The following is a 48,067-nucleotide window of genomic DNA, read 5'->3' as shown; positions in this document are numbered from 1 at the left end:
GCCACCGCCAATACCACCGCCCCTGCCACCATCACTGCCACCATCCCCTGCCGGGTTGCCACCAAAGATAGTGCCTGCACCACTCCCGCCTCGTGCGCGACTGTCGGTTTCGTAACCGCCTTCCCCACTGAAGCCCCCGCCACCAGCCCCGGCATACAGACTGCTAATCCCGCCACCGCCACCAAAGCCGCCACCGCCACTGCCACCATAACGGCCACTGCCACCAGAGCCACCAGAGCCACCAAAACCACCACCGCCACCGCCACTGCCAAAGCTGCCATTGCCACCAATTGCTTGGTTATTTGAGAAGGTGACGTTATTGGCGGTGACGCTACCACCATTTATGAACAGGACACCCCCCATACCGCCGCCGCCTCCACCGCCGTCGCCACCCTTGCCCCGACCGTTTGCCAGGGTGAGGTTGTTGAATTGAACAGTCCCTTGGTTGACGAAGAAGAGGCGGACATCGCCATTGTCGTTGCTGCCATTTTTGTTGGCATCGCCGCTGATAGTCAGGTTGTTGACTCCAGGGCCTTTGATGGTGAGGCTGTCGTTGACGATGAGTTGTGTTGAAAGGGCAATGGTTCTGGGTACGGCAAAGAAATTTGGGTCGAAGATAATTGTGTCTGCGCCTGCTTGGGCATTAGCCTGTTTGATGGCAAATCGCAGGGAACCGGGATCGCTTTCGTTGTCGTTGAGGTTAGTGACGGTGAAAGTAGCCATGATTTTTGCTCTATACTTTTACTTTGGTTTAAACAATAGGCAACTCAGCTTCTTTAAGAAATGTGGAGTTTCTTTTCAAGAAGCCTGCTTTCTGAGTTCTTCGTAACATATTGATTTTGATTCACAATCTGAGCCAAGCGGTCAAATACCTGTGCGTTCAGCCGAGACACGCTCGTCACCCTGACTTCATAATCCGCGATCGCCCTGAAATACTTTTTGTCTGTTCCTCAAAATTAGCTAATTTTTTTTTGTATCGCACCAGGCTGTTACGTAATTTTACATAGTCCGCAAAGCGATGCGAAATTGTCGATCGAATGCGAGGATTGACAAGTGGCGATGCACCCTAAAGCTACTGTTGCACGAGTTCTGAGAATTAGTACAAGTTCCCCGAAAGCAGACGAAATAATGCGATCGTCCTTTCGGCCCTGTTTCAGATCAACTCCTCTCTTCATCGGAATAGTAAATTCGAGTTGACGGTTGACGGTTGACGGTTGACGGTGAAGAGTGAACAGTCAACATCACCAGGAGTGTAACCGGAAATGATCTAACCTGGTATTCCCCATCAATCAACTGCATTTGATATTTAAACTTTTTGCAGTTTATAAAGTTCCTTAAACTTACGCTGCTGCTCCTTGTGGTCTACTATCGGATCGGGATAATGAAGCAGCCGGCGTTCTATAGGTGAAATATTTCCTGTTAGCAAAAGTTTCGTATCAACTCGGCGCAATTCTGGAACCCAGTGCCGAATATATTCCCCTTCCCGGTCAAATTTCTGAGCTTGACTGGCGGGATTAAATATTCGCAAAGGTTTCGGATCCATACCGCTAGATGCGCTCCACTGCCAGCCGCCATTGTTAGCAGAAAGGTCGCCGTCAATCAAATTTTGCATGAAGTATTTTTCACCCCACTGCCAGTTAATAATTAAATCTTTGGTGAGGAAACTAGCGACTATCATCCGACAGCGATTGTGCATCCAACCAGTCTGATTTAACTGCCGCATTGCCGCATCGATAATCGGATAACCAGTTTTGCCCCTGCACCAAGCTTGAAACAGCTTTTCATCGTTCTCCCAAGGAAAATTTTTGAATGTTTGACGGTAGGGCCCATCTGCTAATTCAGGGAAGTTATACATGGCGTGTTGGTAAAATTCTCGCCACGCTATTTCCTGTTGCCAAGTGCGGATGCTTGTGCGCGCTTCTTCGCTGCGGCAAGTGTCCATTACTATCTGGGTAGCTTGCCAAACTGTGCGGATACCAATTGCACCGAATTTGAGGGCGGCGCTGAGTTGCGATGTGCCGTTATTTGCGGGCAAATTTCGCTGTTCTTGATATTCGTAAATGGCGATTTCGCAAAATTCTTCCAACTTTGCTCGCGCGGCATCTTCTCCGGGTTCTAAAACTAATGGATTTTCCCAAGTAAATCCCAAACTAGATGCCGTTGGCAGTGTTTCTATTGCACCTATTTGGTTGGCGATTTCTTGTTCTTGGGCGCTTAATCCGGTCATTAATTCCAGATAAGTTATCGGCAGTGTCTCTACTGGTTCAGCTTTGGGTTGGCTGTGCCAATTTTTCCAAAATGGTGTATAAACTGTGTAGGGTTTTCCTGCACCGGTGCGAATATCGTCGGGGGCGTGCAGGATTTGATCCCAGAAAATTTCAACTTTAATTCCTGCTTGTTCGAGAGCTTTTGATACGCTGATATCTCGCTCTTTTGCATAGGGTTCAACATCCCGGTTCCAAAATACTGCTTTGGCATCGATTGCGGTTGCTAATTTTGGGATGCCGTGACTTGGTTCATTTTGAATTATCAGCAATTGGCTGCCTGCTTCGCTGTAATGCTGCTGAAGTTTTTGCAAGCAACCTATCATGTAGGTGACTCTGGCTGGCGCTACGTCATCGCGATCGAGAATATTGCGATCCAGGCAAAAAATCCCGACTACTTTCGGGCTTTGCTGGCGCGCGGCAGCCAGTCCGATGTTGTCAGAAATACGTAAATCTCGACGGTGCCAAAATAAAATTAAGTCTGACATTTGATTTGAGGTTTGAGATTTTTGTAGGTGCGTCGCTGCCAGAATTCTAGTTGTTGACGACTCTATCTAAGTGACGCACCGCGATACTATTTTACATCAAAAAAGGGCGCGCTAGAAAAAAGCTAGAAATTGATTTTGCATCAATTGGTTCCCCGGCTAAAATGGCTTTTTCTAATTCCTCTGGAGTGAACAAAACTGTTTCCATGTCTTCATCATCGTCTTGTTCTGGCGGCTCTTCCAGCTTGACCAAATCTTGGGCTAAAAAAGCATAAATGATTTCGTCAGAATAACCTGGCGCGAGCATGAATTTGCCTAATTCCTGCCATTTGCCGGCGCGATATCCGGTTTCTTCTTCGATTTCGCGTTTGATAGTTTTTGCGGGATCTTCATTAAGTTCGATCGTCCCGGCGGGAAATTCTAAAATCCGTCCTTTGGCGGCGAAGCGATATTGCCGCACCAAGACGAGTTTACCTTCGGGAGTGACGGGAACTGCAAGTGCTCCACCCGGGTGGCGAATACATTCCCAGTCGCCTTCGGAACCGTTGGGAAGGCGCAGGCTAGCTACGTCAAAGTTGAATTTGCGCCCTTGGTAAAACAGGCGCTGTTTGAGGAGTTGGGGTAGTTCTTTTCCTAATGGCATAAGCGATAAGCGAATAATGTTTGATTGCACTAATTTATGACATCATAGGCGATTGAAGCCATTAAATTTTGCTCAATTTTTACATTATCAAAATTCAGGGGATTAAAACCCCCGCTTTCAGGGTGTCAGGTTTTTAGGCTGGGGTGTAAATCCCTATCCTAAAAACCTCGCTGTCAACTGTCAACTGTCAATTGTTTAACATTTTTTGCACTCCCGAACAGTTTACAGTTTGCTGGAGTTGCCCGATCGCGCTTTTCGTCACTGGATGCACCCAATCCGGCGCAATTTCTGCTAAAGGTACTAATACAAAAGCTCTTTCGGTCATCCGGGGATGAGGTAAAGTCAGTGTCGGAGTTTCTAAGATTAAATCATCATACAGCAGCAAATCCAAGTCGAGGGTTCTCGGCCCCCATTTTTCGCGGCGAATCCGATTAAATTTTATTTCAATTTCTAATAAAGCTGCTAGCAATTGTTTCGGTTCTAGGGCAACTTCTAGGATGGCACAGGCGTTGATGTAATGGGGTTGGGGAGGCCCGACGGGGGCGGTTTTATACCAGCTAGAATGGGATTTTACTGCGATTTTTGGTGTGTTGTTGAGAGTGGCGATCGCGCTTTTGAGTGTGGCGAGGGAGTCGCCTAAGTTGCTACCGAGGGCGATCGCACATTTTGTTGATTTCATTGGGAATTGGGAGTTGGGGTTACGCACAGGTATTTACGAGCTGTTCTGCATTTAAATTCTGTTTTTGGGGCCGGTGAAATGCCCACCACAAGATTTTTATTAAAGTTGAATTGGAATATTTTAACCGCAGAGAACGCAGAGAGCACAGAGGGAGATAAGAGAGATGAATAATTCCGATGAATAGCGGATTAGATCTAAGTCTCCATTGCGCTCTAAAATATTGTTTTAATTTTAGCTTAATTTACGGTTAATCTTTGTTTGTTATCATTAACAAATGTCAGTATTTAAGTAATAAATTAATGAGTTTGCACCGTCGCATTTTGTCTGCCGTCATCTTGGCAACTCTCAGTTGAGCAGCAAGCACATCGATAGCTTTGGCTGAAACTAAGGAAAGCTATCTTACCCTAAATTCGGACGACAGTCAATCTTTTGCGGGTTTAGTGCAGCAGGCGGAAGATTTGGCCGCATTGTCGATCGCCCGCCAGTTTCAAGAAAATCCCGAATTAACAGTAGTTACGGTGATAATTACAGCGACTCGCAGCCGGCAGTTAGTTCCGGTTTTGCGATCGAGAGTATCGCGCCGCGACTGGCAGAAAGATTCGAGAATCGAACTGTGGACTAGATATTTTGCCGATGCAAAATTGCTGCTGGGATTCAGAGACAGCAATGTTTCCGCCGCAAATACCGGGCCTTCGCCAGCGATTAATGTACCAGCGCCCAGTCGATCGGCATCTAGACAAAACGATCCCGGTTTTCGAGATGATTGAAATCGGGCATCGGGCATCGGCCAAACAGGGCGAGCGCGAAGCGGAGGGATTGGGAATTGGTAGCAAACAACAAATAACAAACAACCAATAACCAATTATTAACCCAAATATAATTCCACTTTAATTAACCTAAAGGTTAACTTCCCTTAATGTAAGAGTGATAAATTTTCCTACGGAATCATCTGATTAGGGATGTGGGTTGAATAGGAATTTATGTCTAAAATAACTCGCCGACAACTGTTAATTTTCTTCGGTAGCAGTGCAGCTACTACTGTCCTTGCACCTCAACTAACTCAAACACTCTTCGGCATCAATTCCACCTCGGCGGAATCTATTATAGGGCCGCTATCTTTCACTCCGTTAAGACTTCCTCACCCGCTGCCAGTTTATCAAGAATTGTCCAGTTTCATGCCAACAAGCATAAACGGACAGGGAACAGTGATGGCGGCCTCGCAGAATACTAAATTAACCAGCTACAGCGTGGTTGATGATGTGGTTGTGCCGCCGGAATACGAACGCTATGTGATTCTCCGCTGGGGCGATCGAGTTTTTCCCGATCCGGCAGACTATTTCGGCTACAACAACGACTACACGGGCTTTGTAGGGATTCGCGGCAGCAATGGCGACGGCTATCTCTGGGTTAACCACGAGTACGTATCTTTCCCGATGTCGAAAATCGCGCCGGAAGCGCCGTCAGATGTGGCATCTTTTCCTGCGACCGATCGCGCCGTCCTCGGTATAGACTTATCCGTAAAGAATCAGGCTACCCTCGGCGAATTTTTGTACAACCTCGGCGGATCGATCGTCCGCATTACCAAACAAGCTAACGGTAGATTTTTGGCGATCGCCGGCGACTCCCTCAACCGCCGTATCCACGGACTTTCCGGCCTCGGAATCAACAGCCAGCGTGCCGACAAATACAAAGATGTCACATCCTGGGGAAGCAGACAAGGCGACGACAACTACCTCACGGGTACGGGCCCTGCTGCTACCCAAGTCTTCGCCCAAGTCAACAGCGACGGGCTGGGAAACCGGATCGTCGGTACAGCCTACAACTGTTCCGGCGGCACAACCCCCTGGGGTACAATCCTCTCCGCCGAAGAAAACTTCCAAGGTAGCGAAGCATTTTTCATCGGAGTCCAGGAAAATGTCAAACCCAACGGCGGCCAAACCGGCTACGCCAAGGGCACTACCGGCGAAGAATTCGGCTTAGTCGGCGAAAAATACGGCTGGATGGTAGAAGTCGATCCCCAAGATCCCAGTTTTCGCCCCCGCAAACACACCGCTTTAGGTCGTTTCCGCCACGAAAATGTCGCGATTCGCGCTGAAGCGGGACGCAAGTTAGTAGTGTACATGGGGGACGATCGCCGTGGCGGACACACCTGGAAATTTGTCAGCAACGGTACTGTCACCAATCCCGCAGATAAAACCAACAGCCGCTTATTTGAAGACGGCACTTTGTACGTTGCCCAATACAACCGCAACGGTGCGGGAAGATGGCTGCCGTTGGCATTAAATAGCCCGACGAATCCAGTGAGTCCTTCTAAAGTTGGCGAAGCGGAATTAGCAAGTTTTGGCAAAGCGCAAAGAGATGCCAATACTCGCTTGCCCAAACGCAGCGGAATTGCCGGTCAAACAGAAGATGGCGGTTCTTTTGTAGTAGATACAACTAATGAAGCAACAGCACTTTCCGGCTACAGAAATAAAACTCTGGCTAATTTCTACACCAGCCAAGGTGCGGTTTTAGTTGATGCTTTCTTAGCTGCTAATTTGATTGGCGGAACTCCGACGGCGCGGCCGGAAGATTTGGAAGTTAATCCCACAACTAAGGAAGTTTTCATTTCCTATACTGACGGCGCACCTGGTAGTGACGGTTATCCAGATTCCCGGATTTTTACTGTTGCTAAATACACTGTCGCCCTCAATAGCACCCAGCAGTCGGGAGGAATTTACAAAATAATTGAAGATAGTTCCGACGGTGCGGGTTTGACTTTCCGCTGGCAGCGTTTTGTTCAAGGTGGAGAAGCGGGTTCAGTCTCTGGGGCTGGCTTTGCTAGTGTAGACAATTTGGATTTTGACACTCAAGGCAATATTTGGGGTGTGACTGATATGTCTACGAGCACGCACAACGGTTTTGATGTTGGTGCTGCTGGGAAGCCAAATGCGATCGACCATAAAAAAACTGGAAATGTCTCGGATTTTACGGGTGTTTTCGGTAACAATTGGCTGTTTTATATTCCGACATCGGGGCCGAATGCGGGTACGGTAATTCCCTTTGCTCAAGGCCCGAATCGGTGCGAAATGACTGGGCCGACTTTTGTGGGAGATACGCTGTTGCTTTCGGTTCAGCATCCGGGGGAAGATTGCCCGATCGATGATGGTACTGTACTGAGTCGGCAAATTGAAATGTTGGATTTAAACGGTGCTGTTTTTAATCAGACTCGCAGTGTTTCTCGCGGCAGTTTGTGGCCTAGCAATATCTCGAATGATTCGCGCCGATCCCCGATGCCGTCGGTGATTGGAATTCGCCGCGTGCGATCGACTACAACGGGTCAGTTTGTCTAAATAAGACTTGCGCGTGAAGCTCTAGAAACCGGGTTTTTTGCCTAGATATGTCGTTGCAGTCGGCAGATTTGGTAAAAACCCGGTTTCTTTGGTCGAGTGCGTAAATCCTGCTTAAGTAAGCCCATTTCAAAAACCTGAACACCCAGAACCCCGACTTTACCGAAGTAGGGACACGGCACTGCCGTGTCCCTACCGGACTATATTAGTACCATACAAATACGAGACTAAGAAAATTGTATTTGGCGGTATAAATCGGCGATCGCAATTTCTAGATTCACCGATTCAAGTTGCAAGGAATCGCCCAAACCATACTCGGAGAGAACCCATTGCCCCTGTTGATTGCGCCGAAACATCTCTACTCCAGGCTGTTCAACTTGCACCAATACATACTCTTGCAGTGTTGAAAATTGGCGGTATTTCGCAAATTGAATGCCACGATCTACTGCTTCGGTGGAAGGCGATAAAACTTCGATAATCAAGGAAGGAAATTGCACTAATTGTGGATCGTTATCGCGATCGTCGCAAGTTACCACAACATCTGGATAAAAATACTTTTGCCCTGTTTCCACTTGGACTTTGACATCGACGATGTAAGGTTCGCAAGGGCGATCGACAAGGGCATCATCTAGGATTCTGAAGAAATTTCCTGAAATCCGATTGTGATTGCGGGTGCCGCCACTCATGGCGACGACTTCGCCATCCCAATACTCGTAGCGTTCCTCTTGGGTGGGTTCCCAAGCCAGGTATTCTTCTGCGCTCATCGATAGGCGATCGGGTAAGGCAACCATAATGCGATCGGGAATACAGTATGTTTCTAGAATAGCTTGAAGAAAAGGGCGGTTGAAGGGCGATCGGTTTGATTTTAGATTTTAGATTTTAGATTTTAGATTTTGGTTACAATCCTTTGATATACTGCCTCAACACAGGCGGCAGAGTGTAAAAATTTGCTTGTTGTTCAATCAATGAGCGCCGCGATAGATATTGCAGCGCATTTACCAAATCAGACAGCGGAATTATGTCATTTTCTAGCAATTTTGCGCGGTTGACTGGCTGGCTTTCTTTCGCTAACAAGGAGATTACTTGTTTTTCTAGTTCGGATAGGCGATCGAACTGCTGCTGTAAAACATCTTTCAAATCTTCTGGTAACAATATGGTATCATCTGGTAATAACTGATTCGCGCCTCCTCCCAACTCTTGAATCAGAGTCGCCACGCTTTTTAACCATAGGGGGTTGCCTTCGTAGCGATGAATGAGTGCTTCAGTATTCTCACTTGCTTCTAAGCCATAATCTTTCAGGATTTCCCCTGCGGCTGCGGTGTCTAAACCTTTGAGTTGTAAGGTACGAATGGCAGTATTTTGGTTTTTAACTTGAGTCACTTCTCTGGGTTGTTCCCAACCGATTAACAGAAAGCAGCTTTGATGGGATAATTTTTCGATTTGTTTGAATAAAGAACGATATTCTTCGGATTCTGGTTTGTATTTTCCTGCCAATTCGCCGCTACAAAAAAGGTTTTGAACGTCATCTAAGACTATTAAACAGCGATGTTTTTGTAAATATTTAATTAGAGGTAAGCGTTTCTGGTTAGTTGCAGGTGAATCTAGGTTTTCTGACTGGGATAAAAGCTGGATTAGTTCGTGTTGAAATTCGTCGAAAGTGTGGGATGCGTCTATGGTGCGCCAAATTATGTAATCAAATTCATCTTTTATTTGTTGTACGAGTTGTACTGCTAGGGATGTTTTGCCGATGCCGCTGATGCCGGTGAGGGTTATTAGGCGGCTGTGTTGTTGTAGAATCCAGGTTGTGAGGGTTTGGTGTTCGGAAGTGCGATCGTAGAAATCTCCCAATTCCGGCATTTCGCTTAAATCTTGATGTAGAGTTTTGGTTTGTTTTGGGTTAGCTGTTTCCTGATTTGGTGGGTTTGAGTTTGGGATATTTGGCGGGTGTCTAGCTTCTCCACAAATATTAAAATTACCGATAGCTACAACGTCTTGTGCAAAGTTTGAAACATTAGAGACTTGAAACCTATGAATTGCCGATCGAAAATTCTTTTTATTGACATCTTCTCCCAACTCTTCTGAAAGTAATTGCCATAATTCCGAAGCCGCATTCTAACACGACTTTCAGAACAGTCAAAGTCTTTGGCTACGTGCTTGTATGTCTCGTGTTGTAGAGTTGCTTTTACTACCGCCTCTTGTAAATCGTCAAGGTGTTGACCCGTTTTCTCGAAGACTATGCGATCGGCGAGGTTTAACATTTCTTTAAGATTCATCGGCTTAAGAGGCTGGGATGATTTTGTGTATTATGGCACAGTTTTAGACATTTTAGTATATTTTTAGATATTTTGGTACATAACTGGATTTAAAGAGAGCGGAAGCAGCATAAAGTAGTTGGCAAAATAGGACATTTTTTGAGTACACAAAAGTTTTATTTCTAAATAAAATAGGAGCAAGTAAATAATTGAATCTTAGCACTGAGAAAAGAATATGGATGCAGTTTTAAAGTTTTTGGGGGTTATGGTGCTTGGCGCAATAGTTTTGACTCTTTTGGCAACTCTTGGGCCATTTGGGGCAATTATTGCATTCTTTATAGTAGGTGCAGCCGTTGTGGGAATGGGAAAGGGGAAAGATGACAAAAAATGACAAATTCTGGTGATATTGATAGAGGGAATTTTGGAAAAGGAGGAAAGACTTGACTGATTTCACAAGCCTTTCAGACATTAAAGATTCATTAATCAGGGCCTTAGAGACTCTTCCTGAAGAGACGATTCTTCTGGCTGACGAGGCAGGTTCGACCTTTGCAAAAGCTAATCTTGTCGAAAATGTCCAGCAAGATATTGAGCGATTAGAAAGTTTTTGGGAGTTTCTTCACGATTATCGAAATACAAAAGTTATTGCATTAGTTGGAATGGTTAATGCAGGCAAGTCTGCTCTTGGAAATCACCTTCTAAATCGTGGAGAATCAGGTGTTTTCCAAGAAGCATCTATTCGTGAAACCTCACAAGCTCAGGAAGCCAAAATTGATGAAGAAACAGTGATTATTGACTTGCCGGGTTTAGGTTCTGTTCTTTGCGAAGAAGATGACACAATAGTTAAAGGCATCATCCGTCGAGCCAATCTTTTACTACTTGTGTTTGATGTTAGCTATCCGATTCCGAGACATTTTTACGAGTTTCTCAAGAGCAACGAGGTACTCAAAAGCAAAGCATTACAACGGATTGTTATTGTCATCAACAAAATAGACTGCTTATCTGATTTACCTGAAAAAGTTAAACAGAAGCAGATTCAGAGCTATATCAACTTTCTGAGTCATGGTAATGAAAAGATGGAATTTGAAGGAATTGCTAGACTTTTTGACTATGAGATTCCGATTGTATCATTCTCAGTAGCCGAAGCAAGAAGATATTCAAATAGCGATCGAGAGCGCCAATTAAGACAAGTGATTTACGAATCTCTTGAAGTTAACTCTAACAGTGCTATCAATCGTGCTGAAGTTGAATTGGTTGAAGTTGCAAGTAAATATTCAATTGTAATTGCCAGTTACATCGCACTACGAAAACGTGAAGAAAAACTGGGCGAACAAATGACATATAAAATTCAAACAGTAATCGGACAAATAAATGAATCTATTAATAGAGAAGTGGATACCTTATCTAACCGTATTGGAAAAATTCGAGGATCTTGTCTTCAAGAGATGCGGAATTATCAAACTACGGGTGATGAGCGTTTTTGGCAAGGTGATAATTTTAGATGGAAGAAGAATAAGTCTATGCAATGCCGAGATAGATATCAGGATGAAATAGTCTCTGAATTTCAGATATTTGTTAGTAACTTGCGAAGTAATATTTTAATTGTTGCAAGAAATTTAGTTGGAAGCTTTCAAATTAGCGAACCTAGTAGTGACTCGATTATATCGAATTTGAAAAATTCTATATACGAAATTTGGGATGCTTTTGATGATTATTGGTTTTTGGATAAAGATAGAGATACATTTGACCGAAGCATTGAACAATCCGATCAATATTTTAATAGGGCTGCAAATGAAATTGATAACTGGCTTACTCAATTCCAAAAAGATATTTCTGAAACTCTCTTTACAAATTTGACAAAAATTAACATCTTTGAAGAATATTATTTTTACAAAAATCATGCGGATTCCCTACAATATTTTTGTGATGTTTTAACCTCTATTGATTGACTCAGATCGATTTTTCTTACAAATGTACATATTCGATTAACACAGGAGAAAAAAAATGACACAACAACCAGCTTATAAGACTTTCCGCGTTAGCATCAATGCAAATACTCTGCTTGATGATTTTGCTCCGGTTTTAATCGAGGATATCTCCAAAAAATTTCAACCTATCTTCCAGTTGAAAGAAAGTTATTGCGAACAATTGTTACAGCATTGCAATAAGTTTCAGACTTTCTCTGAGTTTACTGCCCTTACTACTAGACTTCGTGAGTACATTGGAGAAGTGAAAAATGATTTCAAAGATTGTGAAGAGAATATCAACTATTTCACATTGGTATTCATGGGAGCCGTAAGTGCTGGTAAAACATCAATGATCTGCGATTTTCTTAATGTTAACCCGGATCAACTTAATCAATGGCTTCGCTCCAGCAGTAACTTTCAACCGACAGAAGATGCTGTAATTATTGCAGGTGAAGTTGCAACCACAAATGTATATGAATTCTTGGTTGAATCTAGTCACATTCGACTGGTTGACATTCCAGGGACAGGGGGTGTTGTTCACGACAACACTACAATAGCTCCTTTTATTAACAAGGCTGATTGCCTGATTTTTCTATCCAATGCTCAATCCGATCTCACCCGTGATGATTACGACTTTGTTGTGCGACATATAGTTGGACTAAAAGATGCGAGTGAGCTAACGGAGGAAAATGCTTCCAACAAAAAAGCCCTGATTGTTGTCAACAAGTGGGATACAGTAACTCGGAATATCCCAGAAATAGATAAGCAGCAAAAGGAATGGGAGAAAAAAAAGAAGTGGATTCTTTGGGGAGGCAAAACTTTCGGTGGATTAAGTAACCTATTCAAGCGAACCCTAACAATTGTTCCGGCTACTACAACCCAAAGGATTTTTGATGAAGACACAGGAAGCTATGAACGTTACGGAAAAATTGATCTTACCGAAGTGATGGATGCTCTGAAAAGTATCCTTGTGGAAGAGGGGATTCAAATCAAATTGGATCGTCCTAAAATAATTCTCAAACGCTCTCTAACTAATACAATAGAGGTTCTAAAAAATGAGCGAACAAAGCGATCTGTTGATGAATTAGTTGCTGATTTAGAGAAATTAGGAATTAAGGTTTCTGTTAATTCTAACACCATAATGACACTTTTAGGCTCTCGATTAGAAAGCCTTCAAAATCGACTAAAACGCGACTTGTATTCTCAAATCAAAGATGGCTTTGACGAATGGAAGCCTAGTGTCTCTGTGATGGATCGAATTAAGGGGTTGTGGCCGAAAGAGTGGTGGGGATCTGAAAAGTTCGGTGCCAAAGCTGTTCAGGAAGAATTGAAAGATCGTTGGAAAACAGAGATCGAAGCTTTATTGCGTGAAAGTATTAAGCCTAAAGATATCAAGCGCACAATCAATGACGAGGCTGATTCAATCAGCAAGCTGTTAGAAGCAACCTTTAAATCACAATTGGCTGAACTTCAGCAGCAAGCGGTAAGGGAACGACTGTCAAAGGGAGTATCGCTTGAATCGTTTGATGCTAGTAGCCTCAATCTGACGGGTTCTGGTCAAGCGCTTGAGAATGCAATTAATAAAGCAGTGTCTGAGGTTCAATACAGTATTGTGGATGACATTATTGGTATTATTACCGTTGATGCAATTGTCGCTTCCTTACTAGGTGTTTTTCTTTCTCCTTTCGGAAGTGCTGCCTTCTTTGCTATTCGACGCTGGATGAGTGGTCAAGCAGAAGAAAAAAAGGCTAAGCAACAGGTTGAGGAACAAATTTTGCGTGTAGCTGATGAGGCATCTGCCGATTTGCAAGAACAAGTTGCTGACAAACTTCGGGATTCTGTTCAAAAATCGGTCGATAGTATTGCTCAAGTGATTCGACGTGAAGGTGAAAGTTTAAGTAAGCTGCTTCAAGCCCTTGATGGTGCGATAACAAGCGTAACTGAAATTCGTGAGCGTTTAGAAGATATCTAGACTTGATTAAGATGGTGACAAAGTGCGATCGCCCGATCGCGCATCAAGAGCGATCGCATGAAACCAACGCAACAATTACCTTATGATTAGTCTGGCGATCGTGTTAGGCTGATGAAACTGTGATGACAAGACTCTATTATCGAGGCATGGCAGAAGAAAACGGTCAACCCAAAATCGGACGCAATGCGAGGCTACTGGGAGTCAGACCCGCTATTGACATTGATGTTGAGCAAGTGCCCAAAGAATGGTTGGATGAACAAGGTTATTTACGGCCAGAAACAGAGCGCCAGTCTTCAGAGGAGTCTGTCACTGTGGCCCTTAGAAACACAAAAGGAATGTCTGTATCCCTCTCTATCGAAGGCTTACCACCATTTCGCAAACCCCCAAAATTTGGCGGCACAGGAAAAGATCCTCTTTGGCAGATTGACGACAGCAAGATCGTCGGAGATATTGAAGCTGTACAAGATAGTCCAACTCATGTCAGTATTTTGTCAAGCGCTACAATGCTTTTAGAGAAATATGAAACAGCCCTCGCCCAGACACAAAGCGAATGGGAGAAAGTTTGATAGTTTAATTTAGTCAACGGGAGAACAGCAATGGCATGGGTGTTTAGCTTATCGGCTGAATGTGGAATAAAGCAATCTGAAGCAAAGCAATTTTCTCAATATTTCAATGAAATTTCCTGGACGATCTCAAACGGTAGACATTCCCAATGTCGGGCAGAAATTTTTCAGGATATAGAAGAAAATTGGTGGTGCCGAGTTTGTCCAAGTGGCATCAGTGAGATTGGGATTGACACTCCAGAAAGTGCTTATTTAATGACAGAAATAGGTATCCTTCTGTATCATAATTTGCGGTTGGCTCCACGGTTTCGGTATGCTTTAGTTGGTATGGAAGTAGACGAGTTTAGAACCTATAGCGAATTGATTGAAGAATCGGCCTTGGTTTTTCCAGGATTGGTTTTGGCTGAAGCTGTTTGGCAAGCGACGGTCGCATCTTCGCTTTTTCGACCGTTCAGTCTTGGATATGTTTGGAAGCCCTATGAAGGTGAAGTTTACAGACCACTAATAGCATCGCCCGAATTAAAAAACAAGCTTGATGAATTGCTGAGTGTGCGGTAAATTCCTGCACTGGATCGATCGCCATTCGCAGCAAATACCAAACAGTACGATGATTCTACTTATTTTCCGATCGCAACCACTACCCCACCGCTAACTCTGTAAACTTCCGCATATAGGGCGATCGATATCCCAGAACAATATCCGACTTAGGGACTCCCGATTCAATTAGCTCGTTAGCTATTCCCACCTCAGTTCTATCCCGTTGAATCCAAATTTTACCCTCTTTAATCTCGATGTGAATAACACATCCATAAACTCGTCTTTCTCCGCGCCAACCCACATGAAACATCAAGTAGCGATCGCGATCGAAAGCAATTTGAGTTTCCACTTCTGGATCTTTACAATCGCAGCTAGAGTGTTTTTCAATAATAGACTGAATCAGTTTTCTATATTTTTCTATCTCCATGATACAATCTCCTCTTTTACAGGATTAAATACAAGCAAGTTTAATTTAAAACGTACAACAGCATGAAAGATATCTTTTGCAGGCATATATTTTCCTGAATTATACTGTTTAGTAGACGATTGCCTTCCAAGAGGCAATTGTGCGATCGCCCGAGAGTCAAGCGAGTGGCTGATATTATTGAACAGGTTGTATTGACTGGTAAACCTGTTTTCGCTCAAAAATAACCGCAGACTTTCAATAAGTTTTATGTAGGCACTTGGAATCAAGCTTAAGCTAGATGTAATAAGACTCTATAGCTTGTATCAAAAAAATGCTTTATTCACTTTTGCCCAAGTCTCAAGTCAAAGCCCGCATTTTAAAACAGTTTGCAGCCGCTGTTTCGGCGTCTTTAGCCCTCAGTGCAACAACCAGTTTCAAACCCTCGCCGGTATTAGCTGCTAGCGATATCCCCCCAGCACAAACCTCGACCCAGCTAGCAGAAAAACCTGATTCTAGCTTGCAGCTAGGGCAGTTGCGTACCACTGTTCCCGTCCAGACAATGCAGCTAGGGCCGGGCGGATTTATCCCGATCGCGATCGGCGGTATGATAATTATTCTAGTCCTGCCATTGTTTTTTGGCGGATTAGTCGTAATTGGCGATCGCGAAGTGGGAATTGTCAGTAAAAAGTTTAGCCTAGGCAAAAAGTCTTTACCCGCAGCAGATTTAATTGCCTTAAACGGAGAAGCTGGATATCAAGCTGATACTTTACCCCCCGGTTGGCACTGGGGCTATTGGCCCATACAATACAGCGTCCGCAAAGAGTCTCTAACCGTAGTTCCTCAAGGCGAAATTGGTTTAGTAATCGCAGCCGGAGGCGCACCGATTCCGCCACAGCGCATCCTCGGTAAATATACAGAATGCGATAATTTTCAAGATGCTCGCAAATTCTTCAGAACCGGTGGGGAAAAAGGCAGACAACTAGGCATCCTTACAGGTGGTAGCTATCGAATTAATACGGCATTATTTACTGTAATTACAGCAGCAAATGCTCCCAAACACGGGATGACAGCGGAACTGTTAAAACTGTACAAAGTTGCTTCCGACAAAGTAGGAATTGTCACAACTTATGACGGCGTTCCGATTCAAGATGGCGAAATTGCAGGTGCGATTATTCCGAACCACGACAACTTCCAAAACGCGCAAAAATTCATCAGCGGTGGCGGTAGGCGCGGTTTGCAAGAACAAGTTTTGCTTTCCGGTTCCTGGAACTTAAATCCTTGGTTTGTCGGCGTGGAACAAGTGCCGATGACCGAAATCCCGATCGGCTATGTCGGCGCAGTTATTTCCTATGTTGGTAAAACCTCGGAAGATGTCAGCGGCGCTGCTTTCACCCACGGCAATTTAGTAAATGTCGGCAATAAAGGGGTGTGGGTTACTCCTCTTTATCCAGGAAAAAATCCGCTGAATACTCGCATCTTAAAAGTAGAATTAGTGCCAACTACTAATATAGTATTGAACTGGTCGGGGAAGACGGAACGGCACAGTTACGATTCTAAACTTTCATCTTTAACCGTGCGTTCTCAAGACGGCTTTGCCTTTGATTTAGAAGTAGCTCAGATTATTCACGTTGGCGCTTTGGATGCTCCGAAAGTTATCTCGCGCGTGGGTTCGATGCAGAATTTAGTAGACCACGTTTTGCAGCCGACAATTGGCAATTATTTCCGCAATTCGGCTCAATCTTATTCTGTATTAGATTTTCTTTCGGCAAGAAGCGGCAGACAAGCGGAAGCAGCGGATTATATCAAAGCAGCTTTGCGTACCTACGACGTGCAAGCAATTGATACTTTGATCGGGGATATTTTGCCGCCAGCAGAGTTGATGCAAACTCAAACAGACCGCAAAATTGCTGAGGAACAGCGCAAGACTTATGAGGTGCAGCAACTAGCACAAACTCAGCGGCAACAATTGGTCAGGGAAACTGCTTTGGCTGAGATTCAACAAGAGATGGTGAAATCGGAACAAGGCGTTAAGATTGCTGAGTTGAAAGCAAATTCTCAGGTGAAACAAGCTCAAGGCGAGGCTGAGTCGATTCGGGTGAAGGGAAATGCTCAAGCTGAAGCTTATCAGGCGGGTGTCGTGGCTTTGGGCGGTTCCGGCTATACGGCTTTGCAATTAATGCAAATTATCGGCGATAGTCAGGTGCGAGTTGTCCCGGATGTTGCGGTTAGCGGTAATGGTAGCGGCGGCGGTTTGGTTGATGGTTTGCTGGGAATGATGATGTGGAATCAAACTAGCAAAAATGGAGGCAATGGCGGGGAATTGCCAGTAGTTAAGTTGGAAAAATCGCAGCCTGTTGCTGTAGAAACTTTTCCTGATTTACCAGTAGCTAAGCTGCATTCAAGCAACCAAGCAGCAAGTAGCGAAGCCTGAGACTTTCCATGAGTCTGATATTGATTCGCTGTTTGATGAATTGCCATTTGACGACAAATCTTTTAGTTAAGCTTTCTCAGGATTTACGCATCTATGACAAAGAAACTGGGTTTTTTACCAAATCTGTGGGTGACAACCAAAGCTTTTCGTAAAAAACCCGGTTTCTGACTGCCCGTGCGTCTGGGACTATTGGTGCTCGCAGTGATGACTTCAGTCCTATTTTAAAGCTTTTAGCTAATCGGGACTAAAGTCCTTACTACAAACACAAATATTGTTTTAAATTCAACTGTCAACTGTCAACTGTCAACTGTCAACTGTCAACTGTCAACTGCTATATATTCTGGCGTTGCGACAAATCGCAGTACAATCGATCGATATTGCATCTGAGGAATCTCCCCATGTCAGAACAGTTTTCCACTGAAATTAGCGATCGCATCTGCACTCACATGAACGACGATCACGCTAGCGCCGTAGTCCTGTACGCTCAAGCCTACGGCGGCAAACCAGAGGCGACATCCGCTCAAATGCTCGCGATTGATGCCGACGGCATGGATTTAACCGCTGAAGTAAATGGCGAAACAGTACCTGTCAGAGTCAAGTTCAATCGCGCTTTAACCGACGCCGAAGATGCCCACCACACTCTCATCGATCTGGTGAAACAAGCCCGAAAAGTTGCTAAGTAGCCAAATTATCCCTATTCTGTTATAATTTCAAGGTTAGTTCGCAGTACGGATTTTAGTCAGTTTAAATTCTTTTGAAGGACTAAAGTCCTCACTACAAACCTTTAGTCCGATATAATTTGAAGGTTCGTTGGTAGTACGGACTTTAGTTAGTTTTAATCATTTTGAATAACTAAAGTTTTCACTGAAAACAAAATATTTAGTTGAGTTAAATTTACATCTAAAATATCAAATAAGATGACATTATATCGCCCACAATTTCGAGAATTAGATGCCGTCAATCTCAGCGAAAACAATCCTTTCGATTCACTGGTAAAGCGACTGGATTTGATGATTCGCGCCCGCTATTCGCTGCTGTACATTGTCGGCGCAGAAGAGGAACCAATTGAAGCTGTAATTGCCCAAGTAGCGCTGCAAGTAACTCCCGCGCGCCGAGTGTTGTTCTGGGATATCGTGCGCGGCTGGGAAGATAACGGTTCTGCAAAAGGTTCAGTAATGGCGGCGCTCGATCGCATCGGCAAGACTGCTGTAGAAGAATATACCATATTTGTACTGCGGGATTTACACCCAATTTTGAGAGCGCCCTACACCGAAAAAAATGCTCCAGTAGTGCGGGAATTGCGTAACTTAACCAGGGAATTGAAGCGCAGCAAAAAAACAATCGTCCTCACTTCTCACTCCCTAGAATTGCCAGAAGAATTGAAAGAAGAAGCCACAGTAATTGATTTCCCCTTGCCCAACGTCCAAGAAATCGATAGTTTGATTTCCCGCATTGTAGAAAAACCGGAACAGTTGCAAGTTAGCGGTTTAGCAAAGGAACAATTAGTTAAAGCTTGTCAAGGTTTGAGCCGCGCTCGGATCGGGCGGGTTTTAGCTAAAGCTTTGGCGGCCAAACAACAAATTAATGAGTCAGATATTGATGGAGTTTTGGAAGAGAAACAGCAAGCAATTCGCAAAACAGGAATTTTGGAGTTTTTCAACTCACGAGAATCCCTCAAAAATGTCGGCGGATTGGAGAATTTGAAGCAGTGGGTAAAGATGCGGCAAGATGCTTTTACTGACGAAGCGCGCCGCTACGGTATACCCAATCCTAAAGGCGTTTTGTTAGTAGGAATTCAAGGAACGGGCAAATCTTTATCGGCGAAAACTATTGCTGCTGAATGGCGTTTGCCGCTGCTGCGTTTGGATACTGGCAGATTGTTCGGCGGCATTGTCGGGGAAAGCGAAAGCCGCGTTCGACAAATGATACAATTGGCAGAGGCGATCGCCCCTTGCGTCTTGTGGATCGATGAAATAGATAAAGCCTTCGGGAACATTATCAGCGGCGGCGACGGCGATTCGGGAACTTCGCGCCGGGTATTCGGCAGTTTGATTACTTGGATGCAGGAAAAAACCAGCCCGGTGTTTATTGTCGCAACTGCAAATAACGTGCGGATTTTGCCGGCGGAGTTGCTTAGAAAAGGCAGGTTTGATGAGATTTTCTTTTTGAATTTGCCCTCAGAGTCGGAACGGCAAGATATTTTTAAGGTGCATTTGCAGCGTTTGCGGCCGACTAGATTGCGCGACTTTGATTTGGAGATTTTGGCGAAGTCTGCTAAGAATTTTAGCGGTGCGGAAATTGAGCAAGTTGTAATTGATGGATTGTACCGGGCTTTTGGCACTTTTGTGAACGGGCAGCGCCGAGATTTGACGACGGAGGATATTTTGAGGTCGATCGACGATACAGTACCATTAGCTGCGATCGCGCGATCGCAAATTGAAGATTTGAAGCGGTGGGCGGCCCAAGCGGGTGCGAGAACAGCTTCTAACGATACTCGATTGATTGATGAATTGAAGCGCTACAGCAAACCGCTGGGTGAAGATGCGATCGACAATTAACCAAATTTCTGTTTATAGTAAAGACTTTAGTCCTAAATTTTGCGGACGGTCATCCTCACTACGAACCCAACCTAAAAATATCCGCAAAAATCGCATTTTCCCCAACCATTCTACTCGCAGCCGGCGAATCGTAAACCACTAACAACGAATTCTCCTCCCCCAAATAGGGAAACAAACTCAACCCCTCAGCATTGTCCGTACCAACCTGAAAAGGCAAGTCAAATAAAACCTCCAAATCTCCCCCACCTTGCCCAGTAATACTGTCGCCCGTTAGCGAAGCCCTCGAAGAGGATCGCCCTAAAATATTCCTTAACCGAAACACCCTCGTCGCCCCCGATAAAGTCATCGTCGGCCCGCCTAAAACAATCAAATCTTCCCCATTAAAACACAATTCTCGCACACCCAAACCGTTCAAATCGACAAAATGTTTTTTGTACAATTTCCCTGCTTCCCCAATTTCCTTAAGCCTTAAAACTCCCGGTTCTGCTTCTTCAACTTCTATCTCTAAAATTATCGCCCAACCCCGCAGCACCGGCCCCCGCAAACCGAGCAAAATGCGATCGCCCCGCACCGCCAACCCTTCAATATCGAAGCCATTTTCTTTGCTCGGAATTGGCACCGAAAAATACAAGCCGAGGTGGCAGTCATCTTGGAGCGCATCTGTTAGTAGATTACCCGTTTCTGTCCGCTGAAGGCATCCCGCAGTCAATTGAATTTGGGGATTTTCAGGATGGGAAATTGACTTGTACAAAATCCCGTCTTTTACAGGAACTTTGGCTAGCAAATATCGGTTGACATCTGTCTCAATTGTGGCTAATCTTTCGATATCGTCTTCGCAATCTTTACCTTTAGGTTTTTTGCGTTTTGTGCTGTGAGAACCGACCAGCCAAAGGCAATTGCTGCTGAAATCAATTCCTTCAATATCGATTTCGTCGTCTCCCGATAAATCGATAAAATCCGCGACCGCAAATTTTTGATGTTCTCCAAAAACATGAGGCGCGACAGGCGACAAACATTCCAGGGAAGTCGTTTCATCGGAACCCAGCCACAAATGGCCGTCGGGAGTCAAAGCAACAGCGGATAAATCTGTAATAATCTCGCTCGCTTCGCTGTTAAATTGCAGCAGCAGCCGACCGAGCCAAAAGGATTCTGACATAATTATTAGCACCAAAACTATTCTTATAGTAAGTGATTATAGCTAAAATTGCTTGAAACTGATATCCAGTCAGAGGTGCAATAGTCCGCCAGGGAATTAATTCCCCGTATCAAAGGTCAAATCGGTTTTAACCGACTGAAAACTTATATTGAAAACTTAAATAAATATAATGTTCAGTCCTCAGAGAGATGACTTCCGCTCTTTCGGCGATTGTCAACCCCTGGCAGCCCTGCAGCCCTAACCGCAGCCGGCGGTGATTATTCAGCAAACCGAACCTCTACAGACGGATAACACCCTAATTGAAACATTAACATTTGAGTTACATTTCGTTACTATAAGGAAACAGAGAAAAAACTTTTTGCCCATAATATCAGAGGTAGCCAATTATGAACGGTACATTTCGCGTCGGCAACCTGTTTGGAATTCCCTTTTATGTCAACGTATCTTGGTTTCTAGTTCTGGGTTTAGTAACTTGGCAATACGGCGGCGCACTAGCTAACCTGTTTCCTGCATTAGGCCCCGTAGTGCCCTGGATGCTGGGGTTATTCACAGCCCTGCTATTATTTGCTTCCGTTTTAGCCCACGAATTAGGACACAGTTGGGTAGCTATCAAACAGGGAATTGGCGTGAAATCAATTTCGCTATTTCTGTTTGGCGGGCTGGCTAATTTGGAAAGAGAATCGAAAACCCCAGCCGAAGCATTTTGGGTCGCCATTGCAGGCCCGTTAGTCAGCTTACTTTTGTCCGGTTTGTTAGCTGCGATCGGCATCGGTGCTGGCCTGTCAGGCCCCCCAGCCGCCATCGTCGGACTTTTAGCTTCGATCAACTTAGTTTTAGCCTTATTTAACTTAATTCCGGGTTTGCCCCTCGACGGTGGCAACATCCTCAAAGCGATCGTCTGGAAGATTACCGGCAATCCTTACAAAGGCGTAATTTTTGCTAGCCGCGTCGGTCAAATCATTGGTTGGATTGCCATTGCTACAGGCCTTTTCGGCGGCCAGATCTGGAATTTAGTAATCGGTTGGTTCTTGTTGCAAAATGCTGGTCAATCCGCACAATATGCCACAGTCCAAAATCAACTCGCAGGGCTGACAGCCGCAGATGCTGTTACCGCGCAAAGCCCGATCGTCCCAGAAAACTTATCGCTCAGAGAATTTGCCAACAACTACGTGATCGGTAACGCTCAAAACTGGCGTCGGTTCCTAGTTACCGACGATGCGGGACAATTGGTAGGGGCGATCGACCTTGACGACCTCAAAACCATCCCCACCGGTACCTGGCCCCAAGTTTTGGTCAAAGAACTCGTCAAGCCGATCGAATTTTCCACCACCGTCAAACCAGAATTATCCCTCCTCGAAGTCGTCACTCTCCTAGAACAACTTAAAGTACAAGAACTCCCCGTGATTCGCGAAAACGGAGTTCTCGTGGGACTTGTAGAAAAAGCAGAAATTGCCCGCCTACTACAAAAACGAGCTGAAGCAGACCCTGCCTGATACCCTCAGATACTTGACAAATAATAGTTAACCCCCTCGATTGCTTTTACCAAAAGGGCGATCGGGGGGGTTAACTGTAGCTTCACAAAATTCAACTCAAACCTTAAATTATTAGCTACAAATCAACAATGATAATTATCAGAGTTTTTTAATCAAGCGAGAACGTTAGGCCATCTCAGGACTTTTTCTCTCAATCGGAAACACTACGGTTTACTCAGGATCGAAAACTTAATAACTTAAACACCTCCTACAGTCTTCTCTCCTGTAAGTTGCCTTCCTCAAAGGAGACTCTTCCTCGCCTATCTGCATTACCAGTCAACAGTCAAAACTCAGTAGAGGCGGTGGATGGTGCGTGCGGGCCCTCTTAACTTAACAGTCAACAGTCAACAGTCAACAGTCATGTATGAGTGCAACCGGAATTGATATTACATGATAGTTGAGAAAATCAGCATCAAAAATGTTTTTCATAATACTCTTTGAGAATAATATAAGGTTTATATTGCACACCCTAGAGTTAAATTGATGCAATTAAATCGAGAATTTCTTGATAATCAAAATTATCTAAATGATTCATCAAAATTTCGGCAAAAAGCTCGTTTTTGCTGCGGATTTCCTCAATTGTTGTAGCAATAAAATCGAAGTCAGCCTCACGGACTGCTTGTTGAAGTTTGCTCGTCCATTCTGGAGAAACTTGCGGTTTAGAGTTAAGCGTAAATATTTTATGAGTATCCAATATTTCTTGTTTTAGGATAGTTGAAGTCTCTGAAATATTATTTATATCAACAGGGAAAATAGCCGTAACGACTGGAATATCAAACTTAAAAACTGTACCGCGTCCCACTTCGCTTTCGGCGGTAATTTCGCCACCCATTAATTTTATGAACTCGCGGCTGATGCTTAATCCTAAGCCCATACCTTTTTGAAGTGTCTTCCCCGATGAACTTTGCATGAATAATTCAAATATACTATCTAATTCTTCCGGGTCGATGCCAACTCCTGTATCGGTAATTTCAAAGCAAATAAAAACTTTTGATAAGCTTTCAAATGATTTAACAAAATCTTCTTTTGCAGACCTTGTTCTTCCTTCTTCCTTCGCTCGGACGGTGACTGATACTGAGCCGTTTTGAGTGAATTTAACTGCATTATCTAAGATATTAATCAGCACTTCCCGCAACTTAATGTCATCTGTTTCTATGTATTGAGGGACATCCGATGAGCAGTCAATAATTAATTTTATTTTTTTATTTAGTGCCGGAATTTGGAACATATTCTGCACGTCGCTCAGCAAGCGGTACAAGTCAAAGCATTTGGGGTAGATTGTCATGCGCCCCGCTTCAATTTTAGATAAGGCTAAGACTCTATCTATCAGTTGAAGCAGGTGTTCTCCGCTGCGGCGAATAATTTTGATATTTTCTTTTTCTGTGAAAGTTAAATTAGGGCTGGGTTCCATTAATTGAGCGAAGCCGAGAATGGCATTGAGGGGGGTTCGCAATTCGTGGCTCATGTTGGCGAGAAAGATGCTTTTAGTTTTGTTTCCAGCTTCTGCTGCTAATGCGGCTTCTTTGAGTTGTTGTTCTGCTTGTTTGCGATCGCTAATATCGAGTATTATGCCGTGCCAGACGATATCTCCATTTTCGCGCAATTCCGGCCGAGAATGAGCTTGCAGCCATTTGAGTTTTCCAGAGGCTGTGACAATCCGCCACTCGCGGGCAAATGGTTCGAGATTTACAGCACTTCTGACAATGGCCTCGAAGTAGCTGGGGCGATCGTCCGGGTGCATTTGTTCGTAGAGTAAAGCAAAGTTGTTCTGGATTTCCTCCGGCTCTAATTCTTGAATTTCTCGGCACATAGGACTGATATATTCCATCTTGACAGAGCCGTCGGGATGCTGTACGAATATGTAAAGTTCTCCGGGCACCGTGATTGCTAATTTGTGAAATAGAGCTTCACTTTTTTGCAAGGCTATTTGTGCTTGTTTGCGATCGCCAATATCAATCCCAAACCCAAACAAAAAGTCAAAATTGCCATTTTCATCCAAAACGGGCGTACCGTACCACTCGACTAACAAAGTATCACCGCACTTAGTGAGAATCCGGTGCTCGTTAACCGTTTGCTCCCTCGCTGTGACGCGCTCAAAAATCGAGTGCAATCCGGCTCGATCGCCCTCCGGTACAAATTTAGCTAAATAATCTTGGCCGATAACTTCAGCAGCAGTATAGCCCACAGATTCCAGCATACATTCATTGGCCAGCAGGATTTTACCCTCCGAATCGATCGCCACAAAAAAGATCGGAGAATTTTTGATAATCTTTAAATTAAAGTCCCGCTCTTGGTGGATAATTTTTTCAGCTTGCTGGCGCTCCTCAATTTCGAGCTGCAAGCGGGCATTAATTTGAGCTAGTTCCAGAGTGCGCGAGGTTACTTCCGTTTCCAGGGTACGGTTGTAGTCTGCCAATATTTGCTCTGCTTGTTTGCGCGCCGTGATATCTTCAAAAACAATCAGTACGTAAATCACATTCCCCTCAGCATCAAACATTGGCTGCGATCGCACTTGCAAGGGAATAACTTTCCCATTCCGGCGAAGATCCATATCTTCAAGGAACGTTTCTTTGCCCATCACGGCGCGTTCAAAGGGCGAATCTTCGATCGGGTACAGCCTGTCTGTTCCCGATATATAAAGTTGATAAGTTTCGGAAAGTTCTTCAGGGGTGGTATTTGCCACCGCCCCTTTGCCCGTAATTTCTCCTCCCATCGAATTCATAAAAATACTGCTACCAGCCGGAGTCAGAGCTATCACCCCAACCGGCAAGCTTTCTAACAACTTGGCAAATTTTTCCTCGCTTTGGGCCAAAGCTTGAAAAGACTTTTTCAATTGAGCCGCCATTTCGTTAAAAGACTGTGCTAAGGAGCCGATTTCATCAAGCCTGCTGATAGCAACAGTGCGATCGAATTCTCCTTGGGCGATATCTTTAGCTGCTTGGTTGAGGCGCAGCAGGGGCAGCGTCATCCACCGGGCATTGAGCGCTCCGACAATTGTCGATAGCAGCAGCGCCGCGGCACAAAGTAAAATTGTACTGCGGGTATTTTTGTTAATTTGTCCCATGAAATCCGATGCGGGAACGGCGATCGCGATCAGCCAGTTCAAACCGTTACTATCCGAAAACGGCAGCACTTCCACAAAATATTCTGCCCCATCTCGGCTAAATTTCAGTTGTTGTCGCTGCTGAATGTTACTAAAGCCGCCAAACTGTTCGTACAAATACTTAGCTGCGGTGCGAATGACAAAAGTTTCACTGTCTAAAACATTTAGACGCTCAGGTTCCTGCTTTCCCGACATCTTTCTAAAGGATGATTCTTGACTCGAACTTGCCACCAGCAAGCCCGATCGTTCGATCGCAAAAATTTCTCCAGTTTTGCTAACCTTGAGGCGATCGAGATATTGCTGAAGCTCCCAGAGGGACAAATCTACCGCACAAACTCCCAGCAATTCACCATTGCGATCGCGAATCGGTTGGCTCGCAGCAATAAACACAGTCCCGGGAGTAAAACCCCGATAAATGCTCGTCCAAATCGGTTTGTTAGCTGCGACAGCTTCTTTGTACCAGGGGCGCGATCGGGCATCGTAGGTTCCCGGTTCTGCTTTTAATTTGGCGGTGCGAGTACCTTGTTTGTCTGTTGTGTAGTAGATATTCTGATAGTTAGTAGACTTGTTAGCTGCGACAATTTGCAGGCTGTTGTCCTTCGGGTTGCGCTTAATGCCGAGATATTCTCCTGTTTTTTGAGAACCGAGGGAAATCCATTGAATGCTTTTAAACGATCGCATTTGCTGCCAGAGGAACTTCTCTCCTCCCGGCTGGGCTTGTCCTAACTCTAAGTTTAATTCGGCGCGCTCGATCGCTGAGGCATTAAGTTGATTTACCCAGTGGGTATTTTCCACAACAGCAGTCAGTTGTTCTTCAACTCTATTCCCCGTCTGGGCGATCGATTTCAGAGCGACTTCTTCGACTGCTCTTTCTCCATTGCGAAAGGAAAGATACCCGACAATCCCTACGGCTGCGACGATTTGCACCACAAAAGAGCCTACTAGAACGCAACGCAGGGGTATTTTTGTTGGCTGTGACAAAGTTTTGCTCGCGACTCGGGGCAACGGCATAGGCTGGTGTCTAATTGCTCTCTAACACTTTAACTGTTCCAGCCCGTAATTTCAGTGTGTTTTGGAGACACCAGCCAAAAACCAAGTTTCTACATCAATATATCAACGGAGCAGCAACAATTTTCCCAGAAACAAGGTTTTTTGGGTTTGATTTCTATCACTTGCGGGTGATGGATTGTTTCAAGTTACATTATTTTTTTTAGTTCGATCGCGCCTTGCGGTTCAAAAACCCGGTTTCTCGATCGCTTGTTGACTGTTGTGCAACATATCAACCTTAGCTACTTCTTGTTTCTCGCAGGATTTCCGGCTTGGCATTTGTAGTGCGAGTACCTCCACAGACTTGAGCTGCATCAATATTCAATCTGTTAACCGCAGATTTCCAGCAGATGCAACACTGATGGACGCAGATACATTCAATAATTGAAAGCGATTGAGTCGAACTCAAGTTTCAGCAAAAAAATGTTTTTTACATAGCCGGAGATGCTTTCTCTACCTCTTTCCCTGTTTTTCCTTCCTTTTCTCTGCTTCACGCTTGACCTCTCTTTAACGCGCGGAAAATCCCTCGCTTGTCCCAACGGATATAGCGAGGGGTGAGAATAGGAATTCTCACAAAATATCAAGTAGTGGCAGTGGCTTTTGTCGAGCCATTGCCATCTATAGAAGCCATACTGTTGTGAGCGCACAGAAAGATTTCAGAGCCAACTCTCTGCTTGCACTCAATGCTTGAAATCAAACCAATCAGTTCAAGCAAGAAGTTAAAGCAAGTCCTAAAGACTTAGGCTACTTCTTCGCGATCGATTTGGCGCAGGTGAATGTGCTTGCGTCCCAAAGAGATTTCAAATTCATCTCCTGCCTTCAGTTCCATTTGTTTGGTGTAGGCGGCTCCAATCAGTAAATTGCCGTTAGATTGAACGCTAATCCGATAGCTGGCAGAGCGTCCGCCGCGTCCGTTACCGTTTTGCTTCCCGTCTAACTGAATGCCTTCTGCATCAATCAGTGCATTCAGGAATTTCATCATGTTGACCCGTTCTACGCCATTCTTGGTAACGGTGTAGTAGCCACAGGCTCTAGCTTTTTCTTCCTTGGTGAGGTTCTCTAGCTCTTTGACCTTTTGGATCAGGTCTTCTCCTTCAAGGGGTTCGATATTTTTCTTTTTAGCCATCTACTGAGTCCTGAAATATTCAACTGGTGTACGGAATTTTTCTCGGTTGGTTTTTGGTTTGACCAAGAAACTTTAGCTTTATAGCCTGTCGTAAAACCATCTTACACCGATCGGCTCAATTGTTAACCACTATTGTCTAAATATTTTTAACAAGGTGCAGTCTTTCTTGAGAAGTAGCAGCCGGTGCAAGCAATCTCTAAACTCGGTAGCATAAGCTATCAGCTATCAGCTAGCTAAATATTTGCCCCCAATTTTAAAATCCCATGAAGTTAACCACACGCGGACACTACAGTGTCAAAGCATTACTGGATCTAAGTTTGCAACCTCGGTTCGGCCCGACATCGGTAAAATCGATCGCGAACCGACAGGAGTTACCGGCTCCGTATCTCGAAAAATTATTGATTGAAATGCGACGAGCCGGTTTAGTCCAATCAGTTCGGGGTTCCCAGGGAGGATATCAATTAGCCCGCGAGCCGGCTCAAATTTCTTTAGGACAAATCTTAGAGGCCGTAGGCGAAACTATTGAACCTTTACCTCGACATTCTCCCGACGCGACGCAAGCAGAGGATTGGGTAACATTCAGTTTGTGGAACCGATTGCACAAAAAACTTGCCGAAGCGCTATACACTATTTCCCTCGAAGACTTATACTATGATGTCCGCAGTTGGCAAGCTGCTCTGGGAGAAGAAACTAGCTTTATCATTTAGATGGTAAGTTGATTTATTCGATCGCCCGAAAACATGGACACAACACTTGTTACCTACTCCGGCGGCTGTCATTGCGGTGCTGTCCGCTTCACAGTCGCGGTTGACAAACACGAAGCATCTGACTGCAACTGCTCTATCTGTAAAAAGAAAGGATTTTTGCACCTAATTGTGCCGCCGGAACGTTTTACGTTGCTGTGCGGCGAAGATGTTTTGACAACTTATACGTTTAATACAGGAACTGCCAAACATACTTTCTGCCGGATTTGTGGGATTCACTCGTTCTATCGTCCCCGATCGCATCCCGATCGATTCGATGTCAACGTCCGCTGTCTTGACTCCGATGCCGTTTCCCAATTTCAGATTCTACCCTTTGATGGTGTTAATTGGGAGCAGAACGTACACAAGCTTGGCGACGAAAGTAATCTCAGCACTGAAAATCTGGGATAAAAAATCCAATTCCGCTGTTGGTAACAGCAGCTAAAACCAGCCCGGTCGAACGATCGCTCGCTGGCAGGACAGACTATCAAGTTTGACACAATATATAATGATGCCGGATCAATTTGCTGTTTTGATTTTAGCTGCGGTATTGGATTATTCCATCGGCGATCCTTGGGGTTGGCCGCATCCCGTACAGGCGATGGGTTGGGCGATCGACCGCTATACTCGAATTGTCTTTAGTATCTGGAATAATCCCGCAGACAAAATGGCTCCTGCGGGCGATCGTCCGGCCGGTGAGCTGCACAAACTGCTGCTGCGATGTGCTGGTACAATACTAGCGATCGGGCTGATTCTAGGCAGTTATACTGTCAGTTGGTCGATCGTCCTTGCTGCTAGTTGGGTGCACCCTCTTTTAAGTATTGCCCTGCAGACCATTTTGCTCGCAAGCTGTTTTGCCGGTCGCAGTTTGAGGGCGGCGGCTCAAGATGTGCTAGCACCTTTAACTGTTGCAGATTTAGTCAAGGCGCGGGAACGGTTGAGTCTTTATGTCGGCCGGGATACTGAAAACTTATCCGAGCCAGAAATTCTGCGAGCATTGTTAGAAACTGTAACAGAGAATGCAGTCGATGGCGTGACAGCGCCGCTATTTTATGCCCTAGTTGGGTTCGCTCTGCCAGATTTATTATTAACTGTTACCAATTTGCCGATCGATCCTAACTCGATGCTCGCCAGCGCGATCGTTCCCTGTGCGATGGCTTACAAAGCAGCCAGCACATTAGATTCAACCGTCGGCTACAAAGAACAGCCATACACTAATTTAGGATGGTTTAGTGCCAAACTAGAAGACGTCCTCACCTGGTTTCCTTGCCGACTAACAGTGATTACTTTAGCCCTGATCTCTGGTAAACCGATCTACGTATGGCAGATTTGTCAGAGAGATGCTGTTAAAGATGTCAGTCCCAATTCCGGTTGGAGCGAGTGCGCCTACGCAGCCATCTTGGGAGTACAACTAGGAGGTATAAATTCCTATCGGGGAGTTATCAAACACAAACCGCTGTTAGGCGAGCCTATTCGCGCGATCGCCCCCGAACAAATTTATCAAGCTTTGCAATTAACTCGCTATTGCTTTTTGACTTGGTTGGGACTATCATGGCTGGTTTATACTTTATGGTTTTTTGTCCCCTAACTGCTGACTTTACTGGGCGACAGATACCAGCCACCAGATTCATCAGTGAAGTCAATCTCAAACTTTTAGGGCCAAGTCGAAATATCTAAAATTATTCAATTATTCAATTGTTCGATGGGCCAACAGCCAACAATTAAATCCCAGTAAAATAATGACTAAAATTATCAAAATTTTATCGCCGGATGAAGTGAGGCGCACTCTCACCCGCGTCGCTTCCGAGATTGTCGAAAAATCTGGGGCTCCGTCGGAGTTAGTGCTGTTGGGGATTTATACTAGAGGAGTGCCACTAGCTCAAATGTTAGCCGATCAAATTGAAGTCCTCGAACAAGTAAAAGTACCGGTGGGCGCTTTGGATATTACCTTTTACCGAGATGATTTGGATCGAGTGGCGATGCGGACACCGGCTAAAACAGAAATTCCTTTCGATTTGACGGGAAAAATCGTTGTGTTGGTAGATGACGTCATATACAAAGGTAGAACAATTCGAGCGGCTTTGAATGCGGTAAACGATTACGGAAGGCCGGAAAAAATTTGGTTGGCGGTATTAGTCGATAGAGGCCACAGAGAAGTGCCGATTCAGCCAGATTTTACGGGTAAAAAGTTGCCGACTGCAAAGGAAGAACAAGTTAAGGTTTACGCTCAAGAGTACGATGGGCGCTACGGGGTGGAATTGATTAAGGGTTGATCTATAGCCTTTCTTTGCTCTCATAGGAGGTACTATCCGGCATCGGCCAAACAGGCCAAACAGGCCAGGCCAAACAGGCCAAACAGGGCATCGGGCATAGGGCATACCTCACGACGCTTGACAACCGCTATAAGTTGAACTTGCGAGTCGATCGACTTGGGTGTCTGGTTCGCGATCGATTTCAGAAGAGTGAAACTGGGTTTCTCCCTCCCTCACCCTCAAAAACTGGGTTGGTACGTATATTTATTGTTACTTAACGCCAAAATTCCCAGAAACCGGGTTTCTCGCCCCATGCGTCGCAGAAATAAGCTTGGTTGCGACGGGCGCTGAGCGTCCTAATTTATTTAAAATCGGCAGTGCAGGAGTTGAACCTGCCTGGGGCGAATTATGAGTTCGCTGCCTAAACCGCTCGGCCAACTGCCGTTAAATTGATTTGTTCAATCTATCTAACTTAAGAAGTAACTATAACATAATTTCTCAGTTCGTGCTAGAACTAGAGAACAAAAATCAAAATCTTTAGATCTGTTGAGTCCCCGATCGCCCGAAACGCACCTGCGCTATCCGGCTCGACCGGACAAAGCAGTTTCTACGACTAGGCATAAAATTACAGGCAATGGCAGTGAATTCAACAGTAGTGCTGACTCTAATTCTGCTAACTCTTATGTTTGGAGCAGGTGTGACGAGTTCTGTTTTGGGATTTACTACAGGTCGCGAAGCCTTGAAAGGAACGACTCAACCTGATGTTCGCCCCAGCAACTATGCAGGCACCGGCAAGCAGGGAACTGTGGCTAGCAAAGAGCAAGTGAGCATTTTGAAAGAAACAGACATTCTTAAAACCGTCAAAGCGCGGATAGAAGGTCGCGATCCTGACAAAACGACCGGAGCAAATACTAAAACAGACAAGACAAGCTCTAAACCAGCCACAGCCAAAAAGCCCGCCGAACCAAAGGCCAGCGCCAAATTTCCCCTGAACAGTCGCGACGGGGGAATAACCCTAGAAGTGAGCGCGGCCAGTCAGCGCGGCAACTCCATGCTGCTAGACGTGAGCATGAAAAACGAAGGTTCCCAATCTGTGAGGTTTCTCTACAGTTTCTTGAACGTCACGGACGATCGCGGCCGGGCCCTTTCGGCGACTGCTGAGGATTTGCCGTCGGAACTGCCCCCCAACGGGCAGGTGTATTACGGTACGGTGAGTATTCCCACCGCTTTGCTGGAAAATGCTAAACAAGTTTCGCTGACGCTGACAGATTATCCAGGTCAAAAACTTCAGTTGCAAATAGCTGGGATTCCAGTAGCGAAGTAAGACAAAAGGAGCAAACACTCCAGGGATTTTGAGGTTCGATCGAGAAAGTTGTTCTAGGGAGCATTGTGTCACTTTTAGGGGCGAGAGTGCAGGAGATAGCTGATTTACCCGCGATGACTCCGACAGAAGTGCTGTCGCGGTTGCTTGCAGTGCTGCTGCTGATTGCGATCAACGCTTTTTTTGTGGCGGCTGAGTTTTCGATGGTGACGGTACGCCGATCGCGCATCAATCAGTTAGCCGAGGCTGGCGACATTGCAGCTTTAACTGTTCAATCTTTGCAGAAAAGTATCGAGCGATTGCTCTCAACAATGCAGTTGGGAATCACTCTTTCTAGTTTAGCTCTCGGCTGGATTGGGGAAGATACGATCGCCGTGCTAGTCCGAATGTCGATCGCCAGTTTGCCGCTGCCACTTTATATCAAATCGGCGCTGGCCCATTCTTTCGGAATATCAATAGTAACTTTTTTCCTGCTAGCTTACCTGCAAATCGTACTCGGCGAACTTTTCCCCAAATCTGTAGCCCTACTTTATTCCGAACAGCTAGCCAGAAGTTTCGGGCCTCCGACTTTATTGATATCCCGGCTGTTCAATCCCTTTGTGTCGTTTCTCAATCAATCCACCCGATCGCTCTTGCGGTTTGCAGGAATCGAATACAACCTAAGACATCGGCCCGTTACTCCCGAAGAATTGCAATTAATTATAGCTACTTCCAGCGAATCAAGCGGCTTACTAGCAGAAGAGCGAGAATTGCTCAATAACGTGTTTGAATTTGGCGAAGTTTGGGTACAAGAAGTGATGGTGCCGAGGCCGAGCATTATCGCACTTCCCAAGACGGCTACATTTCAAACTTTGCTCGACGAAATGGCAATTTCCAACCATTCCTTTTATCCCGTGACGGGAGATTCTTTAGACGATATTATCGGCATTATTGGCTTCAAACAACTTGCAAAACCTCTAGCTGAAGGTTTGCTATCTCCCGACACAGAAATTGTAACTTGGATGAGTGCAGTGAGGTTTGTGCCGGAGATGATGCTGCTGGGAGAATTGCTGCCTTTGATGCAGCGTTCGTCGGAAGAAATTGCGATCGTAGTCGATGAATTTGGGGGCATTTCCGGGTTAGTGACGCTGAGGGATTTGATCGCCGAAATTATTGGCCGCACTTACCACTCGCCCGACAGCAAAGAAATTGCTTTGCAAGTATTGGACGATCGCACTTTTTTAGTACAAGCGCAGCTAAATGTAGATGATGTCAATCAAATATTGAATTTGGATTTGCCGATAGCTGAGGAATATCAAACAATCGGAGGTTTTTTGAGCTATCAGTTGCAAAGAATGCCGGCTGTTGGGGAAGTTTGGCGCGGCGACAATGTGGAACTTACGGTTGTTTCTGTGTCCGGGCCGAGGTTGGATCAACTTCAAATTCACTTGTTGGAAGGGGCGGCGGGCGATCGAACTTTAAGTGAAATTGGACAGATAGAAGGGGAAATTGTGGGAAAAAGTCGCAAGAATAGCGGGTTGAGAGATGTGGCGAGATTTTCTAGTTGAGAATCTTTTAGTTAATGCCTATATAATCTATTCGCTCGAAGTCGCTGCGTACTAAATCATCTAACGTCGGGCCTTTGGGCCGGAAATTAAGGCGATCGCCAGCCCTCACATTTTCGTAATATACGTAGGGAATATAGATATCTTGCTCCTCCATAAAAGCGTAAGTAAAGCGAAAGGCACTGTCAATGTCCTCAGCTTTAACCTCGCGAAAGTCAGAGAGGAATAAGAGATCCATTTCTTCCTCAAAGTACAGCATCTCTGCAAATGCACCTCTGTCGTAGCAGTTATAACCAATATAACCGCAAGTGTCGCTGCATTTGTAGTAGATGGCGCGAGTGGATAGGAACCAGGAAAGGGTGATGGCATCTCCTTCTCCAAATACAAGGGAACCGGGATGATGATTCAGTTGCTCAACGATTGTCCAAGGGTGTCCCCGGAATTGAAATACAATATAGCTTTCGGCCGTAATTTCGATTTCGCGATCGTAGATATCCCGTTCCCAAACATCCGCACGTCTCGCCCTACTAAATTTTTCCGCCACTGACTCAATAGGAGCGCGAACGAGAAGTAGATTTTGGTTTCTGTCAATTGTTTCAATACCTCGGCGCTCTTCAATAGACATAATTTTCACCATTAAGTAAACTATGAATGAGTAGATAATTAACCTTTAATTAATGAAAATCCTGCCGGGGATTCCAGGGCCAATTCGTTCTGGAAGCGTTAGCTGGAGAAAGTAGACTACGGGATTTCTCAACGAAGCTTCACCTAGTTGAAGCTGATTAAAGCTGCCCGGTATTTCACAACCTATAGCGTGCCAGACAGCTACACTTCTCAATGAAGCTTCTGCTACTGTAGCATTACTAATCTGCTTGATATCGGCGCTAGTGAGAAAAATGATTGCTGGTATTCTGCCTGCTGTCTTGGCAGAACTGTCACCGAGTGCATCAATGAAACCGAGAATTTGATAATCTGAGTAACTAGGGGGCAGGAGACCTCCACTAAGTGCCTTTACCTCATAGAAAACGCTATTAGCATATGTTTCAGTTGGGCCTGCTGGAAAATTCACGAACACAAGTGGAAGAACTCCATCAGGTACTACGTTTTGGTACTTATCCTTTGTTTGCCTTTTCCTTGCGTCTGAAAAAAATCGCCTGGTATTTTCTGGAATTGGAGTACCTGGTCTAATGGTAGCTAGTGCAAAGTTTTCATAAGCTTTTCCAACATCACCCATTTCTATCCCTTGACTATCGGCAATTTGATCGAGTCTAGCTTTAGTTGCTGCTCTGTGAGAAGGGTCTGCACAAAACTGAGCCTGAGCTGCAAAAGTAAGCCCATTAATAGCAGTTGCTACCCCATAAATAATGCGGTCTTTTGAAAGTAGTTCATAGCTGAAGCTCCAATGATACTTACAAAATGATGCTTGCGAAATTTATTGCAGAGCATGATTCATAGGATTTTACGAGCCGAGCCATTTCACAGTCAGTGATATAAATTACCAATTGCCACGATCGATGTCACATCTGGAGCCAGACAGGCATGATATCTGTCTACATAAGTAAATATTTAAACAGTACCAGTAATGCTGAAATACTCCTACTTAATTTCTGTTTTTTCTTCTGTCCTTATTGCGTTTCTACCTCTTTTTCAGAATGTAGCGAATGCCCAGAAAGAACCAGGGTGCTTTATACTTGATTCATCAGGTAAAGTCAACAGACTCGATCCTTTATGCAAGCGAGATGAACAGCAGAAATTAAGGAATGCGATGAAAGCTCAAGAACTTTATCAACAAGGATTCGACCTCGGTCGCAAAGAACTGTATAAGGAAGCTGCTGAAGCTTTTACTCAAGCAATTAATCTTAATCCGGATTTTGTAGAAGCTTATATTATCCGTGCTCGTATGCGAGCTGTAATTGGAGAACAACAGGGGGGAGTAGAAGATTTTCAGAAAGCGATAGATATCTACAGGGCTAGAGGACAATCGCAAATAGCTGATATGCTTTTAGTGTCATTGAATTCGCTGCAAAATGAAATTAGGTTTGAACAGGAAGACCAGGCTCAACCGGAAGTTGAGGATGAGCCGGAAGGTAAATAAGCCGCCTAAATTTTAGTTTTGTTTGTAAGGTGCGTCAGGCTTGAAGCGAGTACGAAATAATTAGGTTTTACCTCTGACGCCCCCTAGGAAATGCGTAAGTCATCTTTAAGCGTAAGGCACCGGATCTTTCAAGCCCAATTCCTCAAAAGCCGCCAGCCGCAACCGACAAGAATCGCAAACGCCGCACGCATTTTCGCCGCCTGCGTAACAAGACCAAGTTTGCTCCCAAGGAACTCCCAACTTATTGCCTAATTCAATAATTTCGGTTTTTTTAAGTTCAATCAAAGGTGTTACAATATTAATAGCTTCTCCTTCTCTTCCCTGCTTCGTTCCCAACCGAAATACTTCCTGCATTGCTTGGATGTAATCGAGGCGACAGTCGGGATAGCCAGAATAATCTAAAGCGTTGACACCGATGTAAATACGATCGGCTTCTAGAGTTTCTGCGTAGGCGAGGGCAAAGCTGAGAAAGATTGTATTTCTAGCAGGAACGTAGGTAGTCGGGATGTTTTGAGACATTTCTGCAAGATTGCGATCGATCGGCAATTCCATCTCATTATCCGTCAAAGCGGAACCGCCCCACAGTGTTAAGTCAAAGTTTACTATCTGATGTGCCTTAACTCCGGCCGAAAGCGCGATCGCCCTTGCTGATTCCAACTCCCGCCGATGTCTTTGTTGGTAGTCAAAGGAAATCGTGTAACATTCGCAGCCGTCGGCTTTGGCTTGATACAAAACAGTTGAGGAGTCCAGCCCTCCCGACAATAAAATAACTGCTTTCACTTAAAATAACCTCCATTAAATTAGCCTTTACATTTATATCAAATTAGTTGTGAATTGACAAGTTTACAGCGATGGATTTTAACGAACCGCGAAGACGCGAAGGAAGAGAAGAGAAGAGAAATATTTGACAGTTTATGCGAGAATTGCTATAAGTTTAACTTGCTAACACATCGTCTAGTTCCCGGTAATCTGGCAAGGTTGTATCAATTTCTTGACCTTGCCGCAAAACTGTGCGATCGCGCTGCGATCGAGATAACAATTCGCTGAAAGTTCGCGCCTTAAATAAAATCAAGTCAGCGGGTAAACCAACTCCTATTCGTCCTACATTCGGCAATCCCATTAAATCTGCTGGTGTTGTTGTGACTGTGCGCGGCCAATCTTCCCAAGGTCTGTCTAAATGGGCTATGCGGACTGACATATTAAAGACTTCTAAAACATCGTGATCTCCAAATCCGTAAAACGGATCGCGACAGTTGTCGCTAGCAACTGTGACGGGAATTCCTGCTGCTTTGAGTTCGTGGATCAGGGTCACTCCCCGCCAGCGCGGTGTACGCCCCGATTCTCTGTCTTGCAAATAAAGGTTGCACATCGGTAAGCTGACAATGCCAATATTTGCTTGCTTGACTAATGTCAAAGTTTCTGTTACTAAATCGGGCGGTTGTACGGCTAAACTGCAGCAGTGCCCGCAGATTATTTGACCGCTAAATTCATAGCGAATAGCCGTTTTTGCTACTTCCCGCAGTGTTACTGATTCTGGATCGTCGGTTTCGTCGGTGTGGAAGTCGAGGTTTAAACCGCGTTCTTGGGCTAAGCTAAATACGCGATCGAGTTGTTTGTCTAAATCCGGGTTCATGTAGGCGACTCCGCCGAGGATGCCGCCGATTTGGGCAATTTTGTCTGCTAATTTTTCGCCTGCTGGTGTCAGGTAATAGTCGAGGGAAACTAGGGAAACTGCTTGCAAAATTAGCCGATCGCTCCATTCGGCTTGCAAGGCTTCAAATACTGCTAAACTAACGGTTCCCCCATCGCCTGCGCTGTCGATGTGAGTGCGGATGGCTTTGGTGCCGTGGGCGTAGCTGCACTTGAGGCCGAACTGCATCCGCCGGTAAACATCCTCTGCATTCCAGTGTTTTTGGGCGTCAGCGCGCACAGTCTCCAGCGCACTTGCAAAAGTTCCGTCGGGATTGGGCGATCGTTCCCAAATGTGGCCTTTGTCTAAATGCGCGTGCATATCCACAAAGCAAGGGAAAACTAAGCCGTTTTGCAAGTCTACAATTGGAATATCTCGAAGTTGCGATAAAGGTTCTGTATTGGTGGGGATGATTTGGGCGATCGCACCCGCTGCAATTTCCAGATCCACCGCACAAAAATTGTTCTCTGTCCCCGTTGTTGCAATTGCAGAAACTGAGGGTGCGATCGATTGCATTTCTAGCAGAGACGCGGGGACGCGAGCATTTTTGAGCAAATAATTAGATGTACTTGGCAACATTAACTTTGTGAGTTAGAATTTTATTAATAATTTAGCCATACCAGTTTTAAATATAGCAATTATTTCCAAATTTGGGAACTTTTTTATTTCTCTATTTCCATTTGACTCTCTTTCTTTCTCCTTTGCGCCCTCTGCGCCTCTGCGGTTCGTTAAGCTGTTGTGCATCTAGATTCTGTATGGTGATTGAGGGGGAGAGGGGGAGAGAGGGAGAGGGGGAGAGAGGGAGAAGATTTTTGATCGATCGTCGAAATATACAATGTTTATTTGCACAACAGCTTAAAAAAATATGATTCACACATTAAATCTAATTGCTCTAAAAGATGGGAGCATCTCATATTTGTAAAAAGACTTCTTTTGACTCCTTCTTTCTTCCTCTTTCCTCCTGTCTCCTGTCTCCTGCCTCCTACCTCCAATTTCTAGCTTGGCTGCAAAAGTGAGATGCTCCCTAAAAGATTTCGCTAAAATTGGATAGCTCGAATCCTTCCGCAGACACAATTCTGTTGTTACAATCGATAATCGTTTAAAAATGCCATAGCCAGAGCCAAAAACAACTGTGTCACAACCCAAGCATATAGTTTTAACATCCCATCCCGACAGATCCGGTACAGAACCAATTCCCATTTGTTGGGGAGAAATCGATCCTCTCAAACGGGGGCCCGTGATTGGCAGCCTCAGCAAATCTTCTCACCGGAATGCGATCGGCACTCATTCGGGTTCCTACTCTGTTTATCGAGCGCTAGCAGTTGCTTCCGGCGCACTTCAAGCCGATCACCTGCCCGATTTTACTAACACGTCTCCGGCGGCGCGCATCGGCCCTCACCCGAGTTGGGGCGATCGCAATTTGATTGTTTCTCTCGATCCCTTTGGGGGTTTGGTCAGCCAAATTTATACTTCATTTTTTCAGCAGGGATACGATATTCGCCCGACAATTGCTGTTACTAAAGCTCATATTAATATGCCGGAATTGCAAGATGCCATCGCTAAGGGGCGCGTGCAAATTGATGGCAAAATAGTCAAAGCAGGCGGCAATTTAGCGGTAACAAAAATTGCGATCGACCCCGTGTGGTATTTGCCGGGAATTGCCCGCAGGATAGGGGTGCAAGAAAGTGTTCTCCGCCGCGTTTTATTCGAGCAAACAGGCGGTATGTTCTCGGATTTGGTGACGCGGCCGGATTTACAGGTTTTCTTGCCCCCAATTGGCGGAACTACAGTTTATATTATTGGCGATGTTGCAAATATTTCTGACCCTCAGAAGCAGTTGGCGGTAAGGGTACACGATGAATGTAACGGTTCTGATGTGTTCAGTTCAGATATCTGCACTTGCCGCCCTTATTTGGTACATGGGATTGAAATTTGCATCCAAACTGCACAATCCGGCGGTTCTGGAGTAATTGTTTATTTCCGCAAGGAAGGCAGAGCTTTGGGGGAAGTTACGAAGTTTTTGGTGTACAATGCCAGAAAACGGCAGGAAGGGGGCGATCGCGCTGATGCCTATTTTACTCGTACTGAATGTGTCGCCGGAGTTCAAGATATGCGGTTTCAAGAACTCATGCCAGATGTTTTGCACTGGTTGGGGATCTCTCGAATTGACAGTTTAGTTTCTATGAGCGATCTCAAATACAATGCAATTATCAATTCTGGCATTCAAGTAGTCGATCGCATCCCCATTCCCGAAAATTGGATTCCCGCAGACGCCCAAGTCGAAATCGCCGCCAAAAAAGCAGCCGGCTACTACACGCCAGACCCCGTGCCAGATGCTACAATTCTTGCAGAAGCCATGATTGACGCGATTTAGGAGATTGACAGGCCAAAGACGCGAACAATCGGGCGCGAACAATCGCGTCTTTGCCAAATAAAATTTATTGCTGGTCTTTGATCGGTCAGGGTAGGTTATGGCTAATTTGCGTTCTACTGTTATCGTAAAAACAGATATTTGCGGATATACCGTCCGAGTCAAAAAGTTATCTCAGTCCGAATTAAGTAGTTTGTTAAACGAGCATAAAAATTTTATTTCAGATATTACTATCAGAAATGAAGGCAGCATGATTAAAGGGGAAGGTGATTCATTTTGGATGATTTTTCCCAGCGTTACCGCAGCGGCGATGGCAGCCATAGAAATGCAGCAAGAATTGAGAGCTGAACAATCTAGTAAATCGAACGATGAACGATTGGCTATTCGCGTGTCGATTACCCTAGGAGATGTCTTGCACCAAGATAAAGATATCTTTGGCGATACAGTAAATTTAACAGCGCGGATAGAATCAGTAACTCCGCCGGATGAAATATATTTGTCCCAAGCAGCATGGCTGGCCCTCAACAAAGCAGAAGTGCAAACATCTTTTGTGAATGAGTTTTCTTTGAAAGGGATGAGCGAACCTGAAAAAGTTTACAAAGTTGACCAAAGTCACAAAACGCGAATAGTAGAAAATCAAGCAATAATCAAAGCTGATTTGAGAGGTTTTATTGCTTATCAAGAATCTAATTCTATTAAAGATGTTGAATATTTACTGACTAAGTTCGATAACTTTGAAAAAACAATTTGTGAAGAATACGGCGGCACAATTCGGAGTATTGTTGGTGATTCGCACTTGTTAACTTTCCAGGAAGCTCACTCAGCCTTAGCGGCAATGGAAAGTTTGTGCGAGAATTGGAAACTGTTTATTCGTGGCAATCAAATACCTTGCGGCTTGTCGGTAGGAATTACTAAAGGAAATTTGTATATATTTCGGTCTTGCACTTACGGAAAAGATATTAACATCGCCGACAGGCTGGAAGATTTAAGTAAAATAATATCTCCGGCTACTGACAAAAATTCGGTGATAGTTTCCGACCGAATAAAACGCGAAGTCAGCGGCTCAAAGTGGGAGTACAAGCTGATCAAAATCGATAAAAATGCGATTTTAGATAATCTTTTAGATTACAGTCAGTTTGACTTTTTTCAAGAAAACGATGTTTATCGGTGTTTGATTGTATGAAGTTGAGCAAACTTGAACTAGAAACTGTACAATATCTGAGAACGCCGGCTGCGATTCGCCAAAAGTGCGATTCCCTTCGGGATAGCTTCGCTTCACGGCTTTTTAATTTAGCCTCCGAAAATAAACTACCCTACTTCCGCGTCGATTTATCCCAACTCGACAAAGCAGCCAATTATGTAATCGAGACAACTCGCCAACAGTATCCCGATTTTAACATTCCCTTTCACAGTCGCTGGCGGCATTTTGAAGCCGGCAACCTGCCGCGACTAGCCGAATTAGATGCAGCTTTAACAGAATTTTCACCCATAGAACAAGCTAAGATCAAGTTTGATTTAGCAATTGTCAGCGTTTTGCTTGATGCCGGTGCCGGTGCAGATTGGCAGTATTGCGAACCAGAAACAGGACAAATTTACCGCCGTTCAGAAGGGTTAGCAATAGCCAGTTTTCGGATGTTTTGTCAAGGTGTTTTTTCCAGCAATCCTGATTTTCCTTTTTCTGCTGATTCGCGGGGGCTTTCTCAATTAAAACTAGAAACCTTAGCTGCGGGATTTCAGGTAAGTCGAGACAATCCGCTAGTTGGTTTAAGCGGCAGATTAGAATTGTTGCAGCGTTTGGGGAAGGCGATTTGCCAGCATCGATTATTATTTGGTAGCGAAAACCCGCGTCCCGGCAATTTGGTACAATACTTGCTCGACAATCGGGTTTCTGGAGTCAAAACTGTGAATGCTTCTGAAGTATTGAATGCTGTTTTGACAGGTTTTGAGGAGATTTGGCCGGGAAGATATGCCATTGGTGGGGTTAATTTAGGGGATGTTTGGCGGCATTCAGCTTTGGCGGGAGAAAATTTTGGAGATAACTTTGTGCCGTTTCACAAACTCTCGCAGTGGTTGACTTATTCGCTGTTGGAACCGCTGCAACAACTGGGTTTAGAAGTCGCCGGATTGGATGAGTTAACGGGTTTGGCGGAGTATCGCAACGGTGGTTTGTGTTTGGATGTCGGGCTGCTGCGGGTAAAAGATGCGGCTGTTGGCGATCGTAGTTATTTGCCCGGTTCGGAAGTTATAGTGGAATGGCGATCGCTAACTGTGATTCTTTTAGATAAGATTGCCGCAACTATGCGAAAAAAGCTGCATTTGAGTGCAACAGAATTGCCCCTGGTGAAGATTTTGCAAGGGGGAACTTGGGCGGCGGGGCGAAAAATTGCCGGGGAATTGAGAGTCGGTGGAGTGCCGCCAATTCGGATTGAAAGTGACGGGACTGTGTTTTAAATAAGCCGAAATTAGGACACGGCAGTATCATAAGAAATTAGGACACGGCAGTGCCGTTTCCCTACAATTAATCTGACGTAGGGAAACGGCACTGCCGTTTCCTCTATATCATTTCGGTACAACCGGAATTGATACAATTAGAGCATTGAAAAACCCGGTTTCGTAAAGAATCCGGGTCATCAGTGTTATCTGTTTTTTAGTGTTTCTGCTTATTTGCAAGTGCGATATTTGACGTGATACACTAAACCGCGATGAGCTAAATCGAAGGAGTCAACGGTTGCCATGCCGGCACCGCGGGCTGTCATCGCAGCATTTACTCGCATATTTACACTGTCGCCGCAGCGAGACCAAACATTAGCTACAGTGGCTAAACTATCTCGAACGTTGTAGTTAGTTTCGCCGCTTAAATTCCGATTAAAAACTGGGCCGCGGGTTCCCGCAAAAAAGTATTCTGCTCGCAGGTTTCCTGTGGTTTTAGGAGCAATGTAGCCGCGATAATCAGCATCGTAGATAGAAATTTGGAAGCCTTGGGGTACTTTGATGGGAATGCTCAGATTGCAGCTTTTCCGGGTTTCTGTTGAGACATTTCCTTGGGCTGCAAACTTATCAAATAGGATGGTGAGTTCTTGACCGTCGGGGCTGACGCTGACGCTGGCGGAGCGGTCTGGGCAGCCGCTACCGCCGTAGCTGGCTCCTAATATTTGAACTGCAGGATTTGCCAAGGCGGGGCTGATAGAAGCGGCCATTAATGCTGTCGCCAGCAAGAGTTTTGCAAATTTCATGGATGTTCTCCTTAAGGTTTTTTTGTTAGGACAACTCTGAAAAATTCAAGGAATATTGAGGCGATGCCTTTCTATTTAGGAGATGGCAAGCCTTTACTGAAAAGGCAGTCAGTTTCTGACTGAGAGCTAGATATCTGTATTTAGCTCGGCTTTTTCGAGTAGCATTAATTTATGTATTAATGCTTGTTGTGTCCTGATACTTTCTAAGATTCATTTCCTTCAAAGAGTGTTCCGGAAGATTTGAGGGAATAATATTCATCTTTTTTTTAGGCTTTGTGGGGAACAAAGTTCTGATTTTTTGGTCGGCGCTGCGCTAGGAGGTATTTGTTGGACGACGAATTATATGCCTTTGCTATTGGCTGAGAAAAGATGCTTTAATTCGGGAATTAGAACTGCTGGATTTGTAGTAAAAGGCTCTGTCTGCTAGTGGCGAAGGAGGAAAATGTGACGATATTCGTATTTTCCGGCAGATTCAGAAGATGATAATTATCTTCAGAGAAACCGCAGATATCGGGCTGATGCAACACCGATTGACGCAGATAATTTCAAGGTGTTTTGCAATTTTTGCCATTCAAGTCTATTGGTTTGTACCGCGATCGCACTACTCAGGTGGCGATCGAGTATTATGTCAAAGTTCCCCAGGATATCGAACCGCGAGATGTTTTAATTGTCGATGGGATGCTGGCTGCTGGTAACTCAGCAGTGGCTGCTGCGGATCGGCTTAAATAAGTTAATCCGAAGTCTATTAAGTTTTTGTGCTGGCTGGCTGCGCCGGAGCGAGTTGAATACCTTCATCAACAGCACTCTGACGTGCAGATTTATGCGGCTGCTGTTGATGAGCGTTTGGACGATCGCAATTATATTGTACCGGGACTCGTCCCTGCGGGCGATGGCTTACACCCCGCTACGCTACGGCTTTACGGCACTATTTCAATTGAATCAAATTATTTTCTGCTGTATATACCAATACATTCATTGTAAAATAACTTTACTCACACAAGTATTACTTTGATTCTGTTATACAATGTAATTTATAAAGTTTTAATGTCAGGGAAAATCTATATGTAGCAATATTTGTATGGTTTTTGAGAGGGAATTCATAAATTGCATTGTCTATATGTATTTACTGCATTTGATCATTAAAATTTATGCCTTTAGTGTAACTAATGGCAGGAGTTAGTAGATAAAATAGATGTATGATGCTAATCGCTGGCGATCGACTATTAACATTTTTTGTAAGAGGAAAAAAGAATGGAGACTACAGTACATAAGGAAGCCCCACATCAGCCTGCTGAGGAAGTGAAAGTTAACAGCATCAACAGTGTGGAGTTTGAGCTTTGGGCGAAAGCTGTGAAGCAACAGATGATTGCAGCACTTTCTAAAAAGGGCGGGATGTAATATCTCTGGCTGTTGTTGGCGCGAGTTGTGTAAATTGAATTAAGAAAATTGCTCTCTGTATTTTTTTCCGAAATTGATCGGGGATTGGGACAAAAGAGCGGACTAAAGTCCGCACTACGAACCAGATCTTTACAGTTCGTAGTGCGGACTAATGTTCGCAGTTTAAGAGCGGACTAAAGTCCGCACTAGGAACCAGATCTTTACGAACTACATCTTATTGTTGCCAATCGATGGGACATGATATCAAGAGTGTGTCTTAAATTGTTTCCCTGCAGAATGCTTTTTGCCTGATTACGATCGCTTGTCAACGGCCGCCAGCAAGCGCAGACTTCCGTCTTGAATCTGCACGGCTTTCACCGTTCCGACAGCGACTCTTTGTTGACCGTTAGCCATCGCTACCTCAATTTTAATCTTGGGGTCAGCCTGCAAGCCCAGCCGCCCCCAGAGCCATTTAATTTGAGTATCGGGAAAAGAGCGCACTTCTACATCTGCAAAGGGCGAATTAACCCAGCGGATGCCGTCGTAAAAACTTGCTACTTGCACCTGATACCAAACTTGTTCTGGGGTCAATTTTAACCCGCTTTTGGCTGCGGGTTCTAGCCAGTCAGCGGGGTTGATATTGTTAATTAATGTAGCAGAACCCATAATTTGACTTTTGTGGTCTCCTAAAGTTTGGGCGAGAGAAACTGCTTCATCAAGTTTATTGACCAAATTCCGAATTCGACTTCTAGTTTCGCTGTCGGTATCTGATTGCTGGTCGAGCCAATTCATCGCTTCGCGAGTTCCGTCTTGAGAGGCTACAATTAGAGCGCCCCAAGCCTTGACATCGCCGTCCGCGGCATTGACTCGCAAGGCGGCATCTACGCGGTTCATAATCCGCCCGCCGTCATTTTTGAGGGTTGTGGCAATTTCGTGACTGTTGCTGGGATCGGCTTCAAATACTTGCAAAGCTTCACTCCAGCGGCCGTCGATCAATTCTGCGAGCACTTGTTGGCCGGGACTGGCCCAGGATGCGATCGCCTGAGCGCGAGTAATTTTAGCGTGAAATTCGATCGTTTCTAGTTGAGCTTGCGCGAGTGCGGGCCAATTTTTGCCGGCTTTACCCTTAGCAATACGCATGACATTTAATCCTGGAGACCACAGCCCGCTGTTGGCGAGCCGCAGCCCGTTTTTGTAAGTCTGATCGTTGAAGGCAAATTCTTCTAAAGAAATCGGAGTTAACTGAACTGGGTTCGGCACAAATTTGCGCGGGCCAATTTGATAAAGGGTAAATTGCGGCTCTAAACCAACTGTTTGGTCGATCGCCAATTGTGGATTTGAACCCTTCACAATTTGCTGCCAATTCGGCGGTTGTCCGGCCGCACTCGCCCAATCCAACAGCGAGATTAAATGATTTTGGCTGGGGTTGTAGCGAATGACTTGTCCGTAGGGAATTTTCTTGTCGCCGCGCACCAGTTTACCGCTGACATTAAACCAAATGCCTTCGGCGGGGGGCTTGCCGTCAAAGCGGCGCAGTTCTGTTAGGGGTAGCGACTGATTGGAGGCTTGATTGTCGGACGGGGAGTCAGCTAAAGAAGCCATCACAAAAGATTCGGCAGGGCCTTCTACACTCACAGAACTTGCTAACTGAAAATACTGCTCTTGATCGGAATCGCGATCGGGAAGCTGTACCCGCTTGTACACCCGAAGTTCGACAATTTGACGGCAAGGATTTTTGCAAACAGTAGAAGCATTAACTGTCCTTTCTACCATCACCGGCAACAGCAAATCGGCAATAGAATTATCTGCAGATTTATCGACGGGAAGCGGTAGGGGTTCGCCGGTTATGAAGCCCAATTTGCGGATGCTGGCTTTGATTTGAGCCAGAGTTTGGATCGAATCTCTGCTACCGGTAGGCAGGCGCGACCATCCAGGGACAAACTGAGAGACCAACCTGTTACCGTTGGGATCGACAATTAGCTGGTAACTCAGCCAAGCGCCGCCTCCCATCAAAGCGGAACAGCCGCACAAGATGCCGAGGGCTGTCAAATTAGCTACGAGTCTTTTCCACGGATATCTGGCGCGAGTTGGGGAAGGAAGTAGGGGAAGCTGGGAGTCTTGAAGTTTTTTGGGGCGACGATTGCGGCGGCGTCTTGTCGGAGGAGGAGGAGCAACTTTTGAATTTTCTGGGGGTTTGACTCGGCGTTTCGAGGGGTTAATTTTGTGTTCCATCGTCCGTCCAATTTTAGAATTTAGATTTTAGAATTTCGAGTTTAAAGTTGCAATAGTCGATCGTACTGCCGACCTATGATATCCCAGGTGTATTGACTTTCAACGAGGGCGCGCGCGCTTTCGGACAACTCCTGTCGCTGTTGCTGATTTTCAAACAAACTGGTAATCGCCTCAACATACTCCTGAACTTTGTTCGCCCGCAAGGCCCTTGTCGGTTGTGGGCCGCCACCGAGGGCTAAACCCTCCAAACCTCGATCGCTCGCCACCACGGGAGTTCCCGCAGCCATCGCCTCCAAAGTTTTATTTTTAATCCCGAAACCAATCCTCATCGGCACCACACAAACTGCAGCCTGATGCAAATATTCTGCCACCCTTTGCACCCGACCTACTACTTGAATTCCTTGGAGTTTCCCCAAGGCGAGCACTTCCGGGACTGGCGAAGCCCCGACTAGAGTGAGGGTAGCATCGGGATATCGCTGCTGCAAGGAAGGCAATATTTGCAAACTGAGAAATCTGGCGGCGTCAATATTGGGCAAATTGTTCATTGCGCCTGCAAAGATTAAGGTGTGTCCTCCCGGATCGATCGACCGGTACGGAAATTCTGTCAAATCCACGCCGTTAGGAATGACATCAATCGGAGGCACAAAAAAATCTGGTTTTTCTCCGAGTCTTCCCGCTGGCGACAGCAATTCTAGGAGTTGCTGCTTGTCTGTGGATGTGGTGGCGACAATGCGGGAAAATTTGGCACAGTAGCGTCTTTCGTAGCGGGCGAGTAGCGGCAAATTTAGTCGATCGCGCAGAGGTTTTTGGGAAGTGCCGGTGATTAACATTTCCCTGCAAGTTCCCCAAACCGAACTGTGAATATTGACCACTGTCAGCAGTTTTTGTCGCCATTCTGGACGCACGTAAATCTCGTTAACGCTGTGTTCGCAGGTAACAGCATCGCATTTCCCTGCAGCTACCAAATCGTCAGCCCAATTCTGCATTGCTTGAGAGTAGCTTGAGAGCAGGTTTGGAGGTGTCCCGGATAACACAAATTGACCGAATCTGTGCAATTTTCCGAGTATTTCAGAGAACCCCCCCTCAGTCCCCCCCTTGTTAAGGGGGGGAGGGAAGAATCCTTCCTCAAGCCCCTGATTGAGTCTTAGCCCCCCCTTAACAA

The 48,067-nt window shown here is 45.1% G+C and carries 39 protein-coding genes, 1 tRNA gene and 3 pseudogenes; 23 read left to right on the top strand and 20 right to left on the bottom strand.

The features are described 5' to 3' along the window. The 4 genes and pseudogenes from IQ263_RS29610 to folK all read right to left on the bottom strand — a co-directional run. Positions 1-723, bottom strand: a pseudogene (locus IQ263_RS29610) (calcium-binding protein); the annotation flags it as partial. 583 nt (positions 724-1,306) lie between these two features. Then, the gene (locus tag IQ263_RS12500) at positions 1,307-2,752 is read right to left on the bottom strand and encodes an FAD-binding domain-containing protein (RefSeq protein WP_194067717.1); all 1,446 of its coding nucleotides are present in this window, start codon (positions 2,750-2,752) and stop codon (positions 1,307-1,309) included. Between the two features lie 91 nt (positions 2,753-2,843). After that, on the bottom strand, positions 2,844-3,392 hold the full coding sequence (locus tag IQ263_RS12495) for an NUDIX hydrolase (protein WP_194067716.1): 549 nt from the start codon (positions 3,390-3,392) through the stop codon (positions 2,844-2,846). A 187-nt stretch (positions 3,393-3,579) separates the two neighbouring features. Then, positions 3,580-4,071, bottom strand: a complete 492-nt coding sequence (gene folK, locus IQ263_RS12490; protein ID WP_194067715.1) for a 2-amino-4-hydroxy-6-hydroxymethyldihydropteridine diphosphokinase — start codon at positions 4,069-4,071, stop codon at positions 3,580-3,582. Between the two features lie 374 nt (positions 4,072-4,445). On the opposite strand from folK, the gene IQ263_RS12485 reads away from it, so the two are divergent. Both IQ263_RS12485 and IQ263_RS12480 read left to right on the top strand, forming a co-directional pair. Then, positions 4,446-4,838: a hypothetical protein gene (locus IQ263_RS12485; protein ID WP_228049999.1), complete on the top strand. Its 393-nt coding sequence runs from the start codon at positions 4,446-4,448 to the stop codon at positions 4,836-4,838. Positions 4,839-5,051: 213 nt separating this feature from the next. Further along, on the top strand, positions 5,052-7,403 hold the full coding sequence (locus IQ263_RS12480) for a PhoX family protein (protein ID WP_194067714.1): 2,352 nt from the start codon (positions 5,052-5,054) through the stop codon (positions 7,401-7,403). A 224-nt stretch (positions 7,404-7,627) separates the two neighbouring features. Here IQ263_RS12480 and IQ263_RS12475 read toward each other — a convergent pair whose 3' ends face one another. The 3 genes and pseudogenes from IQ263_RS12475 to IQ263_RS30105 form a co-directional block, all read right to left on the bottom strand. Further along, a complete protein-coding gene (locus IQ263_RS12475; protein WP_194067713.1) occupies positions 7,628-8,191 on the bottom strand; it encodes a Uma2 family endonuclease in 564 nt (187 codons plus the stop codon). Positions 8,192-8,297: 106 nt separating this feature from the next. After that, entirely contained in the window at positions 8,298-9,473 is a 1,176-nt protein-coding gene (locus tag IQ263_RS12470; RefSeq protein ID WP_486579298.1) for an NB-ARC domain-containing protein, read from the bottom strand. 12 nt (positions 9,474-9,485) lie between these two features. After that, positions 9,486-9,658: pseudogene (locus IQ263_RS30105) on the bottom strand (helix-turn-helix domain-containing protein); the annotation flags it as partial. A 229-nt stretch (positions 9,659-9,887) separates the two neighbouring features. On the opposite strand from IQ263_RS30105, the gene IQ263_RS12465 reads away from it, so the two are divergent. From IQ263_RS12465 to IQ263_RS12445, 5 genes are all read left to right on the top strand, one after another. Next, positions 9,888-10,043, top strand: coding sequence for a hypothetical protein (locus tag IQ263_RS12465; protein WP_194067712.1), 156 nt, complete (start codon positions 9,888-9,890; stop codon positions 10,041-10,043). Positions 10,044-10,092: 49 nt separating this feature from the next. Then, on the top strand, positions 10,093-11,598 hold the full coding sequence (locus IQ263_RS12460) for a GTPase domain-containing protein (RefSeq protein ID WP_194067711.1): 1,506 nt from the start codon (positions 10,093-10,095) through the stop codon (positions 11,596-11,598). Between the two features lie 55 nt (positions 11,599-11,653). Further along, on the top strand, positions 11,654-13,588 hold the full coding sequence (locus IQ263_RS12455) for a P-loop NTPase family protein (RefSeq protein ID WP_194067710.1): 1,935 nt from the start codon (positions 11,654-11,656) through the stop codon (positions 13,586-13,588). A 122-nt stretch (positions 13,589-13,710) separates the two neighbouring features. Beyond that, entirely contained in the window at positions 13,711-14,154 is a 444-nt protein-coding gene (locus IQ263_RS12450) for a Tse2 family ADP-ribosyltransferase toxin (RefSeq protein WP_194067709.1), read from the top strand. Positions 14,155-14,184: 30 nt separating this feature from the next. Next, positions 14,185-14,709, top strand: a complete 525-nt coding sequence (locus IQ263_RS12445; RefSeq protein ID WP_194067708.1) for a hypothetical protein — start codon at positions 14,185-14,187, stop codon at positions 14,707-14,709. 79 nt (positions 14,710-14,788) lie between these two features. Here the strand turns inward: IQ263_RS12445 and IQ263_RS12440 are convergent, their stop codons facing one another. After that, positions 14,789-15,115 carry a XisI protein gene (locus IQ263_RS12440; protein ID WP_194067707.1) on the bottom strand — a complete coding sequence of 109 codons (327 nt, stop codon included), beginning with the start codon at positions 15,113-15,115 and terminating at the stop codon, positions 14,789-14,791. Between the two features lie 310 nt (positions 15,116-15,425). On the opposite strand from IQ263_RS12440, the gene IQ263_RS12435 reads away from it, so the two are divergent. The 3 genes from IQ263_RS12435 (at position 15,426) to IQ263_RS12425 (ending at position 20,083) form a co-directional block, all read left to right on the top strand. Further along, on the top strand, positions 15,426-17,525 hold the full coding sequence (locus tag IQ263_RS12435) for an SPFH domain-containing protein (RefSeq protein WP_194067706.1): 2,100 nt from the start codon (positions 15,426-15,428) through the stop codon (positions 17,523-17,525). Positions 17,526-17,923: 398 nt separating this feature from the next. Further along, positions 17,924-18,208 carry a DUF2470 domain-containing protein gene (locus tag IQ263_RS12430; RefSeq protein ID WP_194067705.1) on the top strand — a complete coding sequence of 95 codons (285 nt, stop codon included), beginning with the start codon at positions 17,924-17,926 and terminating at the stop codon, positions 18,206-18,208. A gap of 234 nt (positions 18,209-18,442) precedes the next feature. After that, entirely contained in the window at positions 18,443-20,083 is a 1,641-nt protein-coding gene (locus IQ263_RS12425; protein ID WP_194067704.1) for an AAA family ATPase, read from the top strand. Between the two features lie 58 nt (positions 20,084-20,141). Here IQ263_RS12425 and IQ263_RS12420 read toward each other — a convergent pair whose 3' ends face one another. Then, positions 20,142-21,239: a DUF3616 domain-containing protein gene (locus tag IQ263_RS12420; RefSeq protein ID WP_194067703.1), complete on the bottom strand. Its 1,098-nt coding sequence runs from the start codon at positions 21,237-21,239 to the stop codon at positions 20,142-20,144. A 386-nt stretch (positions 21,240-21,625) separates the two neighbouring features. Here IQ263_RS12420 and IQ263_RS12415 point away from each other — a divergent pair, with 386 nt between their 5' ends. Next, positions 21,626-22,732 carry a site-2 protease family protein gene (locus tag IQ263_RS12415; protein WP_194067702.1) on the top strand — a complete coding sequence of 369 codons (1,107 nt, stop codon included), beginning with the start codon at positions 21,626-21,628 and terminating at the stop codon, positions 22,730-22,732. A gap of 514 nt (positions 22,733-23,246) precedes the next feature. Here the strand turns inward: IQ263_RS12415 and IQ263_RS12410 are convergent. The 3 genes from IQ263_RS12410 to IQ263_RS12405 all read right to left on the bottom strand — a co-directional run bounded on the left by IQ263_RS12410 (position 23,247) and on the right by IQ263_RS12405 (position 28,047). After that, entirely contained in the window at positions 23,247-26,885 is a 3,639-nt protein-coding gene (locus IQ263_RS12410) for a PAS domain S-box protein (protein ID WP_228049998.1), read from the bottom strand. A gap of 222 nt (positions 26,886-27,107) precedes the next feature. Next, on the bottom strand, positions 27,108-27,236 hold the full coding sequence (locus IQ263_RS29300) for a hypothetical protein (RefSeq protein WP_255512987.1): 129 nt from the start codon (positions 27,234-27,236) through the stop codon (positions 27,108-27,110). Between the two features lie 424 nt (positions 27,237-27,660). Further along, positions 27,661-28,047, bottom strand: a complete 387-nt coding sequence (locus tag IQ263_RS12405) for an AbrB family transcriptional regulator (RefSeq protein ID WP_194011110.1) — start codon at positions 28,045-28,047, stop codon at positions 27,661-27,663. A gap of 263 nt (positions 28,048-28,310) precedes the next feature. Here IQ263_RS12405 and IQ263_RS12400 point away from each other — a divergent pair, with 263 nt between their 5' ends. The 4 genes from IQ263_RS12400 to pyrR all read left to right on the top strand — a co-directional run bounded on the left by IQ263_RS12400 (position 28,311) and on the right by pyrR (position 31,063). Next, positions 28,311-28,754 (top strand): Rrf2 family transcriptional regulator, encoded by a 444-nt coding sequence (locus IQ263_RS12400; protein WP_194011111.1) that lies wholly within the window; start codon positions 28,311-28,313, stop codon positions 28,752-28,754. A 33-nt stretch (positions 28,755-28,787) separates the two neighbouring features. Further along, a complete protein-coding gene (locus IQ263_RS12395; protein ID WP_194067700.1) occupies positions 28,788-29,201 on the top strand; it encodes a GFA family protein in 414 nt (137 codons plus the stop codon). 97 nt (positions 29,202-29,298) lie between these two features. After that, positions 29,299-30,378 carry an adenosylcobinamide-phosphate synthase CbiB gene (gene cbiB / locus IQ263_RS12390; protein WP_194067699.1) on the top strand — a complete coding sequence of 360 codons (1,080 nt, stop codon included), beginning with the start codon at positions 29,299-29,301 and terminating at the stop codon, positions 30,376-30,378. A gap of 151 nt (positions 30,379-30,529) precedes the next feature. Beyond that, positions 30,530-31,063, top strand: a complete 534-nt coding sequence (pyrR, locus tag IQ263_RS12385) for a bifunctional pyr operon transcriptional regulator/uracil phosphoribosyltransferase PyrR (RefSeq protein ID WP_194011114.1) — start codon at positions 30,530-30,532, stop codon at positions 31,061-31,063. Positions 31,064-31,413: 350 nt separating this feature from the next. Here pyrR and IQ263_RS12380 read toward each other — a convergent pair. Then, positions 31,414-31,486 (bottom strand) — tRNA-Ile (locus IQ263_RS12380). Positions 31,487-31,676: 190 nt separating this feature from the next. Here IQ263_RS12380 and IQ263_RS12375 point away from each other — a divergent pair. Together IQ263_RS12375 and IQ263_RS12370 are read left to right on the top strand one after the other, a co-directional pair. After that, on the top strand, positions 31,677-32,366 hold the full coding sequence (locus IQ263_RS12375; protein ID WP_194067698.1) for a hypothetical protein: 690 nt from the start codon (positions 31,677-31,679) through the stop codon (positions 32,364-32,366). 65 nt (positions 32,367-32,431) lie between these two features. Next, positions 32,432-33,910: a CNNM domain-containing protein gene (locus IQ263_RS12370; RefSeq protein WP_194067697.1), complete on the top strand. Its 1,479-nt coding sequence runs from the start codon at positions 32,432-32,434 to the stop codon at positions 33,908-33,910. Between the two features lie 7 nt (positions 33,911-33,917). Here the strand turns inward: IQ263_RS12370 and IQ263_RS12365 are convergent, their stop codons facing one another. Both IQ263_RS12365 and IQ263_RS12360 read right to left on the bottom strand, forming a co-directional pair. Beyond that, entirely contained in the window at positions 33,918-34,532 is a 615-nt protein-coding gene (locus IQ263_RS12365) for a hypothetical protein (RefSeq protein ID WP_194067696.1), read from the bottom strand. A 45-nt stretch (positions 34,533-34,577) separates the two neighbouring features. Continuing rightward, the gene (locus tag IQ263_RS12360) at positions 34,578-35,141 is read right to left on the bottom strand and encodes a hypothetical protein (RefSeq protein ID WP_228049997.1); all 564 of its coding nucleotides are present in this window, start codon (positions 35,139-35,141) and stop codon (positions 34,578-34,580) included. A gap of 348 nt (positions 35,142-35,489) precedes the next feature. Between IQ263_RS12360 and IQ263_RS12355 the strand changes: the two genes are divergently transcribed. Next, on the top strand, positions 35,490-36,002 hold the full coding sequence (locus tag IQ263_RS12355; RefSeq protein ID WP_194067695.1) for a tetratricopeptide repeat protein: 513 nt from the start codon (positions 35,490-35,492) through the stop codon (positions 36,000-36,002). A gap of 105 nt (positions 36,003-36,107) precedes the next feature. On the opposite strand, the gene queC is transcribed toward IQ263_RS12355, so the two are convergent. Both queC and IQ263_RS12345 read right to left on the bottom strand, forming a co-directional pair. Next, a complete protein-coding gene (gene queC, locus IQ263_RS12350; protein ID WP_194067694.1) occupies positions 36,108-36,782 on the bottom strand; it encodes a 7-cyano-7-deazaguanine synthase QueC in 675 nt (224 codons plus the stop codon). Between the two features lie 154 nt (positions 36,783-36,936). Continuing rightward, a complete protein-coding gene (locus IQ263_RS12345; protein WP_194067693.1) occupies positions 36,937-38,271 on the bottom strand; it encodes a cytosine deaminase in 1,335 nt (444 codons plus the stop codon). Positions 38,272-38,824: 553 nt separating this feature from the next. On the opposite strand from IQ263_RS12345, the gene IQ263_RS12340 reads away from it, so the two are divergent. The 3 genes from IQ263_RS12340 (at position 38,825) to IQ263_RS12330 (ending at position 42,514) form a co-directional block, all read left to right on the top strand. Further along, positions 38,825-40,066, top strand: coding sequence for a GTP cyclohydrolase II (locus IQ263_RS12340; RefSeq protein ID WP_194067692.1), 1,242 nt, complete (start codon positions 38,825-38,827; stop codon positions 40,064-40,066). A 97-nt stretch (positions 40,067-40,163) separates the two neighbouring features. Then, positions 40,164-41,246 (top strand): adenylate/guanylate cyclase domain-containing protein, encoded by a 1,083-nt coding sequence (locus tag IQ263_RS12335; RefSeq protein ID WP_194067691.1) that lies wholly within the window; start codon positions 40,164-40,166, stop codon positions 41,244-41,246. After that, the gene (locus tag IQ263_RS12330) at positions 41,243-42,514 is read left to right on the top strand and encodes a URC4/urg3 family protein (protein ID WP_194067690.1); all 1,272 of its coding nucleotides are present in this window, start codon (positions 41,243-41,245) and stop codon (positions 42,512-42,514) included. The genes IQ263_RS12335 and IQ263_RS12330 overlap by 4 nt, the downstream gene beginning before the upstream one ends. A gap of 209 nt (positions 42,515-42,723) precedes the next feature. Here IQ263_RS12330 and IQ263_RS12325 read toward each other — a convergent pair whose 3' ends face one another. Beyond that, positions 42,724-43,296: a DUF4360 domain-containing protein gene (locus IQ263_RS12325; protein WP_194067689.1), complete on the bottom strand. Its 573-nt coding sequence runs from the start codon at positions 43,294-43,296 to the stop codon at positions 42,724-42,726. 555 nt (positions 43,297-43,851) lie between these two features. Here IQ263_RS12325 and upp point away from each other — a divergent pair. Together upp and IQ263_RS12315 are read left to right on the top strand one after the other, a co-directional pair. Next, a pseudogene (upp, locus tag IQ263_RS12320) lies at positions 43,852-44,277 on the top strand (uracil phosphoribosyltransferase). Positions 44,278-44,547: 270 nt separating this feature from the next. Beyond that, positions 44,548-44,694: a hypothetical protein gene (locus IQ263_RS12315; RefSeq protein WP_194067688.1), complete on the top strand. Its 147-nt coding sequence runs from the start codon at positions 44,548-44,550 to the stop codon at positions 44,692-44,694. 291 nt (positions 44,695-44,985) lie between these two features. Here IQ263_RS12315 and IQ263_RS12310 read toward each other — a convergent pair whose 3' ends face one another. Together IQ263_RS12310 and IQ263_RS12305 are read right to left on the bottom strand one after the other, a co-directional pair. Beyond that, positions 44,986-46,905, bottom strand: a complete 1,920-nt coding sequence (locus IQ263_RS12310; RefSeq protein ID WP_194067687.1) for a hypothetical protein — start codon at positions 46,903-46,905, stop codon at positions 44,986-44,988. 41 nt (positions 46,906-46,946) lie between these two features. Then, positions 46,947-47,891, bottom strand: coding sequence for a glycosyltransferase family 4 protein (locus IQ263_RS12305; RefSeq protein ID WP_486579297.1), 945 nt, complete (start codon positions 47,889-47,891; stop codon positions 46,947-46,949). Positions 47,892-48,067: the final 176 nt, after the last annotated feature.

Source organism: Tychonema sp. LEGE 06208 (genome assembly GCF_015207505.1).
In the GTDB taxonomy this organism is placed as follows: domain Bacteria; phylum Cyanobacteriota; class Cyanobacteriia; order Cyanobacteriales; family Microcoleaceae; genus Microcoleus.
The sequence above is the reverse complement of the archived record's forward strand: the minus strand, read 5'-3'. Positions and strand labels throughout refer to the sequence as shown.

What these genes read in the sequence shown, in the direction of transcription:
- IQ263_RS12500 (WP_194067717.1), bottom strand. Translation starts at nt 2,752, where the DNA reads ATGTCAGACTTAATTTTATTTTGGCACCGTCGAGATTTACGTATTTCT.
- IQ263_RS12495 (WP_194067716.1), bottom strand. Translation starts at nt 3,392, where the DNA reads ATGCCATTAGGAAAAGAACTACCCCAACTCCTCAAACAGCGCCTGTTT.
- folK (WP_194067715.1), bottom strand. Translation starts at nt 4,071, where the DNA reads ATGAAATCAACAAAATGTGCGATCGCCCTCGGTAGCAACTTAGGCGAC.
- IQ263_RS12480 (WP_194067714.1), top strand. Translation starts at nt 5,052, where the DNA reads ATGTCTAAAATAACTCGCCGACAACTGTTAATTTTCTTCGGTAGCAGT.
- IQ263_RS12475 (WP_194067713.1), bottom strand. Translation starts at nt 8,191, where the DNA reads ATGGTTGCCTTACCCGATCGCCTATCGATGAGCGCAGAAGAATACCTG.
- IQ263_RS12465 (WP_194067712.1), top strand. Translation starts at nt 9,888, where the DNA reads ATGGATGCAGTTTTAAAGTTTTTGGGGGTTATGGTGCTTGGCGCAATA.
- IQ263_RS12455 (WP_194067710.1), top strand. Translation starts at nt 11,654, where the DNA reads ATGACACAACAACCAGCTTATAAGACTTTCCGCGTTAGCATCAATGCA.
- IQ263_RS12450 (WP_194067709.1), top strand. Translation starts at nt 13,711, where the DNA reads ATGACAAGACTCTATTATCGAGGCATGGCAGAAGAAAACGGTCAACCC.
- IQ263_RS12445 (WP_194067708.1), top strand. Translation starts at nt 14,185, where the DNA reads ATGGCATGGGTGTTTAGCTTATCGGCTGAATGTGGAATAAAGCAATCT.
- IQ263_RS12440 (WP_194067707.1), bottom strand. Translation starts at nt 15,115, where the DNA reads ATGGAGATAGAAAAATATAGAAAACTGATTCAGTCTATTATTGAAAAA.
- IQ263_RS12435 (WP_194067706.1), top strand. Translation starts at nt 15,426, where the DNA reads ATGCTTTATTCACTTTTGCCCAAGTCTCAAGTCAAAGCCCGCATTTTA.
- IQ263_RS12430 (WP_194067705.1), top strand. Translation starts at nt 17,924, where the DNA reads ATGTCAGAACAGTTTTCCACTGAAATTAGCGATCGCATCTGCACTCAC.
- IQ263_RS12425 (WP_194067704.1), top strand. Translation starts at nt 18,443, where the DNA reads ATGACATTATATCGCCCACAATTTCGAGAATTAGATGCCGTCAATCTC.
- IQ263_RS12420 (WP_194067703.1), bottom strand. Translation starts at nt 21,239, where the DNA reads ATGTCAGAATCCTTTTGGCTCGGTCGGCTGCTGCTGCAATTTAACAGC.
- IQ263_RS12415 (WP_194067702.1), top strand. Translation starts at nt 21,626, where the DNA reads ATGAACGGTACATTTCGCGTCGGCAACCTGTTTGGAATTCCCTTTTAT.
- IQ263_RS12410 (WP_228049998.1), bottom strand. Translation starts at nt 26,885, where the DNA reads ATGCCGTTGCCCCGAGTCGCGAGCAAAACTTTGTCACAGCCAACAAAA.
- IQ263_RS29300 (WP_255512987.1), bottom strand. Translation starts at nt 27,236, where the DNA reads ATGCAGCTCAAGTCTGTGGAGGTACTCGCACTACAAATGCCAAGCCGG.
- IQ263_RS12405 (WP_194011110.1), bottom strand. Translation starts at nt 28,047, where the DNA reads ATGGCTAAAAAGAAAAATATCGAACCCCTTGAAGGAGAAGACCTGATC.
- IQ263_RS12400 (WP_194011111.1), top strand. Translation starts at nt 28,311, where the DNA reads ATGAAGTTAACCACACGCGGACACTACAGTGTCAAAGCATTACTGGAT.
- IQ263_RS12395 (WP_194067700.1), top strand. Translation starts at nt 28,788, where the DNA reads ATGGACACAACACTTGTTACCTACTCCGGCGGCTGTCATTGCGGTGCT.
- cbiB (WP_194067699.1), top strand. Translation starts at nt 29,299, where the DNA reads ATGATGCCGGATCAATTTGCTGTTTTGATTTTAGCTGCGGTATTGGAT.
- pyrR (WP_194011114.1), top strand. Translation starts at nt 30,530, where the DNA reads ATGACTAAAATTATCAAAATTTTATCGCCGGATGAAGTGAGGCGCACT.
- IQ263_RS12375 (WP_194067698.1), top strand. Translation starts at nt 31,677, where the DNA reads ATGGCAGTGAATTCAACAGTAGTGCTGACTCTAATTCTGCTAACTCTT.
- IQ263_RS12365 (WP_194067696.1), bottom strand. Translation starts at nt 34,532, where the DNA reads ATGTCTATTGAAGAGCGCCGAGGTATTGAAACAATTGACAGAAACCAA.
- IQ263_RS12360 (WP_228049997.1), bottom strand. Translation starts at nt 35,141, where the DNA reads ATGGGTGATGTTGGAAAAGCTTATGAAAACTTTGCACTAGCTACCATT.
- IQ263_RS12355 (WP_194067695.1), top strand. Translation starts at nt 35,490, where the DNA reads ATGCTGAAATACTCCTACTTAATTTCTGTTTTTTCTTCTGTCCTTATT.
- IQ263_RS12345 (WP_194067693.1), bottom strand. Translation starts at nt 38,271, where the DNA reads ATGTTGCCAAGTACATCTAATTATTTGCTCAAAAATGCTCGCGTCCCC.
- IQ263_RS12335 (WP_194067691.1), top strand. Translation starts at nt 40,164, where the DNA reads ATGGCTAATTTGCGTTCTACTGTTATCGTAAAAACAGATATTTGCGGA.
- IQ263_RS12330 (WP_194067690.1), top strand. Translation starts at nt 41,243, where the DNA reads ATGAAGTTGAGCAAACTTGAACTAGAAACTGTACAATATCTGAGAACG.
- IQ263_RS12325 (WP_194067689.1), bottom strand. Translation starts at nt 43,296, where the DNA reads ATGAAATTTGCAAAACTCTTGCTGGCGACAGCATTAATGGCCGCTTCT.
- IQ263_RS12315 (WP_194067688.1), top strand. Translation starts at nt 44,548, where the DNA reads ATGGAGACTACAGTACATAAGGAAGCCCCACATCAGCCTGCTGAGGAA.
- IQ263_RS12310 (WP_194067687.1), bottom strand. Translation starts at nt 46,905, where the DNA reads ATGGAACACAAAATTAACCCCTCGAAACGCCGAGTCAAACCCCCAGAA.
- IQ263_RS12305 (WP_486579297.1), bottom strand. Translation starts at nt 47,891, where the DNA reads ATGCAGAATTGGGCTGACGATTTGGTAGCTGCAGGGAAATGCGATGCT.